At 50.3% G+C, this 57,671-nt stretch carries 54 protein-coding genes and 1 pseudogene (2 of these 55 only partly in view); 46 read left to right on the top strand and 9 right to left on the bottom strand.

Annotation, left to right across the window (positions count from 1 at the left end):
* The 6 genes from Q6A92_RS07235 to Q6A92_RS07210 form a co-directional block, all read left to right on the top strand.
* Positions 1-597, top strand: partial view of an ABC transporter permease gene (locus Q6A92_RS07235; protein ID WP_274397579.1) — the 3' portion only. 567 nt of this gene lie to the left of the window's left edge; 597 of the gene's 1,164 nt are visible here — the last part of the coding sequence; its start codon lies beyond the left edge, outside the window; its stop codon occupies positions 595-597.
* Positions 578-1,684: an ABC transporter permease gene (locus tag Q6A92_RS07230; RefSeq protein WP_332237495.1), complete on the top strand. Its 1,107-nt coding sequence runs from the start codon at positions 578-580 to the stop codon at positions 1,682-1,684. Before Q6A92_RS07235 ends, Q6A92_RS07230 begins: the two co-directional genes overlap by 20 nt.
* Before the next feature lie 19 nt (positions 1,685-1,703).
* Positions 1,704-2,810, top strand: coding sequence for a sensor histidine kinase (locus Q6A92_RS07225; protein ID WP_332237494.1), 1,107 nt, complete (start codon positions 1,704-1,706; stop codon positions 2,808-2,810).
* Entirely contained in the window at positions 2,791-3,444 is a 654-nt protein-coding gene (locus Q6A92_RS07220; RefSeq protein WP_274397576.1) for a response regulator, read from the top strand. Before Q6A92_RS07225 ends, Q6A92_RS07220 begins: the two co-directional genes overlap by 20 nt.
* A 371-nt stretch (positions 3,445-3,815) precedes the next feature.
* On the top strand, positions 3,816-4,400 hold the full coding sequence (locus Q6A92_RS07215; RefSeq protein ID WP_443029701.1) for a DUF47 domain-containing protein: 585 nt from the start codon (positions 3,816-3,818) through the stop codon (positions 4,398-4,400).
* A 92-nt stretch (positions 4,401-4,492) separates the two neighbouring features.
* A complete protein-coding gene (locus tag Q6A92_RS07210; RefSeq protein WP_332237493.1) occupies positions 4,493-5,500 on the top strand; it encodes an inorganic phosphate transporter in 1,008 nt (335 codons plus the stop codon).
* 284 nt (positions 5,501-5,784) lie between these two features.
* Here Q6A92_RS07210 and Q6A92_RS07205 read toward each other — a convergent pair whose 3' ends face one another.
* Positions 5,785-5,988, bottom strand: coding sequence for an aspartyl-phosphate phosphatase Spo0E family protein (locus Q6A92_RS07205; RefSeq protein WP_274397574.1), 204 nt, complete (start codon positions 5,986-5,988; stop codon positions 5,785-5,787).
* Positions 5,989-6,194: 206 nt separating this feature from the next.
* On the opposite strand from Q6A92_RS07205, the gene Q6A92_RS07200 reads away from it, so the two are divergent.
* The 5 genes from Q6A92_RS07200 to Q6A92_RS07180 all read left to right on the top strand — a co-directional run bounded on the left by Q6A92_RS07200 (position 6,195) and on the right by Q6A92_RS07180 (position 11,357).
* Positions 6,195-7,064 carry a LysR family transcriptional regulator gene (locus Q6A92_RS07200; RefSeq protein ID WP_274397573.1) on the top strand — a complete coding sequence of 290 codons (870 nt, stop codon included), beginning with the start codon at positions 6,195-6,197 and terminating at the stop codon, positions 7,062-7,064.
* Between the two features lie 49 nt (positions 7,065-7,113).
* Positions 7,114-7,824 carry a 2,3,4,5-tetrahydropyridine-2,6-dicarboxylate N-acetyltransferase gene (dapD, locus tag Q6A92_RS07195; protein ID WP_332237492.1) on the top strand — a complete coding sequence of 237 codons (711 nt, stop codon included), beginning with the start codon at positions 7,114-7,116 and terminating at the stop codon, positions 7,822-7,824.
* Between the two features lie 41 nt (positions 7,825-7,865).
* Positions 7,866-8,984 carry an N-acetyldiaminopimelate deacetylase gene (locus Q6A92_RS07190; protein WP_332237558.1) on the top strand — a complete coding sequence of 373 codons (1,119 nt, stop codon included), beginning with the start codon at positions 7,866-7,868 and terminating at the stop codon, positions 8,982-8,984.
* A gap of 574 nt (positions 8,985-9,558) precedes the next feature.
* Entirely contained in the window at positions 9,559-10,107 is a 549-nt protein-coding gene (locus tag Q6A92_RS07185; RefSeq protein WP_274397571.1) for a peroxiredoxin, read from the top strand.
* A 227-nt stretch (positions 10,108-10,334) separates the two neighbouring features.
* A complete protein-coding gene (locus Q6A92_RS07180) occupies positions 10,335-11,357 on the top strand; it encodes a cytochrome d ubiquinol oxidase subunit II (RefSeq protein ID WP_443029696.1) in 1,023 nt (340 codons plus the stop codon).
* A gap of 433 nt (positions 11,358-11,790) precedes the next feature.
* Here Q6A92_RS07180 and rnjA read toward each other — a convergent pair whose 3' ends face one another.
* A complete protein-coding gene (gene rnjA / locus Q6A92_RS07175; RefSeq protein WP_332237491.1) occupies positions 11,791-13,497 on the bottom strand; it encodes a ribonuclease J1 in 1,707 nt (568 codons plus the stop codon).
* Positions 13,498-13,501: 4 nt separating this feature from the next.
* Positions 13,502-13,711 (bottom strand): DNA-dependent RNA polymerase subunit epsilon, encoded by a 210-nt coding sequence (locus Q6A92_RS07170; RefSeq protein WP_274397568.1) that lies wholly within the window; start codon positions 13,709-13,711, stop codon positions 13,502-13,504.
* Positions 13,712-14,074: 363 nt separating this feature from the next.
* On the opposite strand from Q6A92_RS07170, the gene Q6A92_RS07165 reads away from it, so the two are divergent.
* Positions 14,075-14,863, top strand: coding sequence for a Cof-type HAD-IIB family hydrolase (locus Q6A92_RS07165; protein ID WP_332237490.1), 789 nt, complete (start codon positions 14,075-14,077; stop codon positions 14,861-14,863).
* A 121-nt stretch (positions 14,864-14,984) separates the two neighbouring features.
* Here the strand turns inward: Q6A92_RS07165 and def are convergent, their stop codons facing one another.
* Positions 14,985-15,539 carry a peptide deformylase gene (gene def, locus Q6A92_RS07160; protein ID WP_274397566.1) on the bottom strand — a complete coding sequence of 185 codons (555 nt, stop codon included), beginning with the start codon at positions 15,537-15,539 and terminating at the stop codon, positions 14,985-14,987.
* A 389-nt stretch (positions 15,540-15,928) separates the two neighbouring features.
* Here def and pdhA point away from each other — a divergent pair, with 389 nt between their 5' ends.
* The 6 genes from pdhA (at position 15,929) to Q6A92_RS07130 (ending at position 22,363) form a co-directional block, all read left to right on the top strand.
* Positions 15,929-17,017 (top strand): pyruvate dehydrogenase (acetyl-transferring) E1 component subunit alpha, encoded by a 1,089-nt coding sequence (gene pdhA / locus Q6A92_RS07155; protein ID WP_274397565.1) that lies wholly within the window; start codon positions 15,929-15,931, stop codon positions 17,015-17,017.
* A complete protein-coding gene (locus tag Q6A92_RS07150; protein ID WP_274397564.1) occupies positions 17,017-17,994 on the top strand; it encodes an alpha-ketoacid dehydrogenase subunit beta in 978 nt (325 codons plus the stop codon). Before pdhA ends, Q6A92_RS07150 begins: the two co-directional genes overlap by 1 nt.
* A 59-nt stretch (positions 17,995-18,053) precedes the next feature.
* The gene (locus Q6A92_RS07145) at positions 18,054-19,331 is read left to right on the top strand and encodes a dihydrolipoamide acetyltransferase family protein (RefSeq protein WP_332237489.1); all 1,278 of its coding nucleotides are present in this window, start codon (positions 18,054-18,056) and stop codon (positions 19,329-19,331) included.
* Between the two features lie 2 nt (positions 19,332-19,333).
* Positions 19,334-20,743 carry a dihydrolipoyl dehydrogenase gene (gene lpdA, locus Q6A92_RS07140; protein WP_332237488.1) on the top strand — a complete coding sequence of 470 codons (1,410 nt, stop codon included), beginning with the start codon at positions 19,334-19,336 and terminating at the stop codon, positions 20,741-20,743.
* Positions 20,744-21,102: 359 nt separating this feature from the next.
* Positions 21,103-21,291, top strand: a complete 189-nt coding sequence (locus Q6A92_RS07135) for a hypothetical protein (protein WP_332237487.1) — start codon at positions 21,103-21,105, stop codon at positions 21,289-21,291.
* 241 nt (positions 21,292-21,532) lie between these two features.
* Complete coding sequence (locus Q6A92_RS07130) at positions 21,533-22,363, top strand: inositol monophosphatase family protein (protein ID WP_274397560.1); 831 nt, start codon at positions 21,533-21,535, stop codon at positions 22,361-22,363.
* Positions 22,364-22,394: 31 nt separating this feature from the next.
* Here Q6A92_RS07130 and Q6A92_RS07125 read toward each other — a convergent pair whose 3' ends face one another.
* Positions 22,395-22,580: a hypothetical protein gene (locus Q6A92_RS07125; RefSeq protein WP_274397559.1), complete on the bottom strand. Its 186-nt coding sequence runs from the start codon at positions 22,578-22,580 to the stop codon at positions 22,395-22,397.
* Between the two features lie 210 nt (positions 22,581-22,790).
* Here Q6A92_RS07125 and typA point away from each other — a divergent pair, with 210 nt between their 5' ends.
* Entirely contained in the window at positions 22,791-24,644 is a 1,854-nt protein-coding gene (gene typA, locus Q6A92_RS07120; protein ID WP_274397558.1) for a translational GTPase TypA, read from the top strand.
* Positions 24,645-24,781: 137 nt separating this feature from the next.
* On the opposite strand, the gene Q6A92_RS07115 is transcribed toward typA, so the two are convergent.
* The gene (locus Q6A92_RS07115) at positions 24,782-24,991 is read right to left on the bottom strand and encodes a YlaI family protein (RefSeq protein ID WP_332237486.1); all 210 of its coding nucleotides are present in this window, start codon (positions 24,989-24,991) and stop codon (positions 24,782-24,784) included.
* Between the two features lie 431 nt (positions 24,992-25,422).
* Here Q6A92_RS07115 and Q6A92_RS20260 point away from each other — a divergent pair.
* From Q6A92_RS20260 to pyc, 4 genes and pseudogenes are all read left to right on the top strand, one after another.
* Positions 25,423-25,728 (top strand): annotated as a pseudogene (locus Q6A92_RS20260) (MFS transporter); the annotation flags it as partial.
* 1,028 nt (positions 25,729-26,756) lie between these two features.
* Positions 26,757-27,026 (top strand): DUF1507 family protein, encoded by a 270-nt coding sequence (locus tag Q6A92_RS07110; protein ID WP_443029700.1) that lies wholly within the window; start codon positions 26,757-26,759, stop codon positions 27,024-27,026.
* Positions 27,027-27,268: 242 nt separating this feature from the next.
* Positions 27,269-28,429, top strand: coding sequence for an FtsW/RodA/SpoVE family cell cycle protein (locus tag Q6A92_RS07105; RefSeq protein WP_274397554.1), 1,161 nt, complete (start codon positions 27,269-27,271; stop codon positions 28,427-28,429).
* Positions 28,410-31,856: a pyruvate carboxylase gene (gene pyc, locus Q6A92_RS07100; RefSeq protein WP_274397553.1), complete on the top strand. Its 3,447-nt coding sequence runs from the start codon at positions 28,410-28,412 to the stop codon at positions 31,854-31,856. Before Q6A92_RS07105 ends, pyc begins: the two co-directional genes overlap by 20 nt.
* A 97-nt stretch (positions 31,857-31,953) precedes the next feature.
* On the opposite strand, the gene Q6A92_RS07095 is transcribed toward pyc, so the two are convergent.
* Entirely contained in the window at positions 31,954-32,874 is a 921-nt protein-coding gene (locus tag Q6A92_RS07095; protein WP_274397552.1) for a COX15/CtaA family protein, read from the bottom strand.
* Between the two features lie 364 nt (positions 32,875-33,238).
* On the opposite strand from Q6A92_RS07095, the gene cyoE reads away from it, so the two are divergent.
* The 10 genes from cyoE (at position 33,239) to coaD (ending at position 40,186) form a co-directional block, all read left to right on the top strand.
* Positions 33,239-34,174 carry a heme o synthase gene (gene cyoE, locus Q6A92_RS07090; protein ID WP_274397551.1) on the top strand — a complete coding sequence of 312 codons (936 nt, stop codon included), beginning with the start codon at positions 33,239-33,241 and terminating at the stop codon, positions 34,172-34,174.
* A gap of 210 nt (positions 34,175-34,384) precedes the next feature.
* Positions 34,385-34,888: a GNAT family N-acetyltransferase gene (locus tag Q6A92_RS07085; RefSeq protein WP_274397550.1), complete on the top strand. Its 504-nt coding sequence runs from the start codon at positions 34,385-34,387 to the stop codon at positions 34,886-34,888.
* Between the two features lie 72 nt (positions 34,889-34,960).
* On the top strand, positions 34,961-35,476 hold the full coding sequence (locus tag Q6A92_RS07080) for a hypothetical protein (RefSeq protein ID WP_274397549.1): 516 nt from the start codon (positions 34,961-34,963) through the stop codon (positions 35,474-35,476).
* A gap of 515 nt (positions 35,477-35,991) precedes the next feature.
* Positions 35,992-37,053, top strand: a complete 1,062-nt coding sequence (locus tag Q6A92_RS07075; RefSeq protein WP_332237485.1) for a CAP domain-containing protein — start codon at positions 35,992-35,994, stop codon at positions 37,051-37,053.
* A 128-nt stretch (positions 37,054-37,181) separates the two neighbouring features.
* Entirely contained in the window at positions 37,182-37,634 is a 453-nt protein-coding gene (ylbD, locus tag Q6A92_RS07070) for a spore coat protein YlbD (protein WP_332237484.1), read from the top strand.
* Positions 37,635-37,639: 5 nt separating this feature from the next.
* Positions 37,640-37,927 carry a YlbE-like family protein gene (locus Q6A92_RS07065; protein WP_274397545.1) on the top strand — a complete coding sequence of 96 codons (288 nt, stop codon included), beginning with the start codon at positions 37,640-37,642 and terminating at the stop codon, positions 37,925-37,927.
* A 93-nt stretch (positions 37,928-38,020) separates the two neighbouring features.
* Positions 38,021-38,461 carry a YlbF family regulator gene (locus tag Q6A92_RS07060; RefSeq protein ID WP_274397544.1) on the top strand — a complete coding sequence of 147 codons (441 nt, stop codon included), beginning with the start codon at positions 38,021-38,023 and terminating at the stop codon, positions 38,459-38,461.
* A gap of 80 nt (positions 38,462-38,541) precedes the next feature.
* Positions 38,542-38,817, top strand: coding sequence for a YlbG family protein (locus Q6A92_RS07055; RefSeq protein WP_274397543.1), 276 nt, complete (start codon positions 38,542-38,544; stop codon positions 38,815-38,817).
* Between the two features lie 306 nt (positions 38,818-39,123).
* Entirely contained in the window at positions 39,124-39,711 is a 588-nt protein-coding gene (gene rsmD / locus Q6A92_RS07050; protein ID WP_332237483.1) for a 16S rRNA (guanine(966)-N(2))-methyltransferase RsmD, read from the top strand.
* Positions 39,704-40,186: a pantetheine-phosphate adenylyltransferase gene (gene coaD / locus Q6A92_RS07045; protein ID WP_274397541.1), complete on the top strand. Its 483-nt coding sequence runs from the start codon at positions 39,704-39,706 to the stop codon at positions 40,184-40,186. The genes rsmD and coaD overlap by 8 nt, the downstream gene beginning before the upstream one ends.
* A 269-nt stretch (positions 40,187-40,455) precedes the next feature.
* On the opposite strand, the gene ylbJ is transcribed toward coaD, so the two are convergent.
* Positions 40,456-41,658 carry a sporulation integral membrane protein YlbJ gene (gene ylbJ, locus Q6A92_RS07040; RefSeq protein ID WP_332237482.1) on the bottom strand — a complete coding sequence of 401 codons (1,203 nt, stop codon included), beginning with the start codon at positions 41,656-41,658 and terminating at the stop codon, positions 40,456-40,458.
* A 535-nt stretch (positions 41,659-42,193) separates the two neighbouring features.
* On the opposite strand from ylbJ, the gene Q6A92_RS07035 reads away from it, so the two are divergent.
* Entirely contained in the window at positions 42,194-43,258 is a 1,065-nt protein-coding gene (locus tag Q6A92_RS07035) for a SepM family pheromone-processing serine protease (RefSeq protein ID WP_274397539.1), read from the top strand.
* A 26-nt stretch (positions 43,259-43,284) separates the two neighbouring features.
* Here the strand turns inward: Q6A92_RS07035 and Q6A92_RS07030 are convergent, their stop codons facing one another.
* A complete protein-coding gene (locus Q6A92_RS07030; RefSeq protein WP_332237481.1) occupies positions 43,285-44,547 on the bottom strand; it encodes a nucleotidyltransferase in 1,263 nt (420 codons plus the stop codon).
* Positions 44,548-44,727: 180 nt separating this feature from the next.
* Here Q6A92_RS07030 and Q6A92_RS07025 point away from each other — a divergent pair, with 180 nt between their 5' ends.
* The 12 genes from Q6A92_RS07025 to murD all read left to right on the top strand — a co-directional run.
* A complete protein-coding gene (locus tag Q6A92_RS07025; RefSeq protein WP_332237480.1) occupies positions 44,728-45,246 on the top strand; it encodes a YceD family protein in 519 nt (172 codons plus the stop codon).
* A 21-nt stretch (positions 45,247-45,267) separates the two neighbouring features.
* Positions 45,268-45,441, top strand: a complete 174-nt coding sequence (gene rpmF, locus Q6A92_RS07020; RefSeq protein WP_274397536.1) for a 50S ribosomal protein L32 — start codon at positions 45,268-45,270, stop codon at positions 45,439-45,441.
* A 448-nt stretch (positions 45,442-45,889) separates the two neighbouring features.
* Positions 45,890-46,465 (top strand): hypothetical protein, encoded by a 576-nt coding sequence (locus Q6A92_RS07015; protein WP_332237479.1) that lies wholly within the window; start codon positions 45,890-45,892, stop codon positions 46,463-46,465.
* 262 nt (positions 46,466-46,727) lie between these two features.
* Positions 46,728-47,159 carry a division/cell wall cluster transcriptional repressor MraZ gene (gene mraZ, locus Q6A92_RS07010; protein WP_274397533.1) on the top strand — a complete coding sequence of 144 codons (432 nt, stop codon included), beginning with the start codon at positions 46,728-46,730 and terminating at the stop codon, positions 47,157-47,159.
* A 45-nt stretch (positions 47,160-47,204) separates the two neighbouring features.
* On the top strand, positions 47,205-48,158 hold the full coding sequence (gene rsmH, locus Q6A92_RS07005) for a 16S rRNA (cytosine(1402)-N(4))-methyltransferase RsmH (protein WP_332237478.1): 954 nt from the start codon (positions 47,205-47,207) through the stop codon (positions 48,156-48,158).
* Positions 48,158-48,517 (top strand): cell division protein FtsL, encoded by a 360-nt coding sequence (ftsL, locus tag Q6A92_RS07000; protein WP_274397529.1) that lies wholly within the window; start codon positions 48,158-48,160, stop codon positions 48,515-48,517. Before rsmH ends, ftsL begins: the two co-directional genes overlap by 1 nt.
* Before the next feature lie 14 nt (positions 48,518-48,531).
* A complete protein-coding gene (locus Q6A92_RS06995; protein WP_274397528.1) occupies positions 48,532-50,667 on the top strand; it encodes a penicillin-binding transpeptidase domain-containing protein in 2,136 nt (711 codons plus the stop codon).
* 135 nt (positions 50,668-50,802) lie between these two features.
* Positions 50,803-52,737 (top strand): stage V sporulation protein D, encoded by a 1,935-nt coding sequence (locus tag Q6A92_RS06990; RefSeq protein ID WP_274397527.1) that lies wholly within the window; start codon positions 50,803-50,805, stop codon positions 52,735-52,737.
* A gap of 141 nt (positions 52,738-52,878) precedes the next feature.
* Positions 52,879-54,366, top strand: coding sequence for a UDP-N-acetylmuramoyl-L-alanyl-D-glutamate--2,6-diaminopimelate ligase (locus Q6A92_RS06985; RefSeq protein ID WP_274397526.1), 1,488 nt, complete (start codon positions 52,879-52,881; stop codon positions 54,364-54,366).
* 56 nt (positions 54,367-54,422) lie between these two features.
* The gene (locus Q6A92_RS06980; protein WP_274397525.1) at positions 54,423-55,823 is read left to right on the top strand and encodes a UDP-N-acetylmuramoyl-tripeptide--D-alanyl-D-alanine ligase; all 1,401 of its coding nucleotides are present in this window, start codon (positions 54,423-54,425) and stop codon (positions 55,821-55,823) included.
* A 220-nt stretch (positions 55,824-56,043) separates the two neighbouring features.
* Positions 56,044-57,021 carry a phospho-N-acetylmuramoyl-pentapeptide-transferase gene (mraY, locus tag Q6A92_RS06975; protein WP_274397524.1) on the top strand — a complete coding sequence of 326 codons (978 nt, stop codon included), beginning with the start codon at positions 56,044-56,046 and terminating at the stop codon, positions 57,019-57,021.
* Positions 57,018-57,671, top strand: the 5' end (the start) of a protein-coding gene (gene murD / locus Q6A92_RS06970) for a UDP-N-acetylmuramoyl-L-alanine--D-glutamate ligase (protein ID WP_332237477.1). Its footprint extends 711 nt past the window's final position; the window shows 654 of its 1,365 coding nt (coding positions 1-654); it begins with the start codon at positions 57,018-57,020; its stop codon lies beyond the right edge, outside the window. Before mraY ends, murD begins: the two co-directional genes overlap by 4 nt.

Below are 57,671 nucleotides of genomic sequence, written 5' to 3'. Positions count from 1 at the left end.
TATGCGGTGACCATGCTGATCATGATCATTTTATATGCTTACGCATACGGTGTGGATGCAGTCAAGGAATCGCTGGATTCGCCGATCGGCTATCGCATTCAATCGCTGCCCGTCCGTCCGATGAGCTTCTTTACCGGTAAAGTGTTCGGCCATGTTGCAACCATCTTTTTACAGATTCTCATCCTGATCGTTTTCTTTAAATTCATCTATAAAGCCGATTTCGGCAGTCATCTCTGGTTTGTTTTCGGTTTGTGCTTTCTTCTGGCCGCGATCGTCACGCTGACGGGTATCGCTCTCACGCTGCTGTCAACGGAAAAAACGGCCGATGCTCTGATGACGTTCATTGCCCCCCTGGCCACTTTTCTGGCCGGCGGCTATGTGAAACTCAGTTTTCTGGAGACCAATCCGATTACGTCGGCGATCCGCGGCTTCATGCCCAACTCTCTCGTTCAGACACTGATTTTTCAGGATATCTACGGCGGTTCCAGCCTGTCTCCGTTGGTTGCCGTCTTTAAATTGGTCATCATTCTGGCGGCGGTTCTGCTGCTCACGGCGGCCGGACTAAGGAGGAGAAGCTATGGTTATCTTTCAAAATAATCTGAAAAGGTTTATGAAGAATAAGCTGACTCTGGGAATCAGTCTGATTATACCAATCTTATTTATTATTGTGGCGTTTTCCGGTTCAGGGGATCAGAGGGCGACAGTCGGCGTCATCGATCATGACGGGACGCAGCTGACAAAGCAGATGATTCAGACGATGAAGGGCCAGGCGGATGTGGTCCGGGTGACGGATAATAACCAGCGCGATCAGCTGATTAACGGAAAGGCCGACATGGTCCTGATCATTGACAAAGGATTTACATCGTCGCTGATCGCCGGACAGTCGAAGCCGCTAAACAGCTACCATGTTTCGGAAAGCAATATCTCGTCCGGAGTGAGCGCCTTTATAAGCGGCTATCTGCAGGATATTGAATTAATGGCGAAGCAGTCGCAGGGGCGGCAGCAAGTGTTTTATCAGGCGCTGAACCGCTACAATCAGAATCATCTGGCATTGCGCGTTCGAAGTGCGGACGGTCAGGCTGCACAAAAAGAAAAAACGCTGAGTTCGCTCGGATTCGTGATCTACGGCTGTCTGATCATGATGATTGCTCTTCCGTCCAAACTGATCGTTGAAGATAAGGAGAAAAAGATTTTTGATCGCTTTTTCACGACGCCGCTCTCGCTGAGAAGCTACAATGCCCAGCATATCCTGAGCTACCTGCTGCTGGCCAATGTCATGATTTTTACGATGCTGGCGATCCTCGCGGCCGGGTTTCATGCGACGTTCGGACCGTCGATCTTTAATGTGTACGTCGTCCTACTTATTTTTTCGGTCGTTGCGATATCGATCGGCGTTGCCTTGAGCGTGGCTGTCAACAGCACGCGGCAGGCCAATGCGCTGACCTGGCTGATCACGACGCCGCTGGCGATGCTCGGCGGCTGCTTCTGGCCCGCGAAAATCATGCCTTCCTTTATGCAGAAACTCGCGGATTTCACGCCGACAGCATGGGGGGTTAAGGCATTGACCAAGCTGGTCTACGGAAACGGCTTAAACGATGTTATAATTGAATTAACTATTTTAGCCGCTTTTGCCGTTATCTTTTTCCTTCTTGCTTCGTGGCGGACAAGAGATATTGCACATTAATGGCCCCCGGAGGCTGCCTATGATCTATTTCTATCAGCTTATCCTGTTCTGCCTGCTGGGCTACGGACTTGTGACCGGCAAAAACGCACCGACTCCTGTTGAAGTGGTGTGCTTTTTGCTGCTTATCGTGGTCAATCTGCTGAAAACGAGATATCTGCCGAGAAAATGGCTGACTCAGAGTGAATGGCTGCTTATTCTTCTCTTCGGGATCAATCAGCCGATTTTTGTCATCGGTTTTGCGCTCCTGCTTCCGGAGACGCTGAAGGCAAGAAATCGTCTTTTAGCCGGCCTGGCTTTTCTGATTCTGCCCGTTCTTTTTATGCTTGATTTTCCGCATATCCTGCTCTTTTTAATTTTTTTCGGTGTCTGTTGCTTTTTTGTCAGCCTGATCGATCGGCTGCAGGAAAGCGAGCGGCGCTTCAGAAAGATTGCAGATGATGAACGCTATTACATCTATGAGCTGGAAAAATCGAAGCGGCAGATTCTGCAGCAGGCAGAAAGGCGCACCCGTCTTGCCGAACTGAAAGAAAGGAACCGGATTGCCAGAAACCTGCACGACACGATCGGACATACGATTGCGGGTTTGTATATGCAGCTTCAGGCGGCCTATAAAGTCAGAGAAAAAAATTTGCAGAAATCCGATGAGCTGATTGAAAAAACGGTTGCCGGATTATCCGATGCATTGCGGATGGTGCACGATACGGCACATGACCTGATACCTGCAAAAACGTCCGGGCTCGAGAGGGTCAGACAATTGATTCAATCGTTCCATTACTGCGAGCTGTCCTTCGCCTGTTCCGGAGATATGAAGGACATTCCGGAGCGGCACTGGGAAATCATTGAGGCGAATGTCCGGGAAGCACTGACGAATATATTCAAGCATTCCGAGGCGACAAAAGCCGGCATAGAGCTGAACGGGAACAGGCATTTTGTCAGGCTGTTCATTCATGACAACGGGAAGGGGGCCCCCGTCGTCCAGGATCATCTCGGTTTGAACGGCATGAAAGAAAGAGTGAGTAAAATGGGGGGCAGCCTCTCGGTCGACGGACAATCCGGTTTCAAGATTGTCTGCATACTGCCGCTGACGAAAAAGGAGAGTGGATTATTTGCGGATTCTCATCGTTGATGACGATGCGCTGATTTGCGACAGTCTGAAACTGCTGATTGATCTGGAAAGCGACATGACGGTTACAGGCACATGCAAAAACGGCAGGGAAGCGATTCGCTTCTTTGAGACGGAAAAAGCGCCCGATCTCGTGCTGCTCGATATCCGCATGCCGGTCATGGACGGCGTGCAGTGTTCGGCTGAACTGAGGCACAGATGGCCGGAGACGAAGATCATCATGCTGACTACTTTTCGTGACGACGACTATATCAGACAGGCGATTAAAAATGGGGCGTCGGGCTATCTGCTCAAAAGCCAGTCGGGGGATGCGATCATCGATACTCTGCGGGCGGCCTTTCACGGCAGCATGGTGATGAGCAGTGAAGTGGCCGAAAAGCTTTCCGATATGCTGCACTCTTCGGCCCGTAAGCTGACTGGAAGGCCGGCCGTGGACGATTCACTGACCGAACGGGAAAAAGAAGTGCTTGCACTGATTGCGGCCGGCCGTTCCAATAAGGAAATTGCCGAAAGGCTGTACTTGAGCGACGGAACCGTCAGAAATTATATCACGCGCATGCTCGAGAAGCTGCAGCTGCGTACGCGTACGCAGCTCGCGGTCTATTATATAGAATGCAAATATGGAAGGAACAGCTGACCGGGAAGACTGCAGCTGTCTTTTGAATCTTCGCCGGCGTCGATACATAACCGTCACCCGTTCCCGAATTCAGCCGGTATCGATATCGATACATAACCGCCACATCCGCTGCCCGAAGCAGGGAACCCTTCGCGTGAAAGGACGGTTTCTGTGGAAAAATGTCGATGAAAAACAGGTCGAACGTGTCGAACGTTGTGTTAAACTTTTTAAAGAAGTTGAAAAGAGATTGTAAATACGGCCTGTTCTGTTAAAATGGAATTTGGGCCTGTTTCGCGGCGGCATTTTTGCTGTGCGCGGAAGATCGGCTGTTTAGAGAGGGCAGAGAGGTGGAGTGGGTGCATCTTTTTTCAAAAAATGATAAATTTTTTAATATGCTTTCGATTATCTCACTGAATCTGGAGGAATCAGCGCGTTTTTTTATGGAGTCGAAAATCAAAAACGAGTCGGATCTTCGCGATTTTTCGCAGAAAATGAAAGACTTCGAACGCAAGGGCGACTCCTATGTGCACGAACTGATCATTGCACTTAATAAGACATTCGTGACGCCTCTGCAGCGTGAGGATATTCTTGAGCTTGCCATGAAAATGGACGATGTGCTTGATGGCTTTGAAGAATGGTCGATGCGGCTCGAAATCTACAGACTGACGCACACCGATGAGTATATGGCCAAGTTTGTCGGCTACCTTTTTGAAGCATCCAGGGAAATTGCACAGGCCGTCGATCTTCTGGCGAAAAAAAATTTGTCGGGGATAAGGAATAATGTCATTAAGATAAACGATTACGAAACCGAATGTGACGATCTGCTGGCAAAATGCATTACAAATCTGTTCCGGTATGAGCAAGATGCGGTTAAAATCATTCAGTACAAGGAACTTTATGAAATGCTGGAAAGTGTGGCCGACAGTTGTGAGGATGTCGCGGATACACTCGAGACGATTATCATGAGGAATGCATGATGCTCATGCGGAAAAAAGGCAGCAGCCGGACATTGTCGGCCGTTTCTGAAAATCGGCCGTGCAGCTTCGAAAAAGAAAGGATTTTTTAAATCATGCAAAGTTTGTTCGCCTTGACACTGATAATCGTGCTGCTCGCTTTTGCGTTCGACTTCCTTAACGGTTTCCACGACACGGCCAACACGATTGCCACGTCGGTTTCCACGCGCGCTCTGCGGCCGCTGGCAGCCATTATTCTTGCGGGAACGATGAATTTCCTCGGCGCAATCACATTTACCGGAGTTGCCCAGACGATAAGCAAGGGTGTCATTGATCCGTTTACGATTCATGATGAAACGAGGGGCATGATTATCGTGATGGCCGCGCTGATTACCGCAATCATTTGGAATCTGGTAACCTGGCTCTTCGGCATACCGAGCAGCTCGTCGCATGCGATCATCGGATCACTGGCCGGCGCGGGCATATCGGCATTCGGTTTTCATGCGCTTAATTTATCCGGATTTATAGAAATTTTTGAAGCCCTGATTTTTTCACCGATTGTAGCGATAACGGTCGGATTCATCATCATGAGTCTATTCAATTTTTTCTTCCATAATTTCCCATTAAAGAAAACGAATCAGCGGTTCCGCACTTTTCAAATCTTCACCGCAGCGCTGCAGGCATTTGCTCACGGAACGAACGATGCTCAGAAAACAATGGGAATCATCACGATGGCGCTCGTTGCATCAAAATATCTTTCAGTAGTGGAAATTCCGATGTGGGTCCGCGTGACTTCCGGGATTGCAATGGCCATGGGCACGACCTTCGGCGGCTGGCGGATTATTAAAACAATCGGGACCAAGATTATGAAAATAGAGCCGATCAACGGAGCGGCCGCGGATTTATCTTCGGCGGCGATTATTTTTAGCTTTACGGCCCTGCATTTTCCCGTAAGCACGACCCATGTGATTACCTCCTCGATTCTTGGAGTCGGTGCCGCCGACCGGGTCCGGGGTGTTAACTGGGGCATGGCGATTAATATTGTCATAACGTGGATTATTACGCTGCCGACAACGGCAGCGTGCGCGGTCGTCGTCTTTAAAGTTTTAGCCTGGCTTTTATAATCTGTAATCGGAACGGCGCTTGAGAAACGGATGTTTCCGCGGCGCCGTTTTTCGGCAGCAATTTGTACCGGCTGTACAAAAATCAGTTTTCGTGGCAGCGCTTACAATTTACAACAAAAATATAGCTTCAAAAGACTGAATAAAATAAAGAGAGAAGGACCTTCCACGCCGCCGGAGACGAACCGGCCTTTTGTTTCAGCTTCCGCTTTCAGGTTTTTACGGAAGTTGCTTTTCTCCAAAAGGCGTTCTGTTCAAATCTGCCGGGGACGGCACCGGCTTGCAGGTCAGGAGTCAATCCGAGCAGGCAGACACTGCTGCTGAAACTCGACAATCATCTCGTCCAGTTCCCGGCTGCATCGCAAGGTTTCGGCAGCGTACATTCCATAGATCTTAGCGATATGAAAAAGTTGTTTTCTTTTTTTCTCGATTTTTTCTAAACTTGAAGGATATATTTCCTGTGTCTTATTGACTACTGAAAGGCTGCACATGAGACCTTCGTCACCTCCCTGCGATCATATGTATACCGGACTAACGATTCTAATTATAGCATGCAATAATATTTTGTCCATGTCTCCATTGGCTCAATGCTCTTTTTTTCACAAAGAATCAGATTTTGATTCTTTTCATTCAGGGCCGTATGATAGATTCAGCAGAAGCTTATGTTAGGCTTATGAAACTTTGGAGGGCAAAGGTCATGCAGCTATCCGATTTTGAACTGATTACGGTGCTTTCCGATGAAGGAAATATGAGAAAAGCAGCCGAAAAGCTCTTTGTATCCCAACCGGCTCTGAGCCAGCGGCTGCAGCACATTGAACGTGAATGGGGCACTCGGATTTTTTCGCGCTCAAAACGCGGAGTCAGCCTGACGCCGGAGGGCGAAGCCATTGTCCGCTTTGCCAGGGAAACGCTGGAGAGGGCTGCGGAAGTCAGAGCCGAAGTCGGCGCGCACGGTTCGGATATCTACGGGACACTGAAACTGGCCGTTTCATCGGTCAACGGGCAGTACTGGCTTCCGGAGGTTCTGAAAGATTTTGTGGAGAGTTATCCGCTTGTGGAAATTTCGCTGGTGACAGGCTGGTCGAGTGAAATCCTGGAACGGATGTACCATGCCCAGTGCCATGTGGCCATTGTCCGCGGAAATCCGCTTTGGAGGGGAGAAAAACTGCATCTATTTTCCGATCCTCTGAATCTGGTCGATACAAAGATTGAGACGCTGAACGATTTGACCAGAGATCAGCGGCCTTATATTCAATTCAGAAGTGATTCTTCCTATGATCAGATCATAAGGGAATGGTGGCATGATCAAAAGTTCCGATCTCCCGTCAGAACCATTCTGGTCGATCAGATCGAAACATGCAAACAAATGGCGACTCACGGCATCGGCTACGCGGTTCTTCCGTCGATCAGCCTGACTGAAAAGGACCGGGTGCATCGGATTCCGCTGACGGACAGGCAGGGAGCCGCCTTGAAGAGGGACAACTGGCTGCTGTACGATAAGGAATCTCTGCGGCTGAAACAGGTGCATGCATTTATTGAGCTTGTCCGCCATAGACTTTTAACCTGAAATTCGATAAGATATCTGTGAATGTTCATTCATTTTGGGAGGCTGAAAAATGGATCAGATGGATGCTTTTGAAATTATTTCGTTTCTGCAGAACAGCGTAAAAAAAACGCCGGTTAAAGTATACATAAAAGGAAATCTTGACTCGATCGATTTCGGTGCAGATGTCCGGACGTTTATCAGCGGTTCCGCCGGTACTGTTTTTGGCGATTGGCAGGTGATTCGGCCGATACTGGAAGCAAACAAAAATCTAATAGAGGATTATGTTGTTGAGAATAACGGCCGGAATTCGGCCGTCCCGCTGCTGGACCTGAAAGGGATCGAAGCACGCATCGAACCCGGCGCCCTGATCCGCGAGAAGGTTGAGATCGGCAAAAATGCCGTCATCATGATGGGTGCCGTGATTAATATCGGTGCCGTGATCGGGGAAGGCACGATGATCGACATGAATGCCGTGCTCGGCGGCCGGGCGACAGTCGGGAAGAACTGTCATATCGGGGCGGGTGCCGTGCTTGCCGGAGTCGTCGAGCCTCCGTCGGCCAAGCCGGTTGTTATCGAGGATGATGTGCTTGTCGGGGCCAACGCGGTTGTCCTGGAAGGCGTGCATGTCGGCCGGGGTGCCGTCGTTGCCGCGGGTGCCGTTGTCACCCAGGACGTTCCTGAGAATACGGTCGTTGTCGGCGCCCCGGCCCGGGTGATTAAGACAATTGATGACAAGACGCGTTCGAAAACGGAGATCATGAAGGAGCTTCGCCAGCTGTAAAATTGTCAAGGAAAAATCGGTTTGTTCGGACGAAAGAAAGGATCTTAGCGATGGATTATAGAGCGGTCAGACGGGCGCTGCACCAGATTCCTGAAATCGGATTTGAAGAGGTGGAGACCCAGGCTTTTCTTCTGGATCAGATTCGAAGAATGCCCCAGGAGCGCATTCAGATTAAGAAATGGAAAACGGGCCTCCTGGTCAGGGTAGAGGGGACAAACCCGTCACGGACGATCGGATTCCGGACGGATATCGATGCATTGCCTGTCCGCGAAAATACCGGCTATCCGTTCCAGTCGCAGCATGAGGGGAAGATGCATGCCTGCGGTCATGATTTTCACATGACGATTGCGCTCGGTGCATTGGAACAGATCGCACAAAACCCGATAAAAGATCATGTACTTTTCATTTTTCAGCCTGCGGAAGAAGGACCCGGCGGCGCCGTTCCGATGATGGCAAGCGGCGCATTTCAGGAATGGAAGCCGGACTTTATCTTTGCTCTGCACGTTTCGCCGGAATTTCCGGCAGGCACGGTTGCCATAAGGGAAGGCATCCTTTTTGCTAATACGTCGGAACTTTTTATCGACTTTTACGGGAAGGGCGGCCATGCGGCCTATCCTCATCTGACCTATGACACCCTTGTTGCGGCCTGCCATTTTGTTGTCGGTATTCAGAGCATCGTTGCCCGCCGTGTCAGCCCGCTCAACTCGGCTGTTCTGACAATCGGCAAAATGAGCGGCGGGACGAAACAGAACATTATTGCCGAGCACGCCCGGGTCGAGGGGACGATACGCACCCTGGATCAAGAGACAATGGCCCTGATCAAGGACGACATCGAGCGCCAGGTTAAAGCCACTGAAATTGCCTATCACTGCCGAAGCCGGATTGATTACGGTGCCAACTATTATCAAGTCTACAATCACAAAAAGTATGAGCAGCCGTTTGTCGATTTCTGTGCCAGAAAAGCCTTTCCCTATATCATCTGCGATGCAGCGATGACCGGGGAGGATTTTGGCTACTTTTTGAAAGAAATACCGGGATTCATGTTCTGGCTCGGGGTCGGCAAAACGGCGGGGCTGCATTCATCCGATTTTAAGCCCGATGAATCGGCGCTCGAACAAGGCGTGCGCGTCGTCAGCAGCTTTATTGAGGAGGGCATCTGAACCGCCGGCAGACGGGCCATCGTATCATTTTAAAGAGGATGGACAGAAATCGCTTTCTTATAATGAAAGTCCGTCATTTTCATTATAAAAAGGAGCCGGTTGTTCCTATAGTGAAAATCAAGATAAAAACCGGGAGGGATCACATATGAACCCCCGGTTTTTATTTTTAAGGACTGTCGCCCATCTTTATATTATATATAGAAAGAAAATTGCCGCCTGAAAAAAGGGCTGGCGGCAGCCGGTTCCGTCTATTGAGAGTGCCTTCATTGGCTTTCGGTTCCGGAGTGAGCCTTTCTTTAGAAACCCGCAGGCGGGCATGCTATGATAGAGAAAGAGCGACGTGGCCTCTCCGAAAAAAAGGGCGGGCTGGTTGTTATTTCTGATAAAAATAATTTTAAATGATAATGGTTTGGATGATTATGGATAATCAGGCTGATCAATCCCTTATTTGCAGAGCTTTTATTTAAATTAAATTAATTATTAACTGATATTGACTTAAATTTAAAGGGATATTATAATGAAAATGTTCTCTCATGTTGAGTGTGACATTCCAATAATTCAGGAGGTTTTTGAAATGGCAGAAAGACTTGTTAGCGCTAAGGCGCCGCTCTTTGAACTTGATTGTGTGAATCCCGATGGTTCGTTTGCAAAAGCCAGCCTGGAAGAAAATATTAAAGCCGGAAAATGGACAGTCTTTTTCTTTTATCCGATGGACTTTACATTTGTCTGCCCAACAGAAATTACGGCTTTCAGCGACCGCTACTCAGAATTCGCCGATCTGGGCGCCGATATCATCGGCTGTTCCTGCGATACGATTTACACACATCAGGCCTGGATGAAGACTTCGCGTAAAGAAGGCGGCATTGGAAAAATCAATTTCCGGCTGGCGGCCGATCATACACATGAAGCTGCGGAAAAATACGGCGTTCTGATTGAAGATGAAGGCGTTGCGCTGCGCGGCCTGTTTATTATCAGCCCTGAAGGCGACCTTCGTTATTCCGTGGTCAATGACAATAACATCGGACGCGATGTAGATGAAACGCTGCGTGTTCTTCAGGCGCTTCAGACAGGCGGCCTTTGCCCGGCAAACTGGCATCCGGGTGATGAAACCCTGCACGTTTGATTTTAGTAGGGAAAGGCGTTTGATAAATAACATAATCAAAGAGCCGGCACCGTTTTTTTTGCAGGTGCCGGCTCTTTGACTGCCGTCTGCCTGCACAGAATGTTCAATTTATCAATTTGTTTACGTTCTCCATGCTTTGCTATAATGGGAGTAGCGTATCATCGGAACGGGAGAATCCGGATTTGCGGGCATGATCGCAGAACCGGCGATTTTGAGAGGAAGTGCATGTGTTGGCTGAGCTGCTGGTATTCATTGCCCTTTGGATTCTGATTTACAGTTATTTAATTCTTGCTTCCGTAGATTTTGGAGCAAGTTTTTATCTTTTCTATGGCCAGGTGATTCAGAAAAGGGAGCGGATCTATAATGCGCTGGATAATTACCTCTCTCCGATATCGGAACTGGCCAATATTTGCTTTGTCTTATTGTTTGCGGCCGTTCTGACGTTTTCGCCGGACATTTCTCTGTTTTATCAGATACCGTTTTTATTCACAGGAATAACAGCCGTTCTGCTGACCTTGGTGAAGGGCACTTTTTATGCCCTGGCGGAGCTGCTTCCAAGAAGTTCCGGACTCAGGACTTTCTGCGTTGCCGGAAACGGCTTGACCGGGGTGCTCATTCCTCCCGCACTCAGCATTGCCATGGTCATCAGCGAGGGGGGATTTTCCGGATCCCGGAGCATCGCTTTTTTTATAAAGCAAGTTGGCAATAGTCTCTATTTTTGGTCCGTCATCACCGTTGCGATCGTCAGTGTGTTCTACATAAGCGCCATGTACCTGGTCCATTTTGCCCGTTCATGCGGCAATGAAACGCTCAGTGACAGTATGAGGAACATCGCTCTATTCTGGTGTATGCCTACCGTTGCGGCAAGCGGATTTGTCTTTCTCGGACTCGAAAAGCAGAACCCGGATCATTTCATGAAAGTGCTGAACTTTTCATGGATGTTTCTGCTTTCGCTCCTTTTTTGTCTGCTTGCCGTTACCCTGGTTTTTATAAAACGGTACTATCGCTTATCTTTCCTGTTTGTTATGCTGCAGTACTTCTTTGCATTGATCGGCTACAGCCTGTCGCATCTGCCTTATGTTATTTATCCTGAAATACAGCTTGCTTCCAATATCGTCGCCCTGTCGACATCCCCGTGGCTCATTCTGCTGACCATGGTTCTGGCCGTTGCCGCTGCCGGTTCTGTTCTTGCCTTCAAGCGTTTCATGTTCGTCGGGAAGACCGCTTTTCAGCAATCCAACAGCAAATAGTTCAAGTATGAACAGATCTTTTGATGAACATCCGGAGAAAAAAACAGGTTTGTGTTTTCCCTCGGCGGATGCGATTTTACCTGAAAAAACGATACAGCTAAAGAAGCTCACGGCGTCAATGTTAAAAATTCTACGGGAACGGCCGGAAGGGCCCGCTGCTACAGTGAGGGGCGGTGCCGCAGGCGTGCATGACGCATCAATGGTCCGGGCTGCAGGAAGAGCGGGATGAATAGTTTTGTACGGAGACTGTCCGTTTTATGGATACGTTGTGGTCCGGCAGCCTTCCCGGGGGACAGCCATGAGCGTTTAATCCGCCGACGGAGGGCAGAAAGAGCCGCCTGCTAAGTTATATCCTGCCTCGTTTTTCCTGCTGATTCTTTCATTTTTTTATAAGAAAAAAACCGGGCAAAGCGCCCGGTTTTCCTTATCTTTCTTATCGGCTGTTTTCTACTTGTTTGTTTCCTTTTTCGTTGACCTCCATGATAATTGGAAGGATCATCGGCTTGCGCTTCGTTTTTTCATAGAGGAAAGGAGCAAGAATCTCATTCACTTCACTCTTGATGTCGGACCACTGCAGCGCGCCGCGAAGCATGGTTTCTTGCAGATGCGCTGTCAGCAGCTCCTGAGCCTCGTTGATCAGGTCTCCGGACTCGCGCATGTAAACAAATCCTCTTGAGATGATGTCGGGTCCCGCCAGAATTTTGTGGGCTTCCATGTCGACACTGACGACGACAATGACCAGTCCTTCCTCTGAAAGAATGCGGCGGTCGCGCAGCACAATATTGCCGATATCGCCGATGCCGCTTCCGTCGATGTACACGGAGCCCGAAGCAATCTTTCCGGTTACGCTGGCCTGATTCTGATCCAGTGCCAGTACATCGCCGATATTCATGATAAATGAATGGTCGTATGGAATTCCGCAAGCATGTGCCGTTTCCACATGCTTTTTCAGCATTCGGTATTCCCCGTGAATCGGCATGAAGAATTTCGGCTTGAGCAGCCGGAGCATCAGTTTTTCTTCCTCCTGGCCGCCGTGGCCGGAAGTATGGATGTTGTTCAGCTTGCCTTGGATCACGTCGGCTCCCGCCCGGTAAAGCTGATTGATCGTCCGATTGATGCTTACCTTGTTGCCCGGAATGGGGGACGCTGAAAAGATAACCGTGTCGCCCGGCTGCACCTGAATCTGGCGATGGGTTCCTCCGGCGATTCGGGACAATGCGGCCATCGGTTCCCCCTGGCTGCCTGTGCACAGGATGGTTACCTGATTGTCGGCAAGATGATTAATCTGCTGATGGTCGACAAACGTATCCTTCGGTGCCTGGATATAGCCCAGCTCTTCGCCGATGGCCAGCGAAGCCTCCATACTGCGGCCGAACACGGCGATTTTTCTCCCCGTGTCGACGGCAGCATCGACAACCTGCTGAAGCCTGTGGATATTTGAGGCGAAGGTCGCAAATATGATCCGCCCGTCCACCTTCCTGAAAATGTCCTTAATATTTTCTCCCACTTCCCGTTCCGTCATCGTAAATCCGGGAATTTCGGCGTTTGTACTGTCGGACATCAGGCAGAGCACGCCTTCTTTTCCAATTTCCGCCATCTTTGTCAGATTGGCAATCTGGCCGCCGACCGGCGTGAAATCAAATTTGAAATCGCCTGTTTCGACAATGTTGCCGGGCGGTGTCTTGACGACAATTCCGTATGAGTCGGGAATGCTGTGCGTCGTTCGGAAGAAGCTGACGGAAGTTTTCTGAAACTTGATCACGTCGTCTTCTGTGATTTCATGAATGACGGTCTGGCGCAGGAGATTGTGTTCCTCCAGTTTATTGCGGATTAAACCCGCGGCGAGCTTGCCCGCATAGATCGGAACGTTGAGCTCGCGAAGCAGATAGGGCACACCGCCGATATGATCTTCATGCCCGTGCGTAATAAAAAGGCCTTTTACTTTGTCGGCGTTTTTGACCAGATAACTGTAGTCGGGGATTACGTAATCGATGCCGAGCAGATCATCTTCGGGAAATTTTATTCCTGCATCGATCACAATGATCTCGTCCTGAAACTGCACTGCGTAGGTATTTTTCCCGATCTCACCCAGTCCGCCCAGTGAGAATACCGCAGTCTGATGGTTTTTAACAAATTTCATAAGATTATATCTTCTCCAATTTAAAGTCGGCAGACTGCTTTTCGTATTCGAGAAATTTACCGCTCAGCGGCTGAATAAATTCAACGTTATACGGCCTGTCTGCCAGTTTTTTCCGAACGTCGCGGACATCGTCGGCTTCAAGATAGAGCGTCTCCGTGTTTTCCCGCACGGGGACCTCCTCCTTCGATTTCTGATACAGTACTTTGAAAACCATATTGCCTGCTCCTTTCTGAGTATAATGATTCTAAGACTCATTATATATGAAAAGCAAAGGTTTTTCATCGTTGACGATATCTGACCGCAGGACGGCTATGCGCCGCGGCCCGACTTTATCAAACGGTCCGCCCTTCCGTCTCATTAGTTTTTACAAATTATTAAGGAAAAAATACCTCAGTCCTCCTTGACGACCTGCTATAATTAAAAAGTGCGTGCTTGACCGGCTTAAATCCTGGCTGATCCGCGGAGAAAGAGGGAAGGCTGTCTGTTAAAGCATTCCGCCCGCTCTTCCGCCGGCCGCCGGAAAACCGGATGACGCCGTCTATTCAACATCATGAAAAAATACTGAGGGGGATTGACGATGTCCGAAATAAAAATAGTCTTTTTCGACATCGACGATACACTGTATGACCAGGACAAAAAGATACCTGAGTCGACGGCGGAGGCTATCGAAAAGTTACAGAGGAAAGGCATTATTACAGCGGTTGCGACCGGCAGGGGTCCTTTCATGTTCGCTGATTTGAGAAGGCAGCTGAATATCCATACGTTTGTCAGCTATAATGGATCTTATGTCGTGCATGAGAATGAACCGGTGTTAAGGAACCCGCTTTCAAGACCGATACTTCAGGAGCTGGAGAAAGAATCATCGGAAATTGGAAACCGGCTTGTTTTTCTTAATGAACAAACGATGAGAATTGACGGCAAAAAAAACGATCGGGTTGAGAAGGGGATTGCCAGTTTAAAATTAAATTTCCCTTTTCCTGAAGAAGATCCCGGTTTTTATAAGCAGCATGACATCTATCAGGCACTGCTTTTCTATTCGGAACGGGATGATTCGAGCTACTTAAGGAAAGAGCCGCTGAACACATTCCGCTATGTCCGCTGGCATCCCTATGGAGTTGACGTCATACCGAACGGCGGATCCAAGGCTTCGGGAATCGGAAGCATACTTGAAAAAATGAATCTGTCCGCCGATGAGGCCTGCGCATTCGGAGACGGCAACAATGATGTCGAGATGCTGTCGTTTGTCGGGACGGGCGTCGCCATGGGCAATGCGGTCGCCGGCGTAAAAAAAGCCGCGGATTTCGTGACCCGTCCCGTAAACAAGGACGGCGTCTATTACGGCCTTAAGAATATCGGACTTTTATAAAAGGCAGCGCCGGAAAAAAGAATTCCGGAAAACAGCGGAAGGCTGTGCCGGCAAAAGGGCGCTCTGAATTGTATAGGCATGAAAAAACCCGGGCCTGCTTAATGCTGCCCGGGCTTTTTCATTAAAGTTCATGATCGGCAACGTGGTCGGGTATTTTGAACGGATCGGATTTATCAATCCGGTCGAAGAAAAGGATACCGTTCAAATGGTCGATTTCATGCTGAATTGCAATCGCGGGATAGCCCTTCAGCCGCAGCGTCAGCGGTTTCCCGTCGATGTCGAATGCTTTGACCTTCACGCGCGCGTGGCGGGGCACAAAGCCGGGAACTTCGCGATCGACGGAAAGACAGCCTTCTCCGCCTTCGAGGTACGTATTTTCAACGGAATGGCTGATTATTTTGGGATTAAACAGCATGTATTCATAGTGTTTCCCATGATCGTCGTCCAGCAACAGCGCAATCATCCGTTTGCTGATGGCGATCTGCGGTGCTGCCAGACCGATACCGGCGCGCAAATTGAATTTCTCAGCGGTTTCCTTATTTTGGCTGTTTTTTAGAAATTCGAGCATTTTTCTCAATGTCTCTTTCTCATCGCCGGTTGCCGGAAGCGGGACTTCCTTGGCCGTCTGTCGAAGAATGGGGTTGCCCTCCCGTATAATGTCGTCCATTGTAATCATGATTGATGCCACTCCTTTATTTCCATCCATTAATTCTGTAAGTACAGTGTATCATTAAAATCGGGCTATGTTTACTATGCTGTTTGAAAGGAGGCATCCGGGCCGTCCGTCCGCTTCCGTTTAAATCGGCAGCCGATGCCTGTCGGGAAGCCTCACGTTTGACTTAGCCGAATCAGGTATTATAAACTGAAAATGTGCTTTATGTCGCAGTTTATTTTTTTCTGACTGGGAAAAGTAAAAACGACAGATAAAGAGAAAAATCCCACTTCTGAGAGGCAGGACTGCCGGTTCTCCGCGCGGCAGGTCTCGGAAGATGAAAGCGCTTTTGTGATATTTGTCATTTTGTTTTTCAAAAATGAAAAACACATTCTGAAGGAGAAGGTGGAAATATGTCTGCAAAAAATTTAGAACAGATCGAGGATCATTTTCAAACCTTCCGGATCCTCGACGAACAGGGGCGCGTCGTCAATAAACAGGCTATGCCCCAATTAGAAGATGAAAAGCTTAAAGAACTGATGTTTCGCATGGTCTATACAAGAATATGGGATCAGCGCGCACTTTCATTGAATAGACAGGGGCGTCTTGGTTTCTATGCACCGGTTGCGGGAGAGGAAGCTTCGATGCTGGCCAGTGAGTTTGCGATGGAGAGAGAGGACTGGCTGCTTCCGTCTTATCGCGATATTCCGCAGCTGGTGTGGCACGGGCTGCCGCTTTACAAGGCCTTTTTGTACTCACGCGGCCATTTTGAAGGCGGACAGATTCCGGAAGATTGCTATGCGCTGATGCCGCAGATTATTATCGGCGCGCAGTGCACACAGACGACGGGGATTGCGCTCGGCCTGAAAAAGAGGGGAAAGCGGAACGTCGCTTTTTCTTATTTCGGCGACGGGGCCACTTCTCAGGGTGATTTTTATGAAGCATTGAACTTCGCGGGCGTTTATAAAGTTCCGGCGGTCTTTATCAGCCAGAATAACCGCTTCGCTATTTCCGTTCCCGTTGAGAAGCAGACGGCGGCGAAAACGTTGGCGCAGAAAGCACTTGCTGCCGGGATTAAAGGCGTTCAGGTCGATGGGATGGATCCGCTCGCCGTCTATGCGGCGGCCAGGGATGCGCGCGAGCGGGCGATCGGCGGGGACGGGCCGACTCTGATTGAAACACTGACCTATCGGTACGGCCCCCATACCATGGCGGGAGATGATCCGACCCGTTATCGGACCAAGGATCTGACGAGCGCATGGGAAAAAAGGGACCCGCTGATCCGTTTCAGAATTTTTTTACAGAATCTGGGGCTCTGGACGAACGAGGACGAGGAACAAACGGTTGCCAAGGCAAAGGAAGACGTTGCTCTCGCACTCAAAAAAGCCGATACGGTGCCGAAGCAAAAGGTCAGCGACCTGCTTGACAATATGTATGAAAAACCGACGCAGAATGTACGGGAACAGCTGGCCAAGTACAGAGAGAAAGAGGGGGAGCAATGATGGCACAGATGACGATGATTCAGGCCATTACGGATGCGCTTCGCACGGAAATGAGGAATGATGGCGATGTCCTTGTTTTCGGCGAAGACGTGGCAAAGAACGGGGGCGTTTTTCGGGCGACGGAGGGACTCTACGATGAGTTCGGCGAAGACCGTGTTTTCGATACGCCTCTTGCTGAATCCGGAATCGGCGGTCTTGCCCTCGGGCTTGCGCTCCAAAAATACAGGCCGGTTATGGAGATCCAGTTTTTCGGTTTTGTTTTTGAAGCGATGGACAGCGTCGCTTCGCAGCTTGCGCGTCTGCGTTACCGGTCGGGCGGTGTTTATCAGGCGCCTGTGACGATCCGTTCTCCCTTCGGAGGCGGAGTCAAGACCCCCGAATTGCATGCGGATAATCTGGAAGGATTATTCTACGAATGCCCGGGACTGAAAGTGGTGATCCCTTCTAATCCCTATGATGCGAAAGGGCTGCTTATTTCTGCGATCCGCGATAATGATCCGGTGCTTTTTCTTGAACATATGAAGCTGTATCGTTCGTTCAGGGAAGAAGTTCCCGAAAATGAATATACGGTCGAAATCGGCAAGGCGAAGATAGCGAGGGAGGGCTCCGATATATCGATTATCACTTACGGAGCAATGGTGAGGACCTCGCTGAAAGCCGCCGAACAGCTGAAAAAAGAAGGCATTGACGCCGAAGTGATCGATCTGAGAACGATCAGCCCGCTTGACGTCGAAACGATCGCGAAATCCGTTAAAAAAACAGGCCGGGCCGTAGTTGTCCAGGAAGCGCAAAAGCAGGCGGGCATTGCCGCCCATGTAATCGCGGAAATCAATGACCGCGCCCTCCTGTATTTAGAAGCGCCCGTCGGCCGCGTCACCGCACCGGACACAGTTTTTCCGTTTGCGGCTGCAGAAGATGTCTGGCTTCCGAATGAGAACGACGTGATCGGCAAGGTAAAGGAAATTGTCGGGTTTTGACATTTTCCATAGAGAAAAAAAAGAACCGCGCTTTAAACATGAGAAGGAGGGAAGCCCCGTTGGCCTATTTATTTAAATTGCCGGATATCGGTGAAGGAATCCATGAAGGCGAGATCGTCAAATGGCTTGTCAGGCCAGGCGATCAGGTAAAAGAAGATGATCCGCTTGCCGAAGTACAAAATGATAAAGCAGTTGTGGAAATTCCTTCCCCGGTTGACGGGAAGGTGCTGGAACTGAATGCTGAAGAAGGCGAAACCGTTGAGGTAGGAACTGTGATCGTTACACTGGAGTCGGATACAAATCAAAATGAGCCGGATCCGGCACAGGAGACAGCTTCCGTTCCGGAACAGGTATCGGGGTCCGGAAAAGAAGAGGCTGTGAAAAAGGATCATGTCCGTGCGGCTGCCTCGGATGACCAGCCGTCGCGCCGTGTCATCGCCATGCCATCCGTGCGGAAATATGCCAGAGAAAAGGGAATCAATATTGAAACTTTGAAGGGAACGGGGAAAAACGGCCGCGTGCTCCGGGAAGATGTAGATCACTTTATCGCGCCGGCGAATGAACCGCGGCCGTCCGTTCCGGAACGTGCGGAAGAGGAATCTGAGCCGCCGGTACAGAAGTTTAACGAAGGCGGCTTTCCCGAAACAAGGGAAAAATTTATCGGCCTCCGGCGGGCGATCGCCAAGGCAACCGCTCAATCAATGCGGACAGCGCCGCACGTCACCCTGATGGATGAAGCCGATGTCACGAAACTCGTCGCCCACCGAAAACTTTTTAAAGAGGAAGCAGCGGAACAAGGCGTGAAACTGACCTATCTTCCTTATGTTGTCAAGGCGCTCATTGCCGCGCTCAAAGCTTTTCCGGTGATTAATGCGGCTCTTGATGCAGAACATCAGGAAATCGTCTATAAGCATTATTACAATATCGGAATAGCGACCGATACCGAGGCCGGTCTCGTTGTTCCCGTCCTTAAACATGCGGAAGCGAAATCGATGTATGAAATTGCCGGGGAAATTAAAGAAATGACAGACAAAGCCAGAAGCGGAAAACTGGCCGCGGAGGAGATGAGGGGCGGGACGTGCACGATAACGAATATTGGATCCGAAGGCGGGCAGTGGTTTACGCCGGTCATCAACCAGCCGGAATCGGCGATACTGGGAATCGGACGTATTGCGGAAAAGGCTATTATCCGCGATGGAGAAATTGTTGCGGCACCTATGCTTGCTCTGTCCATGAGCTTTGACCATCGCCTGATCGACGGTGCCACGGCTCAACGGGCAATGAATAAAATAAAAAGGCTGTTATCTGATCCACAGCGCCTAATTTTGGAGGGGTAAAAATGGTTGTCGGGGAATTTACGACGGAAGCTGACACAGTTGTCATCGGAGCAGGCCCGGGCGGTTATGTAGCCGCGATCCGTGCCGCTCAGCTTGGCCAGAAAGTCATTGTTATTGAAAAAGAACATGTCGGAGGAGTCTGCCTGAATGTCGGCTGTATTCCTTCGAAAGCACTGATTTCAGCCAGTCATCGTTTTGAGCAGACAAAGCATTCAGATGATTACGGAATCAAGGCCGACCATGTTTCACTGGACTTTCTGAAACTCCAGGAATGGAAAGGGACGGTCGTCAGCCGTCTGACCGGGGGCGTCAGAAGCCTTCTCAAAGCGCATAACATCGAACTTGTAGAAGGAGAAGCACTATTTGTGGAGCCGGATGTGGTCCGGGTCAATCATGGCTATGAATCGACGCGCTACAAGTTCAACCATTGCATCATCGCTACAGGCTCCAGTCCGATCGAAATTCCCGGTTTCAAATGGAGCGACCGGGTGCTTTCATCCACCGCGGCTCTGGCCCTTAAAGAAGTGCCGAAGAAGATGGTGGTGATCGGCGGCGGCTATATCGGCATTGAGCTGAGTTCTGCCTATGCCAGTTTCGGCACCGAAGTGACCATTCTTGAGGGGACACCTTCGATTCTCCCGGCATTCGACAAACGCTTGATTGCTCCCGTAAAGAAGAGGCTGAAAGCCAAGGGCGTCACAATCTTCACAGAAGCGATGGCAAAGGGAGTCGAAGAGACACCGTCCGGCGTAAAAGTGACGGCCGAGATCAAGGGAGAAACCAAGGCTTTTGATGCGGATTATGTCATGGTTACGGTCGGCCGGCGCCCGAATACGAAAGATCTGGGTCTTGACCTGGCCGGAGTCGAAACAACGGAACGCGGCCTGATCAAGGTTGATAAGCAGGGAAAAACGACATCGGAAAAAATTTATGCAATCGGGGACATTGTTCCCGGGCTCGCCCTGGCACATAAAGCTTCCTATGAGGGAAAGGTGGCTGCCGAAGCTATCGGCGGTGAGTCTTCAGAAGTGGATTACCGTGCGATGCCGGCCGTTGTCTTTTCAGATCCGGAGATTGCGACCGTCGGCCTGTCGGAGGAGCAGGCAAAGGAGGAGGGCTACGAGGTTAAATCCGGCCAGTTCCCGTTTGCGGCAAACGGCCGGGCACTTTCGCTGGGTGAAACGGACGGTTTTCTGAAAATTGTCGCCCGTGCGTCGGACGGCCTGATTCTCGGAGCACAGATCGTCGGAACCAATGCGAGCGACATGATCGCGGAATTCGGATTGGCGATTGAATCCGGAATGACGGCAGAAGATGTGGCGCTGACGATTCATGCGCATCCGACGCTCGGCGAGATGGCTATGGAAGCGGCCGATGTCGTTCTTGGAAAACCGATTCATATAGCTAAATAATCTTTTGGCGGGAACGGGCGGAGGGCGGCTTGCTTCACCGCCTGTTTCCTGCCGGCCATTATTCAGCGGTTTATAAAACATGAAATCAAAACTTTTTTAAGTCTTTGCGGATCCGCGGGCATCGGAGTGTTCATGGCAAGCGACGGCCGAAGTGCTTTAAATCGCCGGGGCGGGCTTGATTTTTCAGAATAAATGGGTTCGGCACTTTGAAAAAACAGGAATTTTTAATAGCAATATGAGCGTTTTTTCAGCATAAACTAAAGCAAAACCCGATTGAAAACTGAATATTGAGCTTTATTAAATGTCCCTTTTTTGAAAGCTCTCTTGGAAACGATAATGGAAGGGATGTGGCGGCTGCCATGAAGCAACTCAATCAAACCCTTAACAGGAAAGATGCCGAAAAGAGAATCCCGATTGTGCGCATGGAAATTGATGCGGAATTGGCGCTTTTACACAGGGCGATGCAGCAAAAAGAAGCTGAGACGATAAAACAGTGCAAAGAGAAGCTGGAAGAATTAAGGCGCGAAATGATTCTTTTGGAGATTTGAGCAGGATACGGATTGCGGACCGCAGGTTTGACCGTTCTGTTATTTTTCGTCATGGCTGAAGACAAAGATAAAAGTCTGCCCGTTCGATACCGAAGCCCATTTTAATCATCGCAGTCAGGCGGTGATTTTTCTTTTTGCAGCAAAATGCGTTACTATTTTAAGTAATAAAGAAGCACACGGAAGGGCCTGGAAGTGTCCGCCTTGCGCGGAAACGGGAACCCGCCTGCGAGGGAGCGATCAAATGAATCAAAAAGACTGGCTGATTCTTGAGAAAAGGGCGACAGAATGGATAAAGGAGGCAGGAGAACGATTAAAGCAGTCATTCTCCGCGCCTCTTGAAGTCAGCTGCAAGAGTGCCCACAACGATCTGGTTACAAATATGGATAAGGAAATTGAGAAATTTCTGGTCGGAAAGATAAAAGACTATTACCCAGATCATAAAATTGTTTCGGAAGAGGGCTTCGGGGATGCTCCGGGTTCGACGGACGGCGTCGTCTGGTTTCTCGATCCGATTGACGGAACCATTAACTTTGTGATGCAGCGGCGCTTTTTCGCCATATCCATCGGCGTCTACGAGAACGGGGCCGGCAAAGCAGCCTTGATCTATGACGTGATGGCCGGCGAGCTGTTTCACTGTCTTGCCGGGAACGGGGCCTTTCGCAACGAAACACGGCTTGCGCCTCTGAAAAAAGTCGCTGTTGAGGACGCCCTGATTGATCTAAGCGCGACATGGATCAAACCGAACAGACGGATCGATCAGGATATTCTCACGGATATCGTCCGCAGGTGCAGCGGTACCAGAGCCTACGGGGCGGCTTCTATTGAGCTGGCTTACGTTGCCGCCGGGCTGATCGACGCCTACTTTACCATGAGATTGTCGCCGTGGGATTTTGCCGCCGGACTGATTCTGATCGATGAAGTCGGCGGAACCGCAACACGGGCAGACGGAACCGCGATTGATCTGCTTTCCGTCACGTCGATACTGACCGCCGGTCCTGAGCTTCACGGGGCGATCGCGCGGCACATCGGCCGTCAGACGGCATCCGGAAAGTTTCTGAACGAACCGCATTAAGACCCGGCGTAAAGCCTTGTTTCTGACAGCCTTACTTTTTCGGCGTCCGTGACGCCTGCTGTTTCGCTTTGATAAAGAATCCGAGCCACATGAACAGGATAAAGGCAAAAGCGGCCAGCAGAGCCAGCAGACCGTTTCCGTAGGCGATGGCTCCGGCGACCCCGACTAAAGCGGCGACAACCAAAACGGCCAGAATAGCGAGAAAAACATTCATCATAATGAGCACCTCCACCAACAATCATAATCGGAGAAAGAAAAAAGTACAACGGACGTGTATCCGATTCAACCAAGAAATAATTTTTCAAAGAAATATGATAGTTTGACAAAAAGGCTTCCTCTGTGAGAAAATAATTTGCATGTGTATTTTACGGAATAAATTATTTAATTATAATCAGTCATTGGAAATAAATGAGGAGAGTTAAAAGAAATGACAAAACGCAGGGAAGAATTGAGAAATATTGCGATTATCGCACACGTCGACCATGGCAAAACAACGCTTGTCGACAAGTTGCTGATGCAGTCGGGGACGTTCCGCAAAAATCAGCAGATCCATGAACGGGCGATGGATTCAAACGCAATCGAAAGGGAACGCGGCATCACAATACTGGCGAAGAATACGAGTCTGACTTACAAGGACCATACGATAAATATTGTCGATACCCCGGGTCATGCCGATTTCGGAGGAGAAGTCGAGCGGATCATGAAAATGGTCGACGGCGTGCTGCTGCTGGTCGACGCTTTCGAAGGCTGTATGCCTCAGACGAGATTCGTTCTCAAAAAGGCTCTGGAGGAACATCTGAAACCGATCGTTGTTGTGAATAAGATTGACAAACCGATGGCAAGGCCCCGCGAAGTTGTGGATGAAGTGATCGATCTATTCATCGATCTGGGTGCCGATGAAAGCCAGCTGGAATTCCCGGTAGTCTATACTTCGGCAGTTAACGGCGTTGCGGGCACCGATCCCGACCATGTCGATCAGGATATGAGCGTTGTTCTTGATATGATTCTGCGGGATGTACCCGCTCCGGTCGACAATCGCGACGAGGGTCTGCAGTTTCAGGTAACGATGCTCGATTATAACGATTACGTTGGCCGCATCGGCATCGGGCGGATCTATCGCGGCAAAATCAAGGTCGGCGAGGAAGCGGCGCTGGTTAAAAACGGCGGAAAAAGCGTTGAAAAATTCCGGATTACAAAGCTTTTCGGATTCCATGCGCTTAAAAGAACCGAAATTAAAGAGGCTGCCTCCGGGGACATCATCGCGATCACGGGAGTCTCCGATATTGATATCGGCGATACGATTAATGATGTTGATAAAATTGAACCGCTTGCTCCGCTCAGAATTGATGAACCGACGCTGAAGATGACTTTCCTTCCGAACACGAGTCCCTTTGCCGGACAGGAAGGCAACTATGTCACAAGCAGAAAGATTGAAGATCGTCTGATGGCGGAAATGGAACGCGACGTCAGTCTGAAAGTGGAACTTAATTCCGATTCGCATGATTCATGGATCGTTTCGGGACGCGGCGAACTTCACCTTTCGATCCTAATCGAAACCATGCGCCGTGAAGGCTTTGAGCTTTCCGTTTCGAAGCCGAGCGTCATCACCCGGGAAGTTGACGGCAAACTCTGCGAGCCTTATGAGTCTGTTCAGATCGACGTGCCTGAGGAATACGTCGGGGCTGTCATTGAATCGATGGGGACACGGAAGGCTGAACTCAAGGACATGAGACAGGAGCAGCCCGGACAGACACGGCTGGTATTTATGATCCCTTCCCGCGGACTGATCGGCTATAACCGGCAGTTCATGGCCGACACGCGCGGTTACGGAATTCTGAATCATTCCTTCGATCACTTTGCTCCGTTTATTAAGGAGGAGATCGGCGGACGCAGGAACGGCGTGCTGATTTCTATGGACCAGGGACAGACGACGGCTTACTCTCTGGCGGCTCTTGAAGACCGCGGCGAGATGTTTGTCGGGCCGGGCGTCAGTGTCTATGAAGGGATGATTGTCGGCGAGCACAACCGTGAAGATGATCTGACCGTCAACGTGACCAAAGCCAAGCATGCCTCGAATGTCCGGTCGTCAAACAAGGATCAGACCGTGACCTTAAAAGAAGCAAGAAAAATGTCTCTTGAGGATTCGCTGTCTTATCTGAATGAGGATGAATACTGCGAGATCACGCCGAAGAGCGTCAGGATGCGTAAAAAAATCCTGAATAAAGGCGAGCGCGAGCGCTTTGAGAGACGAGGCAGCAAGATTCCGAAATTTAACGGCTGATGCCGATTGATTATGAAAAAACGTCTGCAGTTTTTCTGCAGACGTTTTTTCATGGTTAAAGCGTGCATTTCAAAGAAAGTCATATCGGCATTTTTCCGGCCGTCATCCGCGCCGCCGCTCACGCCGCGAAAGGATTTTTACCGTTCTTTGCTGCTTTTTTTCCCTTTTGCAGGCAAATGAAGGGTGAATTTGCCTGTCGCCCAGCGTGCTCTTGTCCGTTCGCCGATTCGTTTCGAACAATCTTCGCACATAAAAGTATGAATAGGCCGGTTTCTCAGACGTTTGGCGACTGCCGACTGATCATCGAGCTGGCAGATTTTTCCGCACAAAACGCATTTGACCCGCATATCTCACAACCCCCTTTGTCCTACCTATCAAGTATAGCAGGTTTTCATCTTTTTTATGAGAAAGATGCAGGCAGGGTCCGGCCGGCCGACTGATCATCCCTGTCCGCAGGGCTTAGGGATTAATGCGACATGGAAAAAAGTTCTTTACTGTTACTATAAGTTAATCATAACAATGGGTAACCGGATGGTTCAGCAGGCGATCTGCCCAGTGCTGATACCGTGCCCGATCCTCTGTTTAACGGATTCCGCTTGCATCAGGCGAGTCTGCAGCTCTTTTGCCTGAATTAAATAGTTCAATGAAGCAGTATAGTTTCTTATGGACAGTGAATGCTTGGCTGATTGTTGCGAGGAAGTCTCTTATATCGCAGATGATTAAGAAAGTGGCCCAAACTTATAAAACATAATATAGGCATACTTTTTTATCTTTCGTTGTTCTCATATTCAGTGGCCAGTATGCGGGCTTCTTAATTGCAATTATTTTACTGACCTTTGGCGAAGTGTTTGCGTTTCCGGCGATACCGGCCATAATCCGTTCAATGGCGCCAATGGGGCAAAAAGGATCCTATCAAAGCTTTGTGACTATATCATCCACCGACGGAAGAGCGATCGGACCAGTAATAGGAGGGGCTATCGCTAAACAGATGTCCAACGCTTATCTCTATATTGTGATCATTATTTTGCTGGGAGTATCCGCATTCATATTTCACTGCCTGTTAAAACATGTTGGCTGTTATTGATCGGCGAAGGTATGCACATGAAACATTGCCAGAATTAGCTGGTAGGATAACCGCAAATTCCGATATTTCAGATTAGAAAGCTGATCCTAATTGAATTTATCTGAACCAGGAATATATTTTAAGTAGCACTGTACGACATTTTGTTTAGCATTACATTATATTGGGTATCTTAAGCTCATTTTCCTGCTGGGCCGTCAGCCGATGAACGGTTTTTCCTGAGGCCGTCAATCTTTCGCAAGAAGGAGAGCGTTTCCGCGATCAATAACTTCCCTAACAATTTGATAGATCAGGTGCAACAGAATCGGAATCGGGCGCGGCGACCGATAAATCCGGTGCGGCGACCGATAAACTGCTGTGAGCGAGAAAAGAAGCGAAAGCCGGCCGCAAGCCACCCCTGTAACGACGCGGAAAATCGCGAAAGACGCCCCGACCGAAACCCCGTGCATAGCGACCGAAAACCGCCCCGCCCCGACCGAAACCCCGTGCATAGCGACCGAAAACCGCCCGGCTATGACCGATAGACTGCGGCAGTGGGTGGATCCATCAATTGATGCTTTGACCGTTACTGCCGATATTCTGCTATCTACTAATGATATTTTGCATTTTTCCTGTTGATGAGTGGCGTTTTACTGATATCCGGCATTTTCCGGCAATTTTCATCACGATTCACAGGCATTCGTGCGGGCCGGAGAAAAAGATCGGACCCATGCACCGCCTGTCCGTGCCGGATAGCCTTCTTTTTCAGCGGAATCAAGCTCCATCCGCATGAACGTTCAAAAAAATAGACTGCCATCCGTGCCAAACGATCGCTTTTCGGAGAATTAATGGTGTTTCCGCGCCGCTCATTCGGGCACGGAAGAGGCTCCGGAGAGGGTGTTTTGTCTCATTTTACCGTTTATAGAAAGAGTATCCTTTGCTTTTTAATGCATTTTCCCTATCCCGTGATTATTCTTGCAATTTCAAGATAGGGAATGTAAGATTAAACATAGATGTTGAATGAGACAGGGGGGATCAGATTGTCCACCGGAATGGCCATAGGTGAACGTGAAAAAGCCCATGAACTGCTGAAAGCCGATGCGCAGAAAATTTTGCAGCTTATTGGGGTGCAGATGGAGAATTTGACAATGCCCCAGTGTCCGCTTTATGAAGAAGTGCTGGATACGCAAATGTTCGGCTTATCACGCGAAATTGATTTCGCGGTTCGTTTGGGTCTCATTCGTGCCGATGAAGGAAGAGAGCTGCTTGGTTCTCTTGAGCAGCAGGTTTCCGCTCTGCATGAGGCATCGACACACAAATAAATTAATCGCTCAAACTTGTACTCGTTACATTCTGTAAGGGGTTGGTTTGGGCTTTTTTTGCACTAGCAGCCTATTTTTGATCGGAAAGGAAGACCGATCGTCAGACGTGTCCTGTCTGGGCTTCCCATTCGGTTTGCGGCATCGCCCTGAATGCTCACGCCTTATCCGCGCATTGACATGATTCCGGTTTTAAAGGGTGATCTCGGTGCCCCGCGGAGAAATGAATTAAACAGGTGACTTGCATGATTAAGAAACTATTTCGCTACTACGATTATTCTTTGCTTGTTGTGATGCTCCTCCTTGTCGGTTTCGGGCTGATCATGGTATACAGCGCCGGCAGTGTGTGGGCGGATCTTGTCCTTAAGAAACCTTCGGATTATTTTTTTGTCAGACAGTTTGTATGGTGCCTGATAGCCGTTCCGGTAGGAATTTTCGGTATGCTGTTCCCTTATCAGGCTTATCGGTCTTTCGTGAAACCTTTGATTATTGTTTCGCTTGTTTTGCTTGTTCTGCTGTATTTTGCCGGTAAAACCGTAAACAGCGCTCAGTCGTGGTTCAGCGTCGGTACGGTAAGCTTTGAACCGGCGGAAATCGTGAAAATTACTTTGATCTTTTATCTGGCTTCTGTTTACTCGAATAAGCAGAAATCCATTTCCGATTTTAAGACATCCGTGCTCCCCCCGCTTATTATTGTCATGGTATTCTTTATTCTGGTTGCCTTGCAGCCGGATCTGGGGACGGCTCTGATTCTTATTTTTATTTCCGCGGTCATGGTATTGTGTTCCGGCTTAAAAATCAGGCATCTCTTTTTTCTGGCTGTTTCCACGGGCGGGTTTATCAGCCTGATGTTTGTTAAATTTCTGTTTAATTATCAGACCCAGAGATTTCAGGCCGCCTATGATCCGTTTTCAGTTGCGAGCACAACCGGTCGCCAGCTGATCAACTCCTACGTTGCCATTGCGGCCGGCGGTCTGACGGGCCGCGGATTAGGAAACAGCATTGAAAAGACGGGATTTTTACCGGAACCGCAAACGGATTTTATCATTGCCATCATTGGCGAGGAACTGGGGCTGCTCGGTATCCTTTTTGTTATACTATGCATCGCCTATCTGGTCTTTAAGGGATTTGTGACGGCGATCCGCTGCAAGGATGTCTTCGGCAGCCTGTTGGCGATCGGTATTTCCAGCATGCTGGCGATCCAGACATTTATTAATCTCGGTGCTGCGACAGGGCTCATTCCTATTACCGGCGTCACGCTGCCCTTTATAAGTTACGGCGGCTCATCATTGCTGATTATGATTTTTTCAATCTGTGTTTTGATAAACATATCTGCTTTTGTCAATATGAGGAGATCAAGCGTTACAACAGAAAGGGAGAAAGAGAATGTCACAACGCTCTATTAAAAAGCTGCTTGTTGCCAACAGGGGTGAAATTGCCATTCGTGTATGCAGAGCATGCACTGAACTCGGCATCCGTACGGTCGCCATCTATTCGAAAGAAGATATCGGCTCCTATCATCGCTATAAAGCCGACGAGTCCTATCTGGTCGGCGAGGGGAAAAAGCCGACCGAAGCTTATCTTGATATCGAGAACATTATCGAGATTGCCAAAGCTCACGGCGTTGACGCCATCCATCCGGGTTATGGTTTTCTGTCGGAAAATGCGGACTTTGCCAGGCGATGCGAAGAGGAAGGGATTCTTTTTGTCGGCCCGAAGCCTGAACATCTGGTGACCTTCGGGAACAAATCGACGGCACGGGCGGCGGCGGAGCGCGCAGGAATCACGGTGATCCCGGGTACCGGGGGGCCGGTAAATTCCGTAGACGATGTCAGGCGTTTTGCCGCGGCGCACGGTTTTCCGATCATCATCAAGGCCGTGCTCGGCGGCGGCGGACGCGGCATGCGCATTGTCCGCAGTAATGAAAGCCTGGAGGAAGCGTTTGTGCGGGCCAAGTCCGAGGCCAAACAGACTTTCGGCAAAGAGGACGTCTATGTTGAACAGTACCTCGACGATCCCCGTCACGTCGAGGTTCAGGTCATCGCCGATCAGTCGGGAGAAACGGTGCATCTTTTCGAAAGAGACTGTTCCGTTCAGCGGCGCCATCAGAAAGTCGTTGAAGTTGCGCCGAGCCGGGGGCTGGGCGATAAACTGCGCCACGATATCTGTGAGGCAGCAGTCCGGCTGATGAAGAGCGTGAACTATCTGAATGCCGGGACTGTGGAATTTCTCATTGTTCCTTCCGGTAAATTTTATTTTATTGAAGTCAATCCGCGCGTTCAGGTTGAACACACGGTAACGGAGCTGATTACGGGGATTGATATTGTTCAATCGCAAATACTGATTGCTGAGGGATACGGCCTGCACGAAGATCCGGTCCTGATTCCCGAGCAGAAAGATATTCATACAAACGGTTATGCCATTCAGTGCCGAGTGACGACGGAAGATCCAAGCAATAATTTTATGCCGGATACGGGGAAAATCGTTGCCTACCGCAGCGGCGGAGGGTTCGGCGTGCGCCTCGATGCAGGAAATGCGTTCACCGGTTCCGTGATCACGCCGTACTATGATTCTCTCCTGGTCAAGCTCTCTACTTCGGGAAGGACGTTTAAGAGTGCCGCGGCCAAGATGCTGCGCAACCTTAAGGAATTCCGCATCAGGGGCCTGAAGACCAACATTCCTTTTCTGGTCAATGTGGTCCAGCATCCGGATTTTCTTTCCGGACGTGTCACGACAACGTTTATTGACACGACACCCGAGCTGTTCGTATTTGAAAAAAGCCGCGACCGCGGAACGAAAATGCTGACCTATATCGGCAACGTGACGATTAATGGATATCCGGGGATTCCCAAAAATAAAAAACCGGTGTTCGACGTTCCGCCTCTTCCAGATGTAAAGCTTTCCGATGCCTTTCCGAGAGGAACGAAGCAGATTCTTGAGGAAAAGGGAGCCCGTGGCGTTTCGGAATGGATTAAAGCGCAGCAGCATGTCCTGCTTACGGACACTACATTCCGCGATGCGCATCAAAGCCTGCTCGCCACGCGCGTCAGAAGCAGGGATATTGTCCGCATCGCGGCACAAACGGCGCATCTGCTGCCCCATCTGTTTTCGGAAGAAGCGTGGGGCGGCGCGACGTTCGATACGGCCTACAGATTTCTGAGAGAAGATCCATGGGCAAGGCTGCGCGAAATCCGCAGAAGAATGCCGAATATTCTTCTTCAGATGCTGCTCCGCGGGTCCAATGCCGTCGGCTATAAAAATTATCCGGACAATCTGATTAGAGAATTTGTCAAAGAGGCCGCTGCAGAAGGCGTCGATGTTTTCCGTGTCTTCGACAGTCTCAACTGGCTGGAGGGTATGCGGGTTTCGCTGGATGCGGTGATTGAAAGCGGGAAAATTGCCGAAGCTACCCTCTGTTACACAGGGGACATTCTCGATGGTTCGCGAACAAAATATAATCTGGATTATTATAAAAAACTGGCGAAGGAAATGGAAAATGCCGGAGCACATATTCTCGGCATTAAAGATATGGCCGGCCTGCTGAAGCCCGAAGCCGCCTACCGGCTCATCTCGACGCTGAAAGATACGCTGACGATTCCCGTTCATCTTCACACGCACGACACAAGCGGAAACGGCGTTTATACGTACGCCCGCGCGGTGGAAGCAGGTGTCGATATTATCGACGTCGCGGTTGAGGCCGTGGCGGGCACTACGTCGCAGCCGAGCGTCAATGCGCTTTATTATGCCATCGGCGAAAGCGAGCGGCGTCCGCAGGTTGATATCGGCGCTCTGGAGTCGCTCAGCCACTACTGGGAGAAAGTGCGCCGTTACTATTTTCCGTTTGAAAGCGGCATGAAGACATCTAATGCCGAGATATACAGGCTGGAGATGCCGGGGGGCCAGTACAGCAATCTTCGTCAGCAGGCGATCGCCGTCGGGCTCGGCACACGCTTTGAAGAAGTTAAAGATATGTATCGCCGGGTCAACCTTTTATTCGGAGACATCGTGAAAGTGACCCCTTCTTCAAAAGTGGTCGGAGACATGACTCTTTATATGGTGCAAAATGATCTGACTGAGGACGATATTTTTGAAAAAGGCGAGACGCTGGATTTTCCCGATTCGGTCGTTAACTTTTTTATGGGCGAAATCGGCCAGCCCTATCAGGGTTTTCCGAAAGAGTTGCAGAGTATTATCCTGAAAGGCAGAAAACCGTTGAACGACCGTCCGGGCAAGCATCTGGAACCGGTAGATTTTAATGATATCCGGACAATGCTTGAAGAAAAGTTTGAGCGCGACTTTAATAAAAGTGAAGTGCTGTCGTACGCGCTCTATCCGAAGGTATATATTGATTATCTGCATTTCTGTGAGACTTACGGCCGGCTTGCCGTCCTCAGCACGCCGACGTTCTTCTACGGGCTCCGCCTCGGCGAAGAGGTTGCTGTCGAAATCGAAGAGGGAAAGACGCTGATCGTGAAATTGATCTCGGTCGGCCAGCCGCATAAGGACGGAACGCGAACCATTTATTTTGAACTCAACGGCCAGCCCCGCGAAGTCTCGATTAAAGACATGAACATCCAGTCGACGGAAGTCGTTCATTCGAAAGCCGATAAAAATAATCCGATGCAGATCGGGGCTTCGATGCCCGGCACGGTCATCAAGGTGCTCGTTTCTTCCGGCGAACGTGTAAAGAAGGGCGATCATTTGCTGGTCACTGAAGCGATGAAAATGGAAACGACCGTTCAGGCACCGAGCGACGGTATCATTAAGAAGCTTTATGTGGGTGAAAATGATGTTATTGAGACGGGCGACCTGATGATCGAGCTGACGGATTAAAGCGGCAAGAAGCGCTGAATAATTAAAAAAGGAGAGGAGCGTACGCTCCTCTCCTTTTTCGGCATTCAACATAAAGTAATGCAGCAGCTGCTGCGGGTCATCGGTGTTCCGGTCCGCCGGTTTTCCTCAGACTGAGCATCAGCAGAATCATCAGTAATCCGAAGAAGCAGGTGACAAACAGGGAATGCAGAATTAAAGAATAGAGTGCCATATGCGACTTAATAATGATGATTCCGGAAACAGACTGAAGAAGGACGAAAATGAGCGATAGAAACAGAGTGACGGACAGGCTGGGAACGTTTTTATAGCGTTTTAAGCAGACAACCAGCGTAACGATCAGCCAGAGCAGAATAATGAACGCCAAAACGCGGTGCAGATACTGGACACCCGCTTTGCTGACGAGCGGCTGCGGGAACAAGCGCCCGTTGATGAGCGGAAAGTCCGTGCTTCCGAGAGTGGATCCCGTATGGCGGACGAAGGCGCCCGAGTAGATCAGAATGTAGGAATAAATGCTCAGCAGAATAAAGTTCCAGCGCATGCCGTGGTGAATCGGCGGCGCGATCCGGCGGGCGTGCGGCCCTGTTCCCTCAAAAACAATAAAAGCGATCAGCAGCATGCTGGCGAACGAAAGCAGCGAGATGCCGAAATGGAGAGCCAGGACGGGACCGGATTGTCCCCAGACGACTGCGGCCGCCCCGAGAAATGCCTGAAGAAAAATAAAGAAGACGGAGGCGATCGCCAGAAACTTTGTTTCTCTCACATGTTTCAGCCGGATCCAGATCCAGACGGCCTGAACGACAGTTAAAATTGATGCTATTCCGGAGACGATCCGGTGGCTGAACTCAATCCACGTCTGCTGTTTATCCGCGGTCGGAATCACCTGTCCGTTGCAGAGCGGCCAGTTGTTTCCGCACCCGTAAGCCGATCCGGTATTCGTCACGAGAGCGCCCATCAGTATGACAATTAAAACGGACAGTACACCTGCGATGCTCATAATTCTCAAGTAGCGGTCTTTCATATGTATCCTCCTGTTTTCCTATGCTTCGGCAGCATATAAAGGCATGATTCATAAAGCTTTTTACAGTTATATTCTAACAGATCCGGGATCAATTGCGAGAATGTCGGCCTTTATTTTGTACGAGCATTGTCGGCTCATCGCAACGGATAAGTGATTAATATCATTGTACTTTATTGAAGACAAAGCGGCGGCCTTCATTTATAATAAAACTGGGCGTGAATTATTCAGAACGGATTGCAGATAAAAGGTAAGTTTCCATTTACATTTAAACGATATGAAATCGGGAGCTCCGGTACGCGGCAATTGCCGTACCGGATAGGGACCGGATGAAGTGCCGGCTATTTCTTGGAAGGAAGGTCTGAAAATGAATAAAACGATTGTATCCGGACAAACATTTGAAAAGAAAGAGACGCTTGAGTCTGCCGACGCCGTCGGCATGACGTTTAAAGATGTTTTGACAACGGTAAAAATGGGAATTGTCAATTCAAACCTGATTACCGTTTTTACGGGTGTCTGGCTTGCGCTCTATTTCACTCAGCAGCCTATCTCCTCTTTTATTTTCCCGGTTCTTTTTGTTCTTGTCGGAACCGGGCTGATTATCGCGGGCGGATGTTCTTTGAACAATTATATTGACCGTGATATTGATCAATTAATGGAAAGAACGCAGGAGCGCCCCTCGGCGACAGGCAGGTTTGAAGGAAAGAAAGTCTTGACGATGGGAATCATTCTATCGTTTGCCGGGCTTGCGGCGCTTTTCGCAGCTTCCCAGACGTCTGCCTTGTTCGGCCTGATCGGCTTGATCGTTTATGTTATTATTTATACCCTGTGGCTGAAACGGACGCATTCGATCAATACAATTGTCGGGAGCATTGCCGGGGCTGTGCCGCCGATTATCGGCTGGGCGGCCATTGATCCTTCGCTTAATTCGCCCGTTCCCTGGCTGCTGTTCATGATCATGTTTCTCTGGCAGCCTCCCCATTTTCTTGCCCTGGCGATTAAGCGTGTCGAAGAATACCGGCGTGCGGGCATTCCGATGCTGCCGGTCGTGGCCGGATTCGGGATAACGAAGCGTCAGATGATTATCTACGTTGCCGTCCTTGTTCCGGTTTCTCTGCTTCTTTATTCGCTCGGTGCCGTTTATACAGCGGCCGCGGTGATTCTGGGCTTTGGCTGGCTGGCTCTTTCTGTGTACGGACTATATACGAAAGACACGGTAAAATGGTCGAGAATCATGTTTGTCGCCTCGCTGAACTACATGACGCTTCTGTTCCTGGCGATGATCGTTTCAACGTTTTTATAATTGCCGGCAGCCGAAGATAACAAAATACGAAGAGAGGGGCGCCGGCCGGCGTCCTTTTTTTGTTGTACCGAATTGTACGGCTGGACAGAAACGCCGCGTGCTGCGGGACCCGCCCATCTGTGCCGGGGATCCGGCGAAGCCGTGCTTTCTAATTTCTTTTCCGGGACAATAGACTAGTAAGTGAATGTTCGGGAAGGAGAGTGGAAACAAATGGCGGTTATCAGAAAAATGACGGCAGCGGATACCGAGGCATTTCTGCGCTTCAACCGCATATTGGGCGACGAGGCGAAATATATGCCTTTTGCAGGGAATGAGTGCCCAAACGCTGCTGCGCCAATGCATAAACGTCTGAAAGAAACAGAAAAATCGGTGCACAGCGCATGGTTTGCAGCCGAACATGACGGACAATTGATCGGTTTTACGGCTGTATTGGGCGACGGAAGGGAACAGATCCGTCACCGGGCGCGGACGGTGACAGCCGTCCTTCAGGCGTGGAGGCGGTTGGGCTACGGCAGGCTTCTGCTTGAAAAAGCCGAAAGCTGGGCAAAAGAAAATGATATTTTCCGACTGGAACTGACCGTTATGTCGGTCAACCGTCCGGGCATGCTGCTGTATGGGACGGCCGGCTATCAAGTGGAGGGGACACGCAAAGCGGCGGTTGTTCTGGACGGGAAACGCGTGGATGAATTTTATATGGCCAAGCTTCTCCAATGATCGTCTGGCGGTGGTGTTTAGCGGCAGCGGGTTTTGGCGAAAATGATGCTGGATGACGAAGGAGGAAGCTTGATGAAAAGATCGGCCTTTTTCAGGTATCTTAGTTTTTTTTTCGCTGCTTTTGCCCTGACTGCCGCCTGCACTTTCATTACGCATGCGAGTACTGTTCAGACGGCGGAAGAACCATCGACATCGTCTTCTCAAAACGGGGATCATTTTTCTCCTGTCAATTCCCCGGAACGGTTGCTGGCCAATCGGATTAACGGAGAAAGGAAGAGGGCCGCACTGCCCGCACTCAAAGCTGACTGGGATCTGTTCCGGTTCGCACGTTCGTCTGCCGAAGATCTGGCTGCGGGACGGAGCGAAAAAGTCGATGTGGCGAAGCTGACCCGCCTTTTCGGCCGCGGCGGCGGTCAAGTCGTGGCATTGGTATTCCGCGCGTCCCTTAACGCACACTTTTCTCCGGCAGCAGAGCGTCTGGCCGACCATGAGGAGCGGCTCATCAAGAAAAAGACGTTAAAAAGAATCGGAACCGGCTACGCGACCGGGAAAAAAGGACAGGTTTGGGTGGTTCTTCTGTCCGAATAGATAAAAATGAGTATTCCTCTCCCCTCACGTATTCTGTTGGGCCGCGGCATGAAAGCGCCGTCGATTTTTCCGAAAAACGATCGGTTTGCATGAGCAGCAGTCTATGGCTCTGAATGTTCAAGCGGACGGCAATTTATTCCTCAGAAAAGGGGAATATTCTGCACGGACGTCATAAATGACGACCTGTCGACCGCGGCAGGCCGTTTATCGGCCGCCGCCGGCGCTTGATCGATCTTCAGCCGGTACACCCGGTTATCAACCGCGGCAGTCTATCGACTGTTGCCGAAGTTTATTAATCGCGGAAACACGCTCCGTCTTTCAAAAGATAGATGATTTCAGGAAGAGTCGATCATCCATTGACGGTACAGCGGGACAAAGAGCTGAAGGGATACCCAAATAGATAAAAATCGGAAGGCGTTCATGGAAAAATTCCGTACTGAAACAACTCTTTTCCCTGCCAAACGCAAAAGTTGATATAATGAAAAAAAGTATTTATGTTTCAGAAGGAGGAAATGATGTTCCGGAAAATCAATCTGATCATTTTTTCCATAGCCGTTATTGTTTTTGCCGGATCATTTTTAATGAATTCCGGGAACGATCCCGCATCCGGACGAAACATTCAGATAAACAGTCATCGGACATCGGCCATTGCCTCTGACAGCCGTTCCGGCCCAACCGTTCCGAAGAGCGGAATACAAACATTCATGGGGAAGAGCCAGTCCGATATACTGAAAACGTTAGGAAAACCGGAGCGCATTGACGATACCAAGTACGGTTATCAATGGTTCATTTATGGAACAGGAAGTGAAAGCTACTGCCAGATCGGCATTGATCAGACGACGCACCGTGTGACCACCATCTATGCGCTCGGGAAAAAACTGCCGACAGCGCCGTTTGTGATCGGGGGGCAGTCTAGGACAAGTTATAACAATGTCCCGCTTCAAAATAACATTTCTCTGGCCTACAAGGGAACGGACATTGATTTTAATTTAAGTGAAGCAGACATGACGACCCGTCCGCTGATCAAGTTCGGCGGCATCTGGGTCCAGCTGACTCATGATCATGTGACGAACAGTCTGGCCGGCGTGCGCTACATGTCTGCCGATGTCCTGGTCAGGCAGCATCCGTATTCCATGAGCTATCTTGGCCGTCTGCCTGCGGACCCCGTTCTTTCCGGCCGGGATTGGCAGGCTGTCGATCAGGCGGAAGACCGGGAAATTTTTGATATCAGCAATCTTCTGCGGCTGCGTTTCAAAGAACAGCCGCTGAAATGGAGCGATGCCGCTTACCTGGCGGCTTATCAGCACAGCGAGGAAATGAAGCAGAAAAATTATTTTTCCCATGAGTCAAAGTGGTCGGGAGATCTAAAGACACGTCTTGAAAAGGAAAACATTCTGTTTCAGCTGGCAGGCGAAAATATAGCGGCCGGGTATCCGGATGCCATTGCGGTCACGCTTGGATGGCTGAACAGCATCGATCATCGAAAAAATCTATTGAACGGCGCTTTTACCGAATTGGGTGTCGGATCCTATCAAAATTATTACACACAGGATTTTGTGAAGCCGATGAATCCGTAAATGAAAACGTGCCGCGGGAAAATCCGGAACGGCCGGCCGCCGATATTTTTTGAATTTTGGGCGCACATCTTTTCCGACAGACGATTATGATGATCGTAGAAGGGCTGCAGAAAGGAGTGTGCGGACAAATGGCTGAGCAGAAAACGAATGAAGCAATCAAGCGGTTTAAATTGTTTCTGCGCGCTCATCCGGAAATCGTCAATCATGTCCGAAGCAAAGGGAAAAAATGGAGCGATGTTTTCGATGATTGGGTGATTTTCGGCGAATCGCATGGAATCTGGAAAACATACGGCGTAGATATCGAGAAGAAAAAAAAGGAAACGAAGCCTGCATTTAACTGGAATAAAGTACTGAATGCCGTTGATAAAATAGATACCAAACAGTGGCAGGAAAGGCTGGATACAATAAGCGGGGCGCTGACGGGCATTCAGACGTTTATCGGACAGTTTACGCAGGACGGCGGACAGAGCGGCCGCGCGGGGCAGGACGGCGGACAAAATGTTTCCGGAAGCACTTCGCCTTCCCGGCCTTCCGGCGGGACAGGCGGAGAGCAAAGACCATTTTTCTTTCGAAGGGATTGAGGCAATTGAGGCGCGAAGTACAACGCTACCTGGACGAGAGGCCCGAGGAGAGACTGTTCGTGCGCCTGCATCCTGAATGGTACCGCAAGCTCAGCCGGTCCCCTCAGGATCTGGCCGGGCTGAAGCGGGAGGCCGATTTTTTTTTCGGACGAACATTCGGCCAGAGGCTCGACAGACTGAACAGCCAGGCAAATATGCTTTTGCTGATGATGAGCGTCGCCCAGGCGATGGGCGCGGAAAATGAGAAAAAGGCCGGGCCGGGCGGAGGAAGTGAAGCGGCTGATCCGGCATGAGCTTTCCGCGGCACGGGTACTAACAGGATATAAGCCTGAATGGAAGTTTCCCTCCATTTGTTGTATATTTTAATTAAGCCGGAGGTGACAGAAATGATTGCGACGATAGAGAATACGTCTCTCCTCGACGAGACGGACGGTCTGGCTCAAATGTTTGTTCATTCGGAGCCATATGCCCATTACGCCGATTCAAGGGCGAAAATGGAGCAGGACGAGACGGCGCAGGCGCTGATCCGGCATTTTATCCGGATCAGGGAAAAATATGATGAGGTTCAGCGATTCGGGCGCTACCATCCGGACTATAAAACAGTGATCCGGCAGATGATGGAAGCGAAACGTGCCGTCGACCTGAACCCGCTCGTCTCCGAATACCGGAGAGCAGAGAAAAAGATGGAAGATTTGCTTGGACAGGTCAGTTTGCTGCTTGCCCGTGCTGTTTCAGATTCCATCAAAGTCCCGACAGGCGATCCGTTCTTTGATCGGTCCTGCGGGACGGGATGCGGTTCCGGCGGCAAATGCGGGTGCCGTATTTGAAGGCCGGGCGGGCTGTGAACCCGAAATGAAAACAGACAAAGAAAAATAGATAAGCTGATTCAACAGGGGTGGTTGCGGCAATGCCTTTTCAGAAAAGAGACGGACTCGTTATCTGGCTTCATAATCTAAAATATTTGCGCGTTCTGAGACGCTACGGTTATGTCCACTATGTATCGAAAAAGATGAAATATGCGATCTTGTATTGCAATAGCGAAACGGCCGATTCTGTTATCAGCCAGCTGTCCAGAATGAAATTTGTTAAGAGTATCGAACATTCACAACTGCAGGAATTGCGGACGACTTATGAAAACGGAAAAACAAAAAGAGAAGAAAGAGATCAGATTTACAATTGCTAAAAAATGCAGTGAACGGCAGCGGCAGAAGGGCCGTACTTCCCGGCCGGAGAATCCGGTACAGGCAATTCGGGAGAAAAGCCGCTTGAACAAAAAGAAACCCGCAGAAATCTGCGGGCTGTCTTAACGCATCGATTGATGCAAGACAATGGGAGAGGAGAAACCGGCGGAAAACTTATGGGGAAACGTAAGCATCCGCGGTTGGGTCAACATCTTAAAGGATGCTGCCAGCTCCTATTATTCACTCGTCCCATGGATTCTATACATCGTAAGCAGCGATTTTTCGGGACAGGCACGGGAGGAAAATCAGTGAGAGTCATTGCCGGAGAAAACAAAGGGAGGACGCTCAAGCCGGTTGGCGGCCGTCTTACCCGTCCGACTACGGACAAAGTTAAGGAAACTATTTTTAACATGATCGGACCTTTTTTTACGGGCGGAAGAGCCCTTGATCTTTACGGCGGCAGCGGCGCTCTCGGACTCGAGGCTTTAAGCCGGGGGGCGGACGTTGCCGTTTTTGTCGACAAAGCCGGTCCCGCCTGCCGTGTTATTCATGAAAATATTAAAAATTGCCGCTATGATAACCGTTCGGCCGTTTTACAGCTTGATGCCGCCAGGGCGCTTGAGCGGCTGGCGGGTGAGGGAAAGCGCTTTGATTATGTTTTTCTCGACCCTCCCTATGCGAAACAGCACCTCTCAAAGGATATTGCCAGGATGCTTGAAACAGATCTGCTGTCCCGCGGAGCCGTTATTGTCGTTGAGCATGAAAACACGGTATTGCTTCCCGAACGTTTCGAACCGAATCTGATTCGCTGGAAATATCGGACGTATCAGGGAAAAACAGCCGTTTCGATTTATATTTTTCAGCCTGAAGACCGGGGAAGTGAATCCGTTGAGTGAAAGAGTTGCCGTTTATCCCGGCAGTTTTGACCCGATCACATTCGGCCATCTGGATATTATCCACCGCGGTATGACCGTTTTCGATAAAATTATCGTTGCCATCCTGAACAATCCGCGGAAGAATCCGCTGTTTACGGTAGATGAGCGTGCCGACCTGCTGAGACAGGCAACGGCCGGCCTTCCCGGCGTCACGGTGGATTCGTTTGACGGCCTGCTGATGGACTATGTTCGGGAGAAGAATGTCCACATCGTTCTTCGCGGCCTGCGGGCAATTTCCGATTTCGAATACGAGCTGCAAATCGCTTCAATTAATAAAAGCCTGTGCCCGGACATTGAGACGTGTTTTATGATGACAAGCAACAAATATTCTTTTCTGAGTTCCAGTATGGTTAAAGAAGTCGCGAAGTACGGCGGACCTGTGCATGAATTGGTTCCCCATGCTGTCGAAAAAGCATTGAAAAAAAAGTTTGTATAAGAAATAAGAGTCCTGCGAAAGGGAGAAAAAGGCTGAAGCGGAGCCGGGCGCTGCGCCTTGCCTTCCTGCCGCCGGCATCTATCGGAATGCTGTCGGGCGGGAACGGCCGCTGCGCCTACGCTTTCATTTCCACAGGAACGGGATGTCTTCATACTGCGTGCAGCACGTGTTTCCGCGGTGCGGACGGGAGTGACGCGCCTGTTCGGAGTCCTGCTTCGGAGCCATCCCTCCCCAGTGGAAGAGCTTTTTTCGGGACCTCTCTGCAGCGGCTATTTCTGGTGCGGCGATCCGATCGTCCTTTTCAGAAGGATCATGATAAAGATCAGCAGCACGCTCACGGTGACCCAGGGGCCGAGGGCAGAAGCACTGCCTGAAAGAACATCGGATCGCGGACTGAAGGCCAGTGCCGTTTCGTTTTTCAGTTTTTCGTCTATATGAAGAAATCCGTACAGAAAGAGGGCGGCAGCGCCGGAAAAGAAGGCGTGGAAGAGCCGTCCGATGAGAAAGGGTTTGGCGCTGAGTCCGGCCTGCGAAAGGATACTGACGGCCTGGGCCTGTATGGAAAAACCGCAGAAACCGAGCAGCGCACTTGCCAGCACGACCCGTTCGATCAGCGGAGCCGGCCACCCCCCTATCTGGCGGACGCCGATGGTCAGTTCGAAAATACCGGGAACGGCGGCAGTGCCGAGATCCGGTTTGAATCCGGCAATGCCGAGAAGAAAACCGAATGTTTTCGCAAGCAGTGCCGAAACGCCGATCTGGATCATCAGCTGATTGATCATGGAAAAAAGAGCAATAAATCCGCCGATCGTAAGCAGGATGCCGACTGAAGAAGTAACGGCGTCGCCGAGTGCTTTTCCGAATGGCTGATATCGTTTCAGCCGCTCCTGGTGCATACTGCGCAGCGCTTTTGAAAACACTGAATGGTGAAGGCGCTCGTCGGCCGCTTTGTCTTTTCCGGGTTTGTAGCAGCGCATGATCAGCCCGACGCCGATGTTTCCGATGTAGTGAGCCAGTGCAAAGACAAAGCCGAGTACGGCCTGATGAAAAAATCCGATGGCGGTGACGCTGAATAGAAAGAGCGGATTGCTGAAGTTTGTGAAGCTGGACAGCCGCTCCGCCTCGATTTTGGTCAGTTTCTTCTCTTCGTACAGCCGCGCGGTCATCCGTGCGCCGGCCGGGAAACCGGAGACGAGCCCCATCATAAAGACGAATCCTCCGATTCCGGGCACTTTAAAGATCGGCCGCATGATCGGTTCCATCAGGACGCCGGCAAAGGTGACAACGCCGAATCCGATCATGAGTTCGGAGAGAACGAAGAAGGGGAACAGCGCCGGGAATACTTTGTCCCACCATAACTGCAGTCCCTGGAGCGAGGCGTTGACCGCTACGGTCGGATATTTAACCATCAGAAAAGCCAGCCCCGCAGAACCCGCCGCGAGGAAATAGGTAACGCTCCTTGAACGGTTCATTGTCTCCCCTCCTTTTTTTGTTTGTATACGAGTTTGTTCGAAAAGGAGGACAAAGGGGGCCGAGGTCAGGCAAAGCGCCATGTCCTGCGGCATGCCTGACTACTGGCCCGGTCCCGGGCGTCGAAGGTCGGGAAAGCGCAGCTTCAGGCTGCCTGCGCGTGCTTTCACAGGATGTGATAGCTTCAACGTTTTGTACAGGACGTACGCGTTCTTAGTCGAAGTTTCCCTGTTAAATACGTGAGGAGCGGAGAAGCAAGCTGACGCGGAACTTCCACAGGATGTGGTGACTTCTGCGGTGCACAGGACGTGTGCGTTATTAACAGAAGCTCCTTTTTACTTTTTTCCCGGACTTTTCGAACACCCATTTATATGGGAAACAGCAACCTGTCCATTCATCACTATACTGAAAAGCGGGCACAGTTAGACCATCTAGTTGATTGAATAAATAAACCAATGATTCCGTTCATATGGATGATACGGAAACGGTGCCGGTCTTCATGGACCTGTTTTTCCGGAGCGTTGCCGTCCATTTTAAATGAAAGCAATCATTCACGAAACGGGGATGGCGAATATTTCACAGCGCAAAAAAAGAATTTTACGTTGGACAATCCTGATAGTCGTTCTGGTTTTACTTGCGCTGAATTTTGTCAGGCTCCCATATTACGTTCAGAGCCCGGGTAACGCCCAATCGATGGCGAAGACGGTGAAGGTAGCCGGCGGACATCGGGTAAACGGGGAATACAGGCTCGTGTACATATACCTCGGCCAGGCGAATATTTACCAGTACTTATGGACGAAATACGGCGGAAACAAGTACGTCACACTTGTTAGTGAAAATCAGGTAAAAATTCCGAACGAGAGCGATGCCGCTTATAATCTTCGCCAGGAAAACTATATGACATCCGCGCAGCAGAGCGCGACTTATATGGCTTATAAGGCGGCGGGGAAAAAACCGAAGCTGATCAGGGAAGGAATTTTGATTCTGGACGTTATGCCGGGGATGCCCGCCGCAAAAGTACTGAAGCCGGGCGATCTGATCATCGGTATGGAAGGCAGAAAGATTTCTTCAACCGGCGATCTGGAGGCCCTCCTTAAAAAGAAAAAATTGGGTGACCGATTTAAGCTGACGATTTCCAGAAATAAGCAAACAAAACAGGTTGCGGTGCAGATTGCAAAATTTCCTAAAGATCTGATCGGCAGCGGAAAAAGCAGCGGGATAGGAATCGTTCAGAGCGATCAGATAAAGGTAAGCGTCGATCCGCCGGTTCAATTTACGATCCAAAATATCGGGGGCCCTTCCGCCGGACTGATGATGACTCTTGAAATTTACGATCAGCTGACGCGTGCAGATCTGGCCAGGGGACGGGATATTGCCGGAACGGGAACCATTGAAATGAGCGGCGCTGTCGGACCGATCGGCGGGATCGAGGATAAGGTGGTCGGCGCTGCCAAATCCGGTGCCGGCGTTTTCTTTGCTCCGACTGCGGATCATGAATTTGAAACGGCAAAACGAACGGCGAAAGAAATCGGATCGCAGATGAAAATCGTTCCCGTAAAAACCTTTGCGGATGCCGTGAACTATCTGCAGCGCACAAAATGATTGGAAACGGGCTGTGGTTCCGCGCGTCAGCCGCCGGCGCCGATGAAGCGCCCGTTTTTTTCGTCATAGCGGATGGGCGCATGGCTTGTTTCCGAAGAATAGGAAAGCGGCGGCTGTCCGTTACCGGAAAGGAAGTCGTAGAGCTTTGCCGCTCTGATATCGAGATCGAGAAGAGGATCGCGGTGCTTTCTGATTTTGGCAATCAGCGGCACTTGAAGGTCCTTGCGGATCGCTGCGAGATAGTTCTGCCCTTTTCGGCTCATGCCGAGCAGGCGCAGATACGGAGCTTCTCCGGCGGCTGCCGGCTGCCGGGCTTCGCTCTTGAGGGTATTGGTCAGGACGTGAACCGAGAGGCGCTGCAGCCTTGCCCAGGTGTAGCGTTTTGTTTTCACGGCCGCGATAAAGCCGTTAAAGCTGTCTGCGCTGCCGATGCGGGACAGCAGCCGATGTTCGATGCCTTCTTCCATTTCGTAAATGAGGGAAAGCTGCTCTGCGGTCGATGACAGCAATTTGTATTTAAGGAATGGGAAAAAGGTTTCCCATTCCGTCAATCCGCCGAATCTGTTTCTCCTCTCCAGAGAAGAATAGACATAGGGCGGAAGTTTATTTTGAAGATTGGCGGGGGATCGGCCGCCGAGAAGATAGCTTCGGATGCTTCTCGCGCTGGCGATCGGGGCATCGTTTGCAAACGTTCTGTCGCTGTGTCCGCTTTCCTGCCGGCGAATGGTCAGCGGGATCATGCTGCTTTTTCGATCGTGAATTGCTTCAATGTAATGGAATCCGAGGCTGTTGTTCGGCTGTGTCAGGTCGACAAATTCTCCTGCCGCCGCCGATGAGAGCAGCCGATAGGCGGCAGCGTGGGCATTCGGATAGCTTATGCCTTCGTGGAGCGCCTCTTTGAGCGTTTGATCGTAACGGGCTTTGTTGTTTTCAATCAAGGAAAGGGTCTGAAAAAAAGGCTCGATCCGGCCGATTTCGCTTCCGAAGGCCAGATGAGTCGCGCCCAGCCGATCCAGTATGGAAACGGCACCGCGAGCAAAGACATCGGCCTTCCCGACTGCAAAAACATAAGGGAGCTCAATGACCAGATCGATGCCGGCCTGAAGGGCCATACGGGTCCGCTCCCATTTAGAGACGAGCGCCGGTTCCCCGCGCTGCAGAAAGTCTCCGCTCATCACCGACAGGATAAGATCGGGGCGGAGCGTCTGCCGAAGCGTATTCAGCTGATAGAGATGTCCGTTGTGAAACGGATTGTATTCGGCAATGATTCCGGCGATGTGCATATGCATCTTCCTTTCCGCCGCTTTTAGTTGAACGGCCGGCAAAAATCATTTTACCATATTTTTTCCCCGACAAGAAATTGGCGCCGGCAGAGAGGCTGTGATAATCTAAATTCAGGCGGAATGCGTGGATTGACATTCCGCAGGGCGGAGATTATAATTACATTTGTTGTCTAGAGGTGGTTCAGTATGTCTTTATCATGGTCAGTACCCGATTTGCTTCAGCACAAGCAAGAGGGATTGAGTTTTCACGAAGAAGTTGTATTGCCTCTGGAATTGTTTCGCGCAGATCCTGAAATACGGAGAATGTCGCCTATTGACGTAAAGGGCGTTGTTGAATTTTCAAGACGGTCACTCACTTTTCACCTGCAGATCAGGGGCAAGATGGTGTTGCCGTGTGCTGTGACTCTGGAAGATGTCGATTACCCCTTTAAAATCAATTCGTCTGAGACGTTTTTGCTTGCCGGAGCCGCAGAAGATCCGGCGGTAAAAGGCGAATTTGTTCACAGTATTGAAGAAGAGCGTATCGACCTCGTGCCTTATTTGGTGGAAGCGATTATGGTTGAAAAACCGATGCGTGTCGTCAGTGAAAAAGCGAAAGCCGATCTGCATATAACGGGAGAAGGCTGGACGTTTGTTAAGGGCGGCCAATCGAAACGGCAAATAGATCCGAGGTTTGAAAAACTGAAGAAGTTTTTTGATGAATAATTGTTTGAGGGGGTGTGAACCGTGGCAGTACCTAAAAGAAGAACATCTACGACTCGCAAAAATAAACGCCGCACGCATTTTAAGCTGGCCGTTCCGGGCATGGTAAAATGCGACAATTGCGGAGAATATAAGCTGGCTCATCGTGTATGCCCGAATTGTGGCTCATACAGGGGCGAAGAAGTCGTTGAAAAATAATAGGCCATTCGAATGAAGAGCGTCGGCTCTTCATTTTTTTTTACAATGTTTTTTTTCGGGGCCAATGAGCGGGGAAAGGAAAGTCCGTCTGCTCTCTCTTTACCGGGGCCGTCCGGAGGCGTGCGGCGCATGTTTCACCGCAGAAAAAGCTATTAATATTGCTTGAACATTGCCTGCCCCATCAATTGCTTGCCCGGGCGATGGGGCGGTCTTTTTTGAGCATCGCCGGGCCCCCATATTTCGAATCTTAACTGCATCGGCGGTCGCCCCTTTTGTGACAGCCTCGTTTTTTTTAAAACTTTTCTTCTCAACCGTTCAATCTTCCATTTCAGGGGCTGAAAACTTAGAGAAAAATCCGGCCTTCTCTTCTACCGATCCTATCATCCGCATATTGATGGAAAAGGAGCAATTCTCATGCTTCCGATCTGAGAGAAAAGAGGGGAAATCAATGCCGTCCATTCGACAGGATGCTTGGTCGCACACTGAAGATGTGAGACTTGCGGAAACCATTCTTCGGCATATCGGTGAAGGAAGTACACAACTGGCTGCATTCAAGGAGGCGGGCAGCCTTCTCTCGCGAACCCCCGCAGCCTGCGGGTTTCGCTGGAATTCAGCCGTGCGCAGACAATTCGAGAAAGAAATGAAAGAAGCAAAAGAGAGACGCCGTGCCTATAAAAAAAGAAAGAAGGCGGCGAAAATCCCGGAGCAGGCGGAAATTGTTTCAGAGTCCGCGTCCCCCGAACCGGCTGTTGCCGAACCTTTCATTGATCAGACGATCCGCTTTCTGAACCGGCTGAAAACGGATTCGGGCGCGAGCCTTCCGCACGATGTGAAAATTCAGCTGGAACGGCTCAAAAGCGAAAACAGAGTGCTCGATGAGGCATACAGAAGACTTGAAAAGGAATATTCCGGACTGAAGAAAAACTATGAATCACTCCTGAATGTTCTGGAAATTGTTGATCAGGCAAGAGCGAAGATGCCGAGGGGCGAAGAAAGAGCAGAAATAAAAGATCAAGCCCGTTGAAACGGACCGCACGAAACAGGCGCACCCGCAAGACTCCGAAAAGATGAAATGCAGCAGACGAAAGTCTCAGCCATTTGATCTTTTTTTGTGTGCAGCGGAGTTCTAGGAGGAATCTGCTTGCCCGGATCAGGCACCGTCCGGTATATTCGATCATTTTCAGTTTCCCGGGGAGGAAATCCTTAAAATCAAAACGAATAATTAAAATAGAGTGGTGCAAAGTGGGGGATTGTGGTACAGTAAGACAAAGAGGAGGCGGATCCCGATGTTTATGGGATCGTTCAATCACAGCATAGACATCAAAGGACGCCTTATTATTCCCTCGAAGTTTCGTGAGGAGCTGGGGGAAACATTTGTGATGACACGCGGTCTCGACCAGTGCCTTTTTGTTTATCCGATGGAGGAATGGCATCGAATTGAAGAAAAACTGAAAGCTCTTCCGTTCACCAAGAAAGACGCACGGGCATTCACACGCTTTTTTTTCTCGGGAGCGTGCGAATGCGCATTGGACAGGCAGGGCCGCGCCTCGATCGGCAGTGTGCTTCGCGATTATGCCAAACTGGAAAAAGACTGCGTGATCATCGGGGTATCGAGCCGGTTGGAAATTTGGGATGAAAGTACCTGGAAACATTATTATGAACAGTCGGAAGAATCTTTCAGCGATATTTCGGAAAGCCTGCTTGATTTGGATCTGTAATTTTGAAAAAGGATCGGTTTATCTGTCGGACAGGAGCCGGGTAGTATGTTTGAACATATCACAGTATTAAAACATGAAGCAGTTGACGGACTGGCTGTTAAACCGGACGGGGTGTACCTGGACTGTACACTGGGCGGCGGCGGCCACAGTGAAGAAATCGTCAAAAGATTGCGGAACGGCCGCCTTTATGCATTCGATCAGGACCAGGAGGCTCTGGATGCCGCGGAACAGCGCCTGAAAGACTACCGTTCCCAAATAACGTTTATTAAATCTAATTTTCGAAAGATGAAGAGTGAACTGGCGGAAAGAGACGTCCGGCACGTCGACGGAATTCTTTTCGATCTCGGCGTCTCCTCTCCTCAGTTCGATCATGCCGAAAGGGGATTCAGCTATCAGCATGACGGGCCTTTGGATATGCGGATGGACAGGGATCAGGATCTGAGTGCCGAGACGGTCGTCAATGACTGGCCTTATGAAAAACTGACTCACATTTTTTTCATGTACGGTGAGGAACGTTTCTCCCGGCAGATCGCGAAAATGATTGAGAAGCGCCGTGCAGAAAGCCGGATTAAAACGACCGGAGAACTGGCCAAAATTGTGAAAGAAGCCATACCTGCTCCTGCGAGACGGACGGGCGGCCATCCCGCGAAACGCGTTTTCCAGGCACTGCGCATCGCTGTCAACGATGAACTCGGCAGTCTTGAAGAGGCTCTTTATCAGTCGCTGGAACTGATAAATATAGGCGGAAGAATTTCCGTCATCACGTTTCAGTCGCTCGAAGACAGACTTTGCAAACAATTTTTTAAAAAATACAGTGAACCGCCTGAGTTGCCGCCGGGTCTTCCGGTGCTTCCGCTGAACGCTCTTCCTGTTTTGAAAAGAATCGGCAGGAAGCCGGTCCTTCCATCGGAGGAAGAACTGAAAGAAAATCACCGTGCACATTCGGCAAAATTAAGAGTGGCAGAAAAAATAAGAGCGATTAAGGAGGAGACCGTGTGATGAGTCAGACGCAACACGCACCTTTATTAGGACAGGGACAGGCTGAGACAAAAAGACGGGCCGCTGCCGAGCCGGTCACTGTGACCCGCCACATCAGCAAAGGGGAAAAATGGCTTTGGGCATCGGCCGGCGTTGTCGTCTTCTTTCTTGCTCTGATGATGGTCATTAATCAGACCCGAATTTTCATGGCCTCGAAAGATACCGCCATTCTGCAATCCAGGCTGGACAGTCAGTCGAAAACCACACAGCAGCTGCAGGCCGACGCGGACAGCCTGAGTTCTCCGGAACGCATCGTCAGCTTCGCAGAGAAACAACTGGGCCTGAAACTGGATATAAAAAATATCAAAGTGCTTCCATAAGGTGGTTCAGTCGGATGATTCAGAGAAAAAGAAAATCAATGAGTTTTTGGGCAGCAGCAGTCGGCGGGATTTTTATGCTGGCTTTTTTTATCCTTATCGGCCGTTTTGTATTTATTGCCCAGGGGAAAGAAATCGACGGCCATAATTTGATCCAGGTCGGAAAAAATCAATGGTCGGATTACGAAGTTGTTAATGAAAAGCGGGGAACCATTTATTCAGGCGACGGCCGGGTCCTTGCCGAAGATGTCCCCGCCTACACACTTTATGCCGTAGTCAGCTCCAAAGCCGATTCATATGTCAAAGATAAGGTGAAAACAGCAAGCGAGCTCGCCCCGATTCTGAACATGAAGGAATCGGCTGTGCTGGCTATTTTAAATAAGAAGGCTTATCAGGTCGAGTTTGGATCGAACGGGAAAATGCTGAGCGAGGCCAAAAAAAGTCAGATCGATCGTCTCAAACTTCCGGGAATCGGTTTCACGACCGAATCGGAACGTTTTTATCCCGAACAGTCCGGTGCCGCCTACACGATCGGATTCACACGGCCGAGCGCCGACGGCAGCCAGCAGACCGGTGTGCTGGGCATTGAGCAGTCACTGAATCGCTATTTAACAGAAAAGGACGGAATGGTCCGTTATTACCGAAGCCTGGGCGGCGTTCCGATTCCGGATGAGAGCCGGCAGATCACCCAGGCATCGCCCGGCAACGATGTCCATCTGACTTTAAATACTCAGATACAGACTGTGCTCGATCAGGCAATGACCGGCGTTTATAATACGTATAAGCCGTCAAGCATGATCGGCATCGTAGCCGATCCGAAAACGGGGAAAATTCTTGCCCTTTCCACTCTCCCCGATTTTAATCCCAATCTGCACAATATTACACAATTTAACAATATTGCCATTTCATCGCCCTATGAACCGGGATCGGTCATGAAAATTTTTACTGTTGCGTCGGCGATTGATTCCGGCTCATTCCACGGCACGGCGACGTACAAGTCGGGAAGCTATACGACCGCAGGCGGAACGATACACGACTGGAATTATTCCGGCTGGGGAATGATAGACTTCGATCAGGCGTTTGAACTGTCATCCAATGTCGGCATGTCCGTTCTGACCGATCAATATCTGGGGCCGGACAAGCTCGGCGCTTATTTAAAAAAATTCGGATTCATGCAGAAAACGGGTATAGATCTTCCCGGCGAAAGTTCCAGTCTCGTCAATTGGGGATCGAAAATTGATAAATTGGAAACGTCGTTCGGCCAGTCATCCGCGTTCACAGCGATGCAGATTGTCCAGGCGGCGACGGCGATCGCCGACAACGGAACGATGATGCGGCCGTACGTGGTCGATAAAATTGTCAATCCGGATACGCACAAAACGGTTCTGGCAAACCATCCGACGGTAGCCGGCCGCCCGATATCGGCACAGGCGGCGGAACAGACACGGGCGCTGATGCGCCAGGTCGTCAGCAATAAGAATGTCGTTAACGGATACGGAGCGACCGGAACACTTTACGATCTGCCGGGCTATGATGTGATTGGAAAGACCGGCACCGCGCAGATTGCGGAAAACGGCCAGTATTTGACCGGGAAAAACAATTATGTTTATTCTTTTCTCGGCATGGCGCCGCAAAACGACCCGAAAGTCATCGTCTACGTTGCCGTCAAACAGCCGCACCTGAAGCCGACCGATACCGGAGAAGAACCTGTGGTGAACGTCGTAAAACCGGTCATGAGCAGTACGCTTGAGTATATGCAGGTTCAGAAAAAAACGACCGCAACCGTCAATCAGCAAAACAATAGCTCCTCCATTCTTAATCAATTTATCGGGAGTCCGATCGACCAGGCCGTCCAGTCATTGAAGGCCAAAGGGTTCGATCCGGTCGCTGTCGGTACGGGTCAGGTTGTCGGCCAGATGCCCTATCCGGGAGAACAGCTCATTAAAGGCAGCAAAGTGATTCTCTTAGGGAGCGGGACAGGGAAGATGCCGGATCTGACCGGATGGTCTCTTGCAGACAGCATGAAACTGGCGAACGCCGCCGGTATGAAACTGACTGCTAAGGGAGACGGATTTGTCGCTTCTCAGAAACCGGCTCCCGGTTCGATTATCAAGGCAGGCGATACACTGGCTGTTGAGTTAAAACCTCAATAAAATCAATTCCGGCAACAGCGCTAAACAGCTGCCGCCGGCCTTCACGGGCGAACGTCCGTGAAGCAGGAAGAGCCCGTTCTATTTTTCCGGTCCTGCACATATGGGTAGGACAAGGAGAGATGGGAGGGGCTCGTTTTGCGTTTATCGAATGCGAAGGTAAGAAAACGGCTGCTGCTGATACTGATACTGGGTCTTGTCGTGTTTGCGGTCTTTATCGGGCGTCTCGCTTATGTGCAGATTTTCCAGAACGGCTGGCTGACAGGAAAAGCACTGGATTCGTGGAGCCGCGAGATTCCTTACGAAGCGGAGCGCGGAGAAATTCTCGACAGTCAGGGCAAAGTACTGGCAGCCAATGTGAGCAGCCCTTCTGTTCTGGTCGTGCCGAAGCAAGTGCGCAACCCGTCGCTGACCGCCGAGAAACTGGCAAGCGCCCTGGGCATGTCCAAACAGACAGCTTTAGCGGACATTACAAAAAAGCAGTCGATTGTCCGTATTACACCCGAAGGCAGGAAAATAACGAATGACAAAGCAACGGCGCTTAAAGTACTGGGGCTTCCGGGCGTCTTCATCGCCGAAGACTTCAAGCGGAACTATCCGAACGGCAACTATCTGGCCCATGTGCTCGGATTTACCGGAATTGACAATCAAGGGCTTACCGGGCTGGAGTCCTATTATAACGATGGATTGAAGGGACAGAACGGACATGTCTCTTTCTACTCGGATGCTCAGGGGAACCGGATGTCGAGCCTGAAAGATCAATACATTCCCCCGAAAAGCGGGTCCAATCTGATGCTGACGATTGATTCGCGCGTTCAGTCGATTATTGAACGTGAACTAAATAACGCGATGGCCACGTATCACCCCGACAGTGCGCTCGCCATTGCGATGGATCCGAATAACGGCGATATCCTTGGCATGTCGTCGAAACCGGATTTTAATCCGGCAAACTATAAAAACGTTTCTGCTTCGGTGTATAATCACAATCTGCCGATCTGGAAAACCTATGAACCCGGATCGACTTTCAAGGTCATTACACTGGCTGCGGCTTTGCAGGAAAACGTCGTCGATCTGAATAAAGATCGCTTTTACGACTCCGGAGCAATCAGCGTCGGCGGCACGCAGCTGCATTGCTGGAAGAAGGGCGGGCACGGATCGGAAACTTTCCTGCAGGTCGTGCAAAATTCATGCAACCCGGGCTTCGTCGCTCTCGGGCAAAGGCTGGGTAAAGACCGGCTGTTTTCCTATATAAATAAATTCGGATTCGGCGAAAAGACGGGCATTGATTTACCGGGCGAGGGGAAGGGCATCCTTTTTAATAAAAATAAAGTCGGTCCCCTGGAACTGGCGACAACGGCATTCGGCCAGGGCGTCTCGGTTACGCCGATTCAGCAGATCGCGGCGGTTTCCGCGGCCATTAACGGCGGATACCTTTACGAACCGCATCTGGCCAAAGCGTGGCTTGATCCGAAAACGGGACAAATGATCGATCGGATCCAGCCTGTCATGAAGAGACAGGTTATCTCTTCGGCAACGTCGAAAAAGGTCCGGGACACCCTGGAAAGCGTCGTGGCGCAGGGAACCGGGCGCAACGCTTATGTGGAAGGCTATCGCGTCGGCGGAAAAACGGGAACGGCTCAGAAAGTCAATCCGAACGGCGGAGGCTACATGGCCAATAATTATATCGTTTCATTCATGGGATTCGCTCCGGCAAATGATCCTCAGATCGTCGTCTATGTGGCGATCGACAATCCGAAAGGAACGATTCAATTCGGCGGAACCGTCTCGGCGCCGATTGCCGGAAAGATCATCGGCGACAGCCTGAGCGCGCTCGGCATTAAAAAAACGGGCGGCGGCATAGAGAAACAGGTCAAATGGCCGGATCAGCCGTTGATTAAGGTACCCAATTTTGTCGGCATGAGAAAGGAGGAACTGATGAATTCGGTGACCGGTCTGAGGCTGGAAGAATTAGGAAAGGGCGATGTCGTGACGCTGCAGTCGCCGAAACCGGGCACTAAGGTCAAACAAGGTTCAACAATAATGATATACTTAGGTGACAAAAAGAAACCGTGAGATTACAATAAGCAATGGACAGAGAGCCGGGCGCGCCTCGTGCCGGGCTCTCTGATATACATAGGGGAAAATCCGCGCCGGGCGCGGATCGGTCCTGTATGTCGTCCAATTTATCCAAGTATAGTTAAGGACGTGTTTTCGATGAAATTGGCAGATTGCCTAGAAGCGCTGACTGACTTCAGGCAAGATGGAGAAGGAAATCCGGACATAACCGGAGTGACTGTTGACTCCCGGAAAATAAAGCCGGGTTGTTTGTTTTTTTGTATCAGGGGCCATCAGGCAGACGGTCACCGCTTTGCCGAACAGGCTGAGAAAAGGGGAGCGGCGGCAATTGTTGCCGAGGAGACAATCGCCTCAGATGTTCCCGTTATTTATGTTAACGATACGCATCGTGCTTTGGCGATGATCGCTGATCACTACTACGGCCATCCAAGCCACAGCCTTCATTTAATCGGCGTTACGGGAACAAACGGGAAAACGACGATTACTTATCTGATTCAGGCCATTCAGGAAGCGGAAGGGATCAGAACCGGACTGATCGGGACAATGGGGATGCGCTATAAAGATCATTTTGTTCCTGTCGACAATACAACACCCGAGACTCACCTCATTCATGAAAATCTCGCATTGATGAAAAAAGAAGGGGCGGATTCCGTCGTTATGGAAACTTCATCAAATGCGCTCTATGACGGCAGGGTCCGAGGCTGCGATTTTAATATCGCTATCTTTACCAATCTGACCGAGGATCATCTCGATCTTCACGGGTCGATGAAAGATTATATGTATGCCAAAAGCCTGCTCTTCTCACAGCTCGGCAATCGCTACGGGAATCCAAGGGAGCTGAAGGCCGCCGTGCTCAACGCCGATGACAGGGCATCCGAAGTCTATAAGCATATGACGGCGGCTCATGTAATGACTTATGCCATCGATCACGAGGCCGATTTTCGGGCCTCTTCGATACAGATTAAACCATCGGGAACGTCGTTTACTCTTTCGGCTAAGGGTGAAAATTATCCGGTGGCGATGCGGTTAATCGGAAAGTTCAGCGTTTATAATGTACTCGCCGCGTTTGCCGCCTGTTCGCTGAAGGGGCTGGACATCGCGGGGATGATTCGAACCGTGGAACAGATCAAAGGAGTACCAGGCCGCTTTGAAACCGTCAACGCCGGCCAGAATTTTACCGTCATTGTCGACTATTCCCACACACCGGATAGTTTGCAAAATGCCCTGTCGACGATTAAGGAATTCGCTGAAAAGCGCGTGATCACCGTTGTCGGATGCGGCGGAGACAGGGAACGGGGCAAGCGTCCGATCATGGCGAAAATTGCCGTGGACAACAGCAATCTTGCCGTTCTCACTTCGGATAACCCGCGCACGGAGGATCCGGCAGCGATTATTCGTGAAATGGAGGCGGGCGTCACCGGGCGGCCCTATAAAAAAATGACGGACCGCCGTGAAGCGATCAGATTTGCGGTGCGCCAGGCTGCGGAAGGTGATATCATATTAATTGCCGGAAAAGGGCATGAGACGTATCAGATCATCGGGACAGTCAAACATCACTTTGACGACCGGGAGACAGCGAAAGAAGCGATCATTGATCGGATGAACGAGACTCCATCTGCCGAATGATCCGTTGCCGACCGCAAGACGGCATTCATAACTTTTTTATAAAAGGAGATTTCCGAATGGGTATTGGTGTGGATTTAATCATGGGGCAGGCCATTCAAACGGCGGGCGATACGGGGAGGCTGAGCCGTTTTACGGTCATGACGGACAGCCGCAAACCGGTGATGAACGGCCTTTTTGTCCCCCTGGTCGGCGAACATTTCAACGGACACCGTTATCTTAAGCAGGCGATTGAGAACGGGGCCGCGGCTTCCCTGTGGATGGAAAGAGAGCCGCGGCCGACGGATATTCCTGCGGATTTCCCGCTGTTTTTCGTGGGTGATACTTTGGAAGCCCTTCAGGGCATAGCGAAAAGCTATTTATACCGCTGTCGGCCGAAAGTCGTTGCTATTACAGGGTCCAATGGAAAAACAACAACCAAAGATATGGTTTACGGTATTTTGCGTAAAACATTCAGGACATATAAAACACGGGGCAATCTGAACAACCACATCGGCATGCCGCTGACGATTCTTTCGATGCCTGAAGACACGGAAGTGCTGGTGCTCGAAATGGGGATGAACCATTTTGGGGAATTGACTTTTCTCAGCCAGCTGGCAAAACCCGACATCGCGATTATCACGAATATCGGTGAATCGCATATTGAATTTCTGGGCAGCAGACAGGGAATTGCCAGAGCCAAACTGGAGATTACGAACGGGCTCAGGCGGGGAGGAACTTTAATTATCGACGGAGATGAACCGCTTCTGTCCAATATTCACACGAAAGCTTTTCGCATTGTTTCATGCGGCTACAGCGATGACTGCGACTGGGAAATCACGGAGGTGAAGGAGCGTGCGGACGGTTACCGTTTCTCTCTCAATCATGGAGAAAATGTTTACACGGTCCCGGTGCTCGGCCGGCATAATGTGAAAAATGCGGTCTATAGTTTAGCTGCGGCGCGAATTCTCAATGTCAGCCGTCCGTCAATTGAAGAAGGCCTGAGCCATTTAAGTCTGACACAGATGCGTTTTGAAAAAGTCAGAGGTCTCAACGGCAGCCTGTTAATCAATGACTGCTACAATGCGAGTCCGACCTCGATGAGAGCCTCCCTGGAAACGCTCAAAACGCTTGGCGGCTTTGAAAAGCGCGTGGCCGTTGTCGGCGACATGTATGAGCTCGGAAGGGATGAGGAGCGGCTTCACAATAGCGTGGCCAGGGTGCTGACTCCTCCTCTGACGCATGTCGTTACCATTGGGAAAAAGGGCGCCTGGATCGTTGAACCCTTGCAGACAAGTGAAAAAGATCGGGCGCTGAGCGTCCGCTCCTTTTCGGCAAAGGAAGATGCCCTGCCGTATTTGAAAATGCTGCTCGATGATCGGACGGTCATGCTGTTTAAAGCCTCCAGACTGCTTCAGCTTGAGGAACTGGTCAAAGTATTGAGCGGCAGCCCGTTGCCGCAGAAATTATCCAGCGATTGATCCGGGGCCGGACATCGGCTATTATTGCCCTGAAACACGCCGGAATTCAGAAAGCTTTTTAATCAGTTCTGTGCCCGGACAGCCGGCCGGCTTCGGATGCAGATTTTGCGGACTCCGACACCTTGGCGCCCGCAGGCGGAGAAATGTCTTTTTTCCGAAAAACCGGCCGCTCTCTCCTTCGGCATTCACTGATCACGCACCTAAAGGAGCGAAACGATTCATGACACTGGTTTTGTTGTTTGGTTTAGCGATATCATTTCTTATCACGCTTGTTTTTGCCCCCTTTTTTATACCCATACTAAGGAAGATGCACTTCGGGCAGTACATCAGGGAGGAAGGGCCGAAAAGCCACATGAAAAAGGCGGGGACCCCGACAATGGGCGGCGTCATTTTTCTGATCGGGCTGATCGGCAGCCTGCTGATCATGGCATTGAAATACCACATGGCAACGGAAGAAACCTATATGCTGCTGTTTGTCACGCTTGGATTCGGTTTGATCGGTTTTGTCGACGATTTCATCAAAGTCGTTATGAAACGCAATATGGGTCTGACGTCGAAGCAGAAAATGCTCGCACAGTTTATCGTTGCACTTGTTTTCTGGGTAATTGTTGCGCGATTTAACTATTCGACGTATCTTTCCATTCCGGGAACGGCCTGGATGATTGATCTGCACTGGCTGTATCCTCTCTTTGCCCTATTCCTGCTGATCGGCGTCCCGAACGCCACCAATCTGACGGACGGCATGGACGGACTGCTTTCCGGACTCGCATCCATTGCCTTCGCAGCTTATGCGATTATTGCTTATTTTTCGATGAATCTGGGCGTTGCCGTTTTCTCGGCCGCCATGCTCGGCGCTCTGCTCGGCTTTCTGATTTTCAATGCCCATCCGGCCAGGGTATTTATGGGCGATACGGGATCTTTGGCAATCGGCGGGGCGCTTGCGGGGATCGCGATTCTGACAAAAACGGAAATTCTGCTGGCCGTGATCGGCGGCGTTTTCGCGATTGAAACGCTGTCGGTCATCATTCAGGTCGTCTCATTTAAGACGACGGGACGGCGTGTATTCAGAATGAGTCCGATTCACCACCATTTTGAGCTTTCAGGATGGTCGGAATGGAAAGTTGTGACGGTTTTCTGGCTTGTCGGGCTGGTGCTTGCCGTCATTGGAATCTATTTGAAAGTGGGGCTGAGCGGTTGAAAAAATCAGATAAATACCTGGATAAACGAGTGCTTGTGCTTGGACTGGGCAGAAGCGGCTATGCTGCAGCCAAATTAATGAAAAGTCTCGGGGCGGACGTCACGGTGAACGACCGCGGGAATCTTGAAGGGAACCCTCACGCGGCCGAGCTGAAAAAAATCGGCATCCGTGTGGTCGGCGGCGGGCACCCGCCCGATCTTGTTGATAAGGAACTGGCGGTCCTGATTAAAAATCCGGGGATTCCCTACAGCAATCCGCTTGTTCAGAAAGCCCGGCAGCTGGGCATACGGATCATCACCGAAGTCGAAATAGCGTACGAACTGTCCGATGCTCCGTTTATCGGCATTACCGGATCCAACGGGAAAACGACGACAACAATGCTTCTCGGGGAAATGATGAAGGGCTCGGCCGCCGTGCCGATTGTTGCCGGAAATATCGGGACCGCGCTGACCGGAATCGTTGGGGAAGCAACGGATAAAAATGTGATTGTCGCCGAGTTGTCGAGTTTTCAGCTGCTTGGAACGGAACAGTTCCGTCCGAAAATCGCTGTTGTACTGAACATTTTCGATCACCATCTGGACTATCACGGAACCGTTGAAAATTATGCGCGTGCCAAGGCACGCATTACGGTTAACCAGACAGCGGACGAC

The organism is Sporolactobacillus sp. KGMB 08714 (genome assembly GCF_036598985.1).
Taxonomy (GTDB): domain Bacteria; phylum Bacillota; class Bacilli; order Bacillales; family Sporolactobacillaceae; genus Sporolactobacillus.
The sequence above is the reverse complement of the archived record's forward strand: the minus strand, read 5'-3'. Positions and strand labels throughout refer to the sequence as shown.

Excerpts from the sequence above, each read along its gene's own strand:
- Q6A92_RS07230 (WP_332237495.1), top strand. The coding sequence starts at position 578 with ATGGTTATCTTTCAAAATAATCTGAAAAGGTTTATGAAGAATAAGCTG.
- Q6A92_RS07225 (WP_332237494.1), top strand. The coding sequence starts at position 1,704 with ATGATCTATTTCTATCAGCTTATCCTGTTCTGCCTGCTGGGCTACGGA.
- Q6A92_RS07215 (WP_443029701.1), top strand. The coding sequence starts at position 3,816 with ATGCTTTCGATTATCTCACTGAATCTGGAGGAATCAGCGCGTTTTTTT.
- Q6A92_RS07210 (WP_332237493.1), top strand. The coding sequence starts at position 4,493 with ATGCAAAGTTTGTTCGCCTTGACACTGATAATCGTGCTGCTCGCTTTT.
- Q6A92_RS07205 (WP_274397574.1), bottom strand. The coding sequence starts at position 5,988 with ATGTGCAGCCTTTCAGTAGTCAATAAGACACAGGAAATATATCCTTCA.
- Q6A92_RS07200 (WP_274397573.1), top strand. The coding sequence starts at position 6,195 with ATGCAGCTATCCGATTTTGAACTGATTACGGTGCTTTCCGATGAAGGA.
- dapD (WP_332237492.1), top strand. The coding sequence starts at position 7,114 with ATGGATCAGATGGATGCTTTTGAAATTATTTCGTTTCTGCAGAACAGC.
- Q6A92_RS07185 (WP_274397571.1), top strand. The coding sequence starts at position 9,559 with ATGGCAGAAAGACTTGTTAGCGCTAAGGCGCCGCTCTTTGAACTTGAT.
- rnjA (WP_332237491.1), bottom strand. The coding sequence starts at position 13,497 with ATGAAATTTGTTAAAAACCATCAGACTGCGGTATTCTCACTGGGCGGA.
- Q6A92_RS07170 (WP_274397568.1), bottom strand. The coding sequence starts at position 13,711 with ATGGTTTTCAAAGTACTGTATCAGAAATCGAAGGAGGAGGTCCCCGTG.
- Q6A92_RS07165 (WP_332237490.1), top strand. The coding sequence starts at position 14,075 with ATGTCCGAAATAAAAATAGTCTTTTTCGACATCGACGATACACTGTAT.
- def (WP_274397566.1), bottom strand. The coding sequence starts at position 15,539 with ATGATTACAATGGACGACATTATACGGGAGGGCAACCCCATTCTTCGA.
- pdhA (WP_274397565.1), top strand. The coding sequence starts at position 15,929 with ATGTCTGCAAAAAATTTAGAACAGATCGAGGATCATTTTCAAACCTTC.
- Q6A92_RS07150 (WP_274397564.1), top strand. The coding sequence starts at position 17,017 with ATGGCACAGATGACGATGATTCAGGCCATTACGGATGCGCTTCGCACG.
- lpdA (WP_332237488.1), top strand. The coding sequence starts at position 19,334 with ATGGTTGTCGGGGAATTTACGACGGAAGCTGACACAGTTGTCATCGGA.
- Q6A92_RS07135 (WP_332237487.1), top strand. The coding sequence starts at position 21,103 with ATGAAGCAACTCAATCAAACCCTTAACAGGAAAGATGCCGAAAAGAGA.
- Q6A92_RS07130 (WP_274397560.1), top strand. The coding sequence starts at position 21,533 with ATGAATCAAAAAGACTGGCTGATTCTTGAGAAAAGGGCGACAGAATGG.
- Q6A92_RS07125 (WP_274397559.1), bottom strand. The coding sequence starts at position 22,580 with ATGATGAATGTTTTTCTCGCTATTCTGGCCGTTTTGGTTGTCGCCGCT.
- typA (WP_274397558.1), top strand. The coding sequence starts at position 22,791 with ATGACAAAACGCAGGGAAGAATTGAGAAATATTGCGATTATCGCACAC.
- Q6A92_RS07115 (WP_332237486.1), bottom strand. The coding sequence starts at position 24,991 with ATGCGGGTCAAATGCGTTTTGTGCGGAAAAATCTGCCAGCTCGATGAT.
- Q6A92_RS07110 (WP_443029700.1), top strand. The coding sequence starts at position 26,757 with ATGGCCATAGGTGAACGTGAAAAAGCCCATGAACTGCTGAAAGCCGAT.
- Q6A92_RS07105 (WP_274397554.1), top strand. The coding sequence starts at position 27,269 with ATGATTAAGAAACTATTTCGCTACTACGATTATTCTTTGCTTGTTGTG.
- pyc (WP_274397553.1), top strand. The coding sequence starts at position 28,410 with ATGTCACAACGCTCTATTAAAAAGCTGCTTGTTGCCAACAGGGGTGAA.
- Q6A92_RS07095 (WP_274397552.1), bottom strand. The coding sequence starts at position 32,874 with ATGAAAGACCGCTACTTGAGAATTATGAGCATCGCAGGTGTACTGTCC.
- cyoE (WP_274397551.1), top strand. The coding sequence starts at position 33,239 with ATGAATAAAACGATTGTATCCGGACAAACATTTGAAAAGAAAGAGACG.
- Q6A92_RS07085 (WP_274397550.1), top strand. The coding sequence starts at position 34,385 with ATGGCGGTTATCAGAAAAATGACGGCAGCGGATACCGAGGCATTTCTG.
- Q6A92_RS07080 (WP_274397549.1), top strand. The coding sequence starts at position 34,961 with ATGAAAAGATCGGCCTTTTTCAGGTATCTTAGTTTTTTTTTCGCTGCT.
- Q6A92_RS07075 (WP_332237485.1), top strand. The coding sequence starts at position 35,992 with ATGTTCCGGAAAATCAATCTGATCATTTTTTCCATAGCCGTTATTGTT.
- ylbD (WP_332237484.1), top strand. The coding sequence starts at position 37,182 with ATGGCTGAGCAGAAAACGAATGAAGCAATCAAGCGGTTTAAATTGTTT.
- Q6A92_RS07060 (WP_274397544.1), top strand. The coding sequence starts at position 38,021 with ATGATTGCGACGATAGAGAATACGTCTCTCCTCGACGAGACGGACGGT.
- Q6A92_RS07055 (WP_274397543.1), top strand. The coding sequence starts at position 38,542 with ATGCCTTTTCAGAAAAGAGACGGACTCGTTATCTGGCTTCATAATCTA.
- ylbJ (WP_332237482.1), bottom strand. The coding sequence starts at position 41,658 with ATGAACCGTTCAAGGAGCGTTACCTATTTCCTCGCGGCGGGTTCTGCG.
- Q6A92_RS07035 (WP_274397539.1), top strand. The coding sequence starts at position 42,194 with ATGAAAGCAATCATTCACGAAACGGGGATGGCGAATATTTCACAGCGC.
- Q6A92_RS07030 (WP_332237481.1), bottom strand. The coding sequence starts at position 44,547 with ATGCATATGCACATCGCCGGAATCATTGCCGAATACAATCCGTTTCAC.
- Q6A92_RS07025 (WP_332237480.1), top strand. The coding sequence starts at position 44,728 with ATGTCTTTATCATGGTCAGTACCCGATTTGCTTCAGCACAAGCAAGAG.
- Q6A92_RS07015 (WP_332237479.1), top strand. The coding sequence starts at position 45,890 with ATGCCGTCCATTCGACAGGATGCTTGGTCGCACACTGAAGATGTGAGA.
- mraZ (WP_274397533.1), top strand. The coding sequence starts at position 46,728 with ATGTTTATGGGATCGTTCAATCACAGCATAGACATCAAAGGACGCCTT.
- rsmH (WP_332237478.1), top strand. The coding sequence starts at position 47,205 with ATGTTTGAACATATCACAGTATTAAAACATGAAGCAGTTGACGGACTG.
- ftsL (WP_274397529.1), top strand. The coding sequence starts at position 48,158 with ATGAGTCAGACGCAACACGCACCTTTATTAGGACAGGGACAGGCTGAG.
- Q6A92_RS06995 (WP_274397528.1), top strand. The coding sequence starts at position 48,532 with ATGATTCAGAGAAAAAGAAAATCAATGAGTTTTTGGGCAGCAGCAGTC.
- Q6A92_RS06985 (WP_274397526.1), top strand. The coding sequence starts at position 52,879 with ATGAAATTGGCAGATTGCCTAGAAGCGCTGACTGACTTCAGGCAAGAT.
- Q6A92_RS06980 (WP_274397525.1), top strand. The coding sequence starts at position 54,423 with ATGGGTATTGGTGTGGATTTAATCATGGGGCAGGCCATTCAAACGGCG.
- mraY (WP_274397524.1), top strand. The coding sequence starts at position 56,044 with ATGACACTGGTTTTGTTGTTTGGTTTAGCGATATCATTTCTTATCACG.